The organism is Halomonas urmiana (genome assembly GCF_005780185.1).
GTDB lineage: Bacteria > Pseudomonadota > Gammaproteobacteria > Pseudomonadales > Halomonadaceae > Halomonas > Halomonas urmiana.
Genome location: NZ_VBUI01000001.1, coordinates 111,084 through 164,611, shown reverse-complemented (window position 1 = coordinate 164,611; position 53,528 = coordinate 111,084). Strand labels below are relative to the sequence as shown.

The window sequence follows — 53,528 nt, the reverse complement described above, 5'->3', positions numbered from 1 at the left end:
AGGCGATGACCCTGGCCAACCTGGCCGCCGGCCTGGTGGTGGCCAAGCCCGGCACCGCGACCCTCTCCATCGCCGAGCTCTACACCGCCCTGCACGGCGACAAGTTGGCCGAGTTTGGCGTCATCGAGGAGGCGCCCCTGGTCGAGGCGGTGCGCGCCGCCCAGGCGCGCGGCGAGCGGGTGGTGATGACCAACGGCTGCTTCGACATCCTGCACGCCGGCCACGTCGCCTACCTGGAGCAGGCGCGCCGCCTCGGCGACCGGCTGGTGGTGGCGGTCAACGACGACGCCTCCATCGGCCGCCTCAAGGGGCCCAAGCGGCCCATCAATCCCCTGGCGCGGCGCATGCAGGTGCTGGCCGGCCTCGGCGCCGTCGACTGGGTGGTGCCCTTCGGCGAGAACACTCCCCAGCGACTGATCGAGACGGTGCTGCCGGACGTGCTGGTCAAGGGCGGCGATTACCGGCCCGAGGAAATCGCCGGTGGCGCCGCGGTGCGCGAGGCCGGCGGCGAGGTCAGGGTGCTGGGCTTCGAGGACGGCGTCTCCACCACCGCGATGATCTCCACCATCCTCGATCGCGAGACCTGATGCGGTGCTCTCCCGCCTGGGCCCGCCGCGCCTACTCGGCGGCCCTCTATCTCCTCGCCCCGCTGGCCTGGAAGCGCGTCTGGCGCGAGCAGCTCCCCGGTCGCCCCCGCCGCGAGCGGCTGGGTCTGGTTTCCCCCGCCAGCGACGGCGAGCGGATCATCTGGCTGCACTGTGCCTCGGTGGGGGAGGTACAGGCCGCCCGCCCGCTGATCAAGGCCCTCGGCGAGCGCTGGCCCGGGCACTGCCTGGTGATCACCACCATGACCGCCACTGGCGCCCAGCGGGTGCTGGCGCTGTCGGAGACATCCGGTGAGGGGAAGGCTTCCGGCGAAGTGAGCCATCACTTCGTGCCGCTGGATTTCCCCGGCGCCGCGCGCCGCTTCGTCACCCGGCTGCGCCCTGAGCTGGCGATCTTCTTCGAGACCGAGCTGTGGCCCAACCTGCTGGCCGCCTGCGACCGCGCCAAGGTGCCGGTGGCGGTGGTCAATGGCCGGCTCTCGCCCCGCGCCTTCCGCGGCTATCGCCGCCTGAAGCCGCTGATGCGCGACGCCCTGGGCCGTGTGAGCTGGCTGGCGGCCAAGTCCGCGGAGGATGCCGAACGGTTCCGCGCGCTGGGCATGCCCGCCGAGCGCAGCGCGGTGGTGGGAAGCCTGAAGTTCGATCTCGCCGTCGATGACGAGACTCGCGAGGCGAGTGAGCGCTTGCGTGCCCGGCTGGGTCGTCGACCCGTCTGGGTGGCCGGTTCCACCCATCCGGGGGAAGACGAGCAGCTGCTGGCGGCCCACGCGCGGCTGAGGGCGACTGTTCCCAGGGCGCTGCTGGTACTGGTGCCGCGCCATCCCCAGCGCTTCGCGGCCGTGGCCGAGCTGTGCGCTCGGGCGGGCCTCTCGGTGGCGCGCCGCTCCCGGGACGAATGGCCCGGCGACGAGGCGGCCGTCTACCTGGGCGACACCATGGGCGAGCTGCTAGCGCTCTACGGCGCGGCGGACCTGGCCTTCGTGGGCGGCAGCCTGGTGCCCATCGGCGGCCACAACCTGCTGGAGCCGGCGGCGCTGGGCGTGCCGGTGCTCACCGGGCCCGAGCTTGCCAACTTCCTCGATGTGGCCGAGACGCTGCGCAAGGCCGAGGCGCTGGTCGAGGTGGCCGATGGTGAGGCGCTGAGCGATGCCCTGGGGCGGCTCTTTGACGACGAATCCGAACGCCGACGCCTGGCCGCGGCCGGCCGCGGCGTGGTGGCGGCCAACCGGGGAGCCCTGGAACGCACCCTGGCGGGACTGGCGAGGCTCTTGGAGCCGGAGTGAGGACTCGCTCCGGGGTTGGGTGTCAGGCGGGCAGCAGCCGTTCCACGCCCTGCTCTCCGCCGAGCAGCAGCAGGTCGGCGCCTCGGGCGGCGAAGAGTCCGTTGGTGACCACCCCGACGATGGCATTGATCCGCGCCTCCATGGCGACCGGGTCGTCGATCATGAATTCATAGCAGTCCAGGATCTGGTTGCCGTTGTCGGTGACCACCCCCTGGCGATAGACCGGATCGGCCCCCAGCTTGACCAGTTCCCGGGCCACGTAGGAGCGCGCCATGGGGATCACCTCGACCGGCAGCGGGAAGTCGCCCAGGGTCGCGACCCTCTTCGAGCCGTCGGCGATGCAGATGAAGCGCTCGGCGCAGGCGGCGACGATCTTCTCACGGGTCAGGGCCGCGCCGCCGCCCTTGATCATGTGAAGGTGAGCATTCACTTCGTCGGCGCCGTCGACGTAGACGGGCACGGTGCCCACCTCGTTGAGCTCGAAGAGATCGATGCCGTGGCCTCGCAGGCGCTCGGCGCTGGCCTCGGAACTCGCCACGGCACCGCGGAAGTCGCCGCGCAACTCGGCCAGGCGGTCGATGAAGCGGTTCGCGGTGGAGCCGGTGCCGACGCCGATGACGCTATCACGGCCGAGGTGCGGGCGGATCTCGTCGATGGCGGCGGCGGCCACGGCGTCCTTGAGTTCGTCCTGGGTCATGTCGTGCTCGCTATCTGGTGGGTGGCGAATGCGGCGCCATTATAGGCCATGGCGCCGAAGGATGCTGGACGCCACGGCCGCCGGAATGCTACCAATAAGGGTTCCTCGCGGCGCCGGTCACGGTGCTCCTCGCGTCACTTCTGGGATATCAGGATGCTCGAAGCTACCGTCAAGAAGATTCTCAATGCCCGGGTCTACGAGGCCGCCCGGGAGACCCCCATCTCGCCGGCCCCCTTGCTTTCCCGTCGTTTCAACAACCAGATCCTGATCAAGCGCGAGGACCTCCAGCCGGTCTACTCCTTCAAGATCCGCGGGGCCTACAACAAGATGGCCCAACTCGACGAGGCGCAGAAGGCCAAGGGCGTGATCGCCGCCTCGGCGGGCAACCATGCCCAGGGCCTGGCCATGGCGGCGAAGCTGATGGGCGTCAAGGCGGTGATCGTCATGCCGCGCATCACCCCGGAGATCAAGGTGGCCGCGGTACGGGCCCGGGGCGCGAAGGTGGTGCTCAAGGGTGATGCCTTCGCCGAGGCGGCGGCGCATGCCCAGGAGCTGATCGCCGAGCACGGCTACACCTACATCCCGCCCTTCGATGACCTCGACGTCATCGCGGGGCAGGGTACCATCGCCGTGGAGATCCTTCGCCAGCACAGTGGCCCCATCGATGCCATCTTCGTGCCGGTCGGCGGCGGCGGTCTGATCGCCGGCATGGCGGCCTACATCAAGTACTTGCGGCCCGAGATCAAGGTGATCGGCGTGGAGTCCGAGGACAGCGCCTGCCTCAAGGCGGCGCTGGCGGCGGGCGAGCGCGTAGTGCTGGACCAGGTCGGGGTGTTCGCCGAGGGGGTCGCCGTGGCGCAGATCGGCGAGGCGCCCTTCGCCGTGATGCGCGGCCTGGTGGACGACGTCATCACCGTCAACACCGACGAGATGTGCGCGGCGGTGAAGGACATCTTCGAGGATACCCGGGCGGTCTCCGAGACCTCCGGCGCGCTGTCGCTGGCCGGGCTGAAGAAGTACATTCAGCAGACCGGCGCCGAGAACGAGACCCTCATCTGCATCAACTCCGGGGCCAACACCAACTTCGATCGCCTGCAGCACATCGCCGAGCGCACCGAGCTCGGCGAGCAGCGCGAGGCGATCCTCGCCGTGACCATCCCCGAGAAGCCGGGCAGCTTCAAGAAGTTCTGCCGCACCATCGGCAAGCGCATGGTCACCGAGTTCAACTATCGCTACGCCGAGCCCGAGCAGGCCCACATCTTCGTCGGCGTGCAGGTGAAGCCCGGCGGCGAGGACCGCCAGGCGGTCATCGACCGGCTCCGCGACGCCGGCTACCCGGTGGAGGACCTCACCGACAACGAGCTGGCCAAGCTGCACATCCGTCACCTGGGCGGCGGCCGTCCCAAGGAGCACTTCGAGGAAGAGGTCTATCGCTTCGAGTTCCCGGAGCGCCCCGGCGCGCTGATGAACTTCCTCACCCACCTGCCCCAGGACTGGAACATCTCGCTGTTCCACTACCGCAACCACGGCGCGGCCTACGGCCGGGTGCTGGTCGGCATGCAGGTGCCCAATGGCGATCGCCGCCACGTCGAGGGCTACTTCGACGAGATCGGCTACCGCTACTGGAAGGAGAGTGACAACCCGGCCTACCGGCTCTTCATGGCCTGAGGATCGCGTCGCCGTGGGGACGCGAGAGGGCTTCGAGACAGGGCCTAGAGTGAGCACTGACTCACCCTGTAGTCTCGGTCATGCAAGTGTTTAGATATGTAACGTACTGAGACTGCCTGTTGTCATGCGTAAGCACGAGGCTCTATAGTCATCGCGGTGTTATCACCGCCGTGGTGACGCCACCATCATCTTCACACCGGACCCACGCGGTCCCGTCTCCCATGGAGTCCTTCACAATGAAGCGCAAGCCCGATCTGGTCATGGCACTGGTGCTGGTCTTCGGCATCGGGATCGTGGCCACCGGCTATGCCCAGGCGCTGGCGGGCGGCTGAGGCCACCGCAGGACGGCGGCCATCGCCCTGCCCGACCCCGCCGGATGACGACGGCCGATGCGATGGCATCGGCCGTCGTCGTTTCTGCCCCCTGGCGAGTGCGGCGCGTGGTCCTGGTGGCCGTATCAGGAAAGCCTCAGGGACGAATCAGTCGGGCGTCGGTGGCGATGGCATCCAGCGGCACGTCCCAGGGCGCCGCCGGCAGGCGCGCCACCCGCTGCGCCTCGTGGGCCAGGCCGATCAGCCGCGGGCGAGGCCCCGGGCGACGGGTGAAGGCCAGGGTGCGGTCGTAGAAGCCCCCGCCCATGCCGATGCGCTGGCCCAGCTCGTCGAAGCCCACCAGCGGCAGCAGGATCAGGTCCAGCGCCCAGGTCGGCGTGCGCCGGGCGCGGTGCGCCCCGTGGCGGGTCTGGGGTTCGGGGATGCCGTAGCGGTTGGCCACCATGGGCGTGCCGGCATGGTAGTGCACGAACCACAGCTGGTTGTCACAGAGCGGCTTCAGGACCGGCAGGTAGGCGCGGCTGCCGCGGCGCTCGAGCCAGTCGATCAGCGGGGTGGGATCGATCTCGCCGTCGTTGGGCAGGTAGAGGGCCACGCGGCGGGCGCGCTGGAGTTCGGGGAGGCGGCGCAGGCGCCTGCAGAGTCGCTCGGAGGCCTCGCGGCGCTCTCGGGGCGACAGCTCGCGTCGGCGGCGACGCAGTTCGCGTCTCAGCCGGCGACGATCATCGTCGGAGGGGGTGGGTGCGGCGGTATCCTGCATGGCGATCATGTCGGATCAGAGTTCCCCAGAGTGCCGCTGTCGTTCTGGCCCTTGAACCCAGTGGTTCAAGGTGGGTGGCCGCAGCCGAACCGTCAGGCTTTCCGACGCACGGACGTGCACACGGGTTCGGCTAGCTTTGGCCCCCTGGGTACTGCGCATAGGCTCGAGGGACTATAACGACTGGCCAACACCCCAGGGAACTTCTTCATCCTACCAGAGGCTGGGGCCGGGCCAAAGGGGCAATTGCGTGCCCGCTCAGCGGGTGGGGACGGCGTCCAGCGCCTTCTCGAGGCGGGCGGTGAGCGCGTTGAGGTTCTCTTCGCCGGCACGCTGGTCGTCGAGGGTCTCGAGCAGTTCATGGGCGATGTTGAGGGCCGCCATGATGGCGATCCTCTCGCGGTCGACCACCCGGCCCTGGGCGTGGATGCCCTGCATGGCGCGATCGAGGTAGCGGGCGGCCCGCTCGAGCTTGTCCTGCTCCTCCGGCGGGCAGGCGATGGAGTAGGGACGCTCCAGGAGGGTGATCTCGGTGGTCGGCCGTGTCGGCTCGGTCATGGCAGGCTCCGGCAAGGGCCAGTGGCATAGGGGGCGCACGGGTGCGCGTCATGCAGGGTCGATGCGTTAACATCAAGGCCTGAAGCGAAACCCAGTCACTATAAGAGAGCCGTTTGCGGGCGGTCAACGCGCGCGCCGGCTCCATCAGCGGAACTTGCCATGTCACTGATCAATGAGCGCCAGGACTTCTCGACCATCGCCGACACCTTCCTGCTGCACGGCAGCATGCAGTCGCCGGCCTTCCTCGACGGTCGCCTCTGCGCCTCCCTCGCCCTGCACGACATCACCCCCGAGGCCTGGCTGGAGGAGGTCTGCCTGAGCCTGAGCGTCGAGCAGCCGCGCGACGAGGCCAGCGCCGAGCGCCTGCTGGGCTGGCGGCGCCAGGCCCTCGAGGCACTGTCGGCGGCCGATCTCAACCTCGAGCCGCTGTTGCCCGACGAGCTGTTCTCGCTGACCGAGCGGGCTCAGGGCCTGCAGGAGTGGACCCTCGGCTTCCTCGAGGTGGTGGCCGATGCCGGCGACGCGCCGCGCCGCGACTGGTCGCCGGCCCTGCGCGAGGCCCTGGAGGATCTCGCCGGCCTGACCGCCATCGAGACCGACATCGAGGACAGCGCCGAGAACGAGAATGACCTCTTCGCCCTCACCGAGCATGCGCGTATGGCGGCCATGCTGCTCTACACCGAGCAGCATCCCGGCAAGCCCCAGGTCGAGCAGGTCGACGAGCCGACCCACCATTGAGCCGATGGCCCCATCCCGCCACCCAGGAGCCGCGATGCCCCCCGTGAACCTGCCCCGCCCCGCGCCGATCTCCCTCGACGAATACCGTGCCCGGCGCGGCGCCCTGATGGCGCAGCTGCCCGTTGGCAGCGCCGTGCTGCTGCCCGGCGCCGCGCTGGTCACCCGCTCGCGCGACAGCGAGTTTCCCTTCCGCCAGGACAGCGACTTCCACTACCTGACCGGCTTCCCCGAGCCGGAGGCGCTGCTGGTGCTGCTGCCCGGCCGCGAGGAGGGCGAGAGCGTGCTGTTCTGCCAGGATCGCGACCCGGCGATGGAGACCTGGACCGGCATGCGCCTGGGCGCCGAGGGCGCGGTGCGCGACCACGGCCTCGACCAGGCCTTCGAGAATGCCGAGCGCGACGAGCGCCTGGCCACGCTGCTGGAGGGCCGCCAGGTGCTCTACCTGCCGCTGGACGATGCCGGCGCCCTGGCGCTTGCCGAGGAGCTGCGCGGCGAGCTTTCTGATCGCGCTCGCCGCGGGGCGCAGGCCCCGACCGCCTTCGCCGATGTCAGCGCGCTGATCCACGAGCAGCGCCTGATCAAGAGCGCCACGGAGCTCGCGCTGATGCGGCATGCCGGGGAGATCTCCGCCCGAGCCCACGCGCGCGCCATGCGGGCCTGTCGCCCGGGGCTGGCCGAGTATCAGCTGCAGGCGGAGCTCGAGCACGAGTTTCGCTGGCAGGGCGGTAGTGGGCCGGCCTACGCCAGCATCGTCGGTGGCGGCCCCAATGCCTGTGTGCTGCACTACATCGAGAATCACGCCCCCCTGCGGGACGGGGAGCTGGTGCTGATCGATGCCGGCGCCGAGTTCGACCTCTATGCCGGCGATATCACCCGTACCTTCCCGGTGAACGGCCGCTTCACGGCGGCCCAGCGGGCCCTCTACGAGGTGGTGTTGGCGGCCCAGGAGCGCGCCATCGCGACGGTGCGCCCCGGTACTACCCTGGCGTCGATCCACGCGGGCGTGGTGCACGACCTCACCGCCGGGCTGGTCGAGCTGGGACTCCTGGCGGGCGACGTCCAGGCGTGCATCGACGACGGCAGCTACCGGCGCTTCTATCTGCACTCGACCTCCCACTGGCTGGGCCTCGACGTGCACGACGTCGGCGCCTATCGCCGCGAGGGCGAACCGCGGGCCCTGTGTCCCGGCATGGTGCTCACCGTGGAGCCCGGGCTCTACGTGCCCGCCGACGACGACCTGCCCGAGGCCTTTCGGGGGATCGGCATTCGCATCGAGGACGACCTGGCGGTCACCCCCGAGGGGCACGAGGTGCTGACCTCGGCCGTGCCCAAGCGGGTGGCGGAGATCGAGGCCCTGATGGTCACCGAGTGATCAGTCGGCGAGAGGGTGTCGATGCAATTATGTAATGTACGTTATGAAATAAAGAGGCGGTAGCCATGACGTCGACGCGGGAAACGCGGGTAGAGGGTGTAGAGGGTGTAGAGGAAAAAAAGGGCGATCGGGTCGATATCGCCATCATCGGCGGCGGCCTGGTGGGGGCCAGCCTGGGCTGTGCCCTGGCCGCGCAGGTCGAGCGGATGGGGCTCAGGGTCGCGGTGATCGAGCCGGCGCCGCTGGATCGCCAGCTGGCCGAGCCCTGGCAGCCGAGCTTCGATGCCCGGGCCAGCGCGATCGCCTGCGGCTCGGCCCGGCACTTCGAGCACCTGGGCGTCTGGGAGGCGATGGCCGAGCAGGCGGCGCCGATTCGCACCATCCACGTCAGCGAGCGGGGCCGGCTGGGCGTGACCCGGCTGCGCGCCGCGGAGCTCGGCGTCGAGGCGCTGGGTCACGTGGTGCCCAATGCCTGGATGGGCCGTGCCCTGCACGGTCGGCTGGGCGAGCTGCCGGTGGACTGGTACTGCCCGGCGAGCGTGGAGGCGATCGAGCCCGTCGCCGAGGGGCATCGACTCACGCTCTCGGACGGCAGCGAGCTGGAGGCCGGCCTGACGGTGCTCGCCGACGGCGGGCGTTCGGGGCTCAAGGCGCGCCTGGGGATCGAGAGCCGCGAACGGCCTTACGACCAGGTGGCGCTGATCGCCAGCGTCGAGGTTAGCCGGCCACATGACGGCATCGCCTATGAGCGCTTTACCACCGAGGGCCCCATCGCCCTGCTGCCCCTCCCGGGGCAGGCCATGGAGCTGGTCTGGACCCACGCGCGCGGCGAGGAGGCGCGGCGGCTGTCGCTTTCCGATGGCGACTTCCTGGCCGAGCTGCAGCGTGCCTTCGGCGATCGTGTCGGGCATTTCCGTCGGGTCGGGCGTCGTCACGCCTACCCGCTCTCGCTGGTCACGGCGCGGGAAACGGTGCGTTCGGGGCTGGCCGTGCTCGGCAACGCGGCCCACTCGCTGCACCCGGTGGCCGGTCAGGGGTTCAACCTGGCGCTGCGCGGGGTGATGGACCTGGTGGCGGCCATCGAGGCCGGTGGCGAGCGGGGCGAGGCGCCGGGGAGCGCGGCGGTGCTGCAGGACTTCGAGGCGCGCCGCGACGGCGATCGCCAGGACGTCATCCGCTTCAGCGACGGCCTGATCCGGCTCTTCGGCCTCGACCACCCCGTGCTCTCCCATGCCCGGGCGGCCGGGCTCGTCGGGCTGAACCTGGTGGGGCCGCTGCGCCGTACCCTGGCGCGGCGGGCCATGGGACTGGAAAGATAGCGGCTGGAACGATAAGAGGCTGCAACGAACACGATGAATAGACGGCATGGCCATCCGGGCCACCACGAGGAGCAGACGCCATGAGTTCAGAACCGCAAGCCCCGCCAGAGGCGTTCGAGGCCATCATCGTCGGCGGCGGCATGGTGGGCGCTACCCTGGCCTGCCTGCTGGGTCGGGCCGGGCTCTCGGTGACCCTGCTGGACGCCCGCGAGGCGCCGCTCGACCAGGAGGCCGCGGGCAGGGGGGCGCCCTCCATGCGGGTCAGCGCCCTGACCCCGGTCTCCCGCCAGCTGCTCGAGGGGCTGGGCGCCTGGCCGGCGATGGCCGCGCGCCGCGTCAGTCCCTATCGCTTCATGCAGGTATGGGACGGCGAGGGCAGCGGGGAGGTGAACTTCTCCGCGGAGCAGGCCGGGGTTCCGCTGCTTGGGCATATCGTCGAGAACGACGTGACCCTGGCGGCCCTGGAGGCGCGCCTGGCCGCGCTGCCTTCTGTGACCGTGCGCTTCGGTGCCCGGGTGGCCGAGCTCGAGGCCGGGGCCGAGGACAAGGACGAGCCGCGCACGGTGATACTGGAGGGGGGCGAGCGGCTCCAGGCGCCGCTGGTCGTGGCCGCGGACGGGGCACGCTCGCCGCTGCGTGAGCGGGCCGGCATCGAGACCCGCGAGCGCGATACCGGCCAGGTGGCGGTGGTCACCACGGTGCGCACGGCGCGCGAGCACGGCGGCGTGGCGCGTCAGGTCTTCCTGTCGACGGGGCCACTGGCCTTCCTGCCGCTCTGCGTCGAGGGCAACGCTCGCCATTGCTCCATCGTCTGGTCGACGACGCCGGAGGAAGCCGAGCACCTGACGGGGCTGTCCGCGGACGCACTCGGTCGGGCGCTGGGCGCGGCCATCGAGCATCGCCTCGGAGGGGTGACGGTGGTCGACCGGGCCCTGGCGGTGCCGCTCATCCAGCGCCACGCCGAACACTACGTGCGCCCGGGTTTCGCCCTGGTGGGCGATGCGGCGCACAGCATTCACCCCCTGGCGGGCCAGGGGGTGAATCTGGGGCTGATGGATGCCGCGGTGCTGGCCGAGGAGGTGGTCGAGGGGCGTCGGCGGGGGCTCTCGCCGGGCGCCGCGTCGGTGCTGGCCCGCTATGCCCGTCGGCGTCGCGGCGACAACGCCGCCATGCTGGCGCTGATGGACGGCTTTCGCCTGCTGTTCGGGGCGCGCCATCCGGCCCTGACTCTGGCGCGCAACCTGGGGCTCTCCGGGGTGGATCGGATCGGGCCGCTCAAGCGGCTGCTGATGCAGCAGGCCACCGGCCATCGCGGCCGGCTGCCCGCCTCCTGTCGCCCGCTCAGCCGTCGAGACGCCGGCTAAGCACGTTGAGCGCCTTGAGCAGATTCAGGGCCTCGCCGAGCTGGTAATCCTCGCGCAGCCGCTGGCTCATCTCGCTGCGCTCCCGCGGGTCTTCCGAGGCGCCCAGGTGGCCCTCGAGGTCCGCCTCGCGCACGTCCAGGCGGCTGCTCTCGGCGACCTCCAGGCGGCCGCGGATCACCTCGACGTCGGGCTCGATGCCCTGGGCCTGAATCGAGCGGCCGTCGGGGGTGAAGTAGAGTGCCGTGGTCAGCTTGAGGCCTTCATCGTTGCCCAGCGACATGATCTGCTGCACCGAGCCCTTGCCGAAGCTCTGGGTGCCCATCACCACGCCGCGGCGCTGGTCCTGCAGGGCGCCGGCGACGATCTCCGCCGCCGAGGCGCTGCCGCCGTTGATCAGCACCACCAGGGGCACCTCGGGCGCCGCGGTCTCGCGACCCGCGGAGAAGCGCATCGCGCTGTCGGCCAGGCGCCCTTCGGTGTAGACGATCAGCCCGCTGTCGAGAAAGGCGTCGGCCACGTCCACCGCCGCCTGCAGCACCCCGCCGGGGTTGTTGCGCAGGTCGAGCACCAGACCGTCGAGGGGCCCGTCCTGTTCCAGGCTTTCCAGGGCATCGTCGACCTGCTGGCCGGTGCGGCTCTGGAACTGGCTGACGCGCAGGTAGCCGTAGCCGGGTTCCAGCAGCTCGTGCTTCACGCTCTGGGTGCGGATGATCTCGCGGGTCAGGGTGACCTCCAGCGGCGCGTTGGCGTCCTGGTGGAGGATGGTCAGTCGCAGCTGGGTGCCCGGTTCGCCGCGCATCAGGTTGACCGCCTCCTGCAGCGAGAGCCGATCGGTGGGGGTGTCGTCGATGCGCAGGATCCGGTCCCGGGAGCGCAGGCCGGCTCGGGAGGCCGGGGTGTCGTCGATCGGCGTGATCACCGTCAGCTGGCCCTCCTCCATGCCCACCTCGATGCCCACGCCGCCGAACTCGCCCTGGGTGGACTCGCGCAGGCTCTCGAACTCCTCGCTGTCCAGGTAGGCGGAGTGGGGGTCGAGCTCGCTGAGCATGCCGCGCATGGCGTTGCGCAGCAGGTCCGCGTCCTCGACCTCCTCCACGTAGGCACGCTTGATGCGCTCGAACACCTCGGCGAAGGCCTGGATCTCGGCCACCGGCAGGTCATCGTCGGCCCCCGGCGCTTCCTGAGCGGCGACGGGCAGCGGGGCAAGAACCAGCAGGGCGATCGGCAGCAGCACCGACACCAGGCGGCGCATCACGGTAGGCAGTGCGGCGGGACGTAGGGGCATGCAGACTCTCGCGGTTTCGGGGCGGGCGACCCAGCATAGCTCGCGGCCCGGCGTCGATGGAATAGTCGGGGCTCTCGGGGCGATCGCCTCTGGGGCCATCGGCGCTTTCGATCCCGCGCCGCCGCGCTGTGTCGCGGAGGCTTGTTGCCGGCTCAGGGCCGGCTGGCGATCCAGCCCCGCGGGTCGATGGGCTGGCCGTTGCGGCGGACCTCGAAGTAGAGCCCCGGCTGGCCCTGGCCGCCGCTGGCCCCCACGGCGCCCAGGGCGTCGCCGCGGGAGACCGCGCTCCCCACGCCGGCGGAGAAGCGCTGCAGGTGAGCGTGCAGGGTCATCACCCGGTCGCCGTGATCGACGATCAGCAGGTTGCCGAAGCCGCGCATCCAGTCGGCGAAGACCACCCTGCCCGGATGCACGGCCTTGACCGGGGTGCCCTCGGCGGCGCGGATCACCAGGCCGTTGAGGTGCACACCCTCGCCGTCGCGAAAGGAAGAGGCGATGGTGCCCTGCACCGGCCAGGGCAGCGCGCCGCGGGTCTCGTCAATGGCGGTGGAGGGGGGCGGGCGCTCCATGCTGGCCAGCCGCTTCTGCACCTCGCGCAGGGTGCGTTCGGCATGGGCGCGGTCCTGGGCGAGGGTCGCCAGCCGGGCCTGCTCGCTGGCGAAGCGCTCGTCCAGTTTCGCCACCAGCGCGGTGCGCTCGGCGCTCTGCTCGGCCAGCGTGGCACTGCGCTCGTTAAGGCGTACCGTCACGGTTTCCAGCCGCTCGCCACGCTCGGCCAGGGCCTGGCGCGTGTCGTCGAGCTCGCTCTCTAAGCGCTCGATACGATCGAGGCGCTTGTGGCGGGCCCGAGCCAGGCGGTTGAGGTAGTGCTGCAGGCGATCGAGCCGGGCCGGGTCGTCCTGGTTGAGCAGCAGCTTGAGCTGGGGCGTAAGGCCCAGGCGGTAGAAGGCGTCGAGCTGGACCTCGAGTGATTCGAGCTGCTCGCGTCGCTCGCCGGCCAGGCGCTCGCGCCGGGCCTCGAGGTCGGCGATCTCGTCGTTCAGGGCACGACGCTCGACCTGCAGGGCGTCGAGGTGGCGATGGGTCTCGGCTAGCGCCGTCTCGACCTCGCGCAGCGCCTTACTCGCCTCGTCGCGGGCTTCCCGGGTGGTAGAGAGCTGCGCGGAGACTTCCTTGAGCTCCTCGCCCAGGGCGTCGAGGCGCGCCTGGGCCTCGCGCTCGGAGGGCGCGGCGAGAAGCGGCGAGGCCAGACCCAGCGTCAGGACAAGGCCCAGCCCCAGGGCAGTGGCCAGGCCGTCTAGCCCTCTCGGCGTCGACCGCCGCATCGCCACTCCCTGGCGCTCCGGGCCCCGGCTCACTCGGCCTCGATCAGCACTCGGCCGGTCATCTCTTCGGGCACCGGCTGGTTCATCAGGGTCAGCAGGGTCGGGGCGATGTCGCACAGCCGACCGTCGTCGAGCAGGCGCACCGGGCGCGGCCCGACATAGATCAGCGGCACGTCGAAGGTGGTGTGGGCGGTCTGGGGCGCGCCGGTCTCGGGGTGGATCATCTGCTCGGCGTTGCCGTGATCGGCGGTCACCAGGCAGGCGCCGCCGACGCGCTGGATCGCCTCCACCACTCGGCCGACGCAGGCGTCCACGGCCTCGATGGCCTGGACGGCGGCGTCGAACTTGCCGGTGTGGCCGACCATGTCGCCGTTGGCATAGTTGCAGACGATCAGGTCGTACTGGCCGCCCTCGATCGCCTCCACCAGGCGGTCGGTGACCTCCACGGCACTCATCTCGGGCTTCTCGTCGTAGGTCTTCACCTCTTGGGGGGAGGGCACCAGCACCCGGGTCTCGCCCCGGTACTCCGCTTCACGCCCGCCGGAGAAGAAGAAGGTGACGTGGGCGTACTTCTCCGTCTCGGCGATACGCAGCTGGGTGAGGTCGCGCTTTTCCATCACCTCGCCCAAGGTGTTGACGAGCTCCGCCGGGGGGAACGCGGCCGGGGCCGGGATGTCGGCAGCATACTGCGTCAGCATCACCAGGCCCTCGGCGGCGAGCGACGGCCGTACGCGGCGCTCGAAGCCCTCGAAGCCGTCCTCGACGAAGGCGCGGGTCAGCTCCCGGGCGCGGTCGGAGCGGAAGTTCATGAAGATGCCGGCATCGCCGTCGGCCATGGCCACCGGCGCGCCGGCGGGGCGGATGCTGGTGGCGGTGACGAACTCGTCGGTCTCGCCACGGGCGTAGGCCTGCTCGAGGCCCTGCTCGGCGGTTTTCGCCGTGAACTCGCCCGTGCCCTCGGTGATCAGGTGGTAGGCCTGCTCGACGCGATCCCAACGGTTGTCGCGGTCCATGGCGAAGTAGCGGCCGATGATCGAGGCCACGAAACCGTGTTCAGCGCCCACCAGCTCGGCGAGGCGTGCGTTGGTGCGCTCAAGCGAGCCCAGGGCGCTCTTCGGTGCCGTATCACGGCCATCGAGGAAGGCGTGGACATAGATGCGCCGGGCCCCGCGGCGGGCGGCCAGCTCGGCCATGGCCAGGATGTGGTCCTCGTGGCTGTGCACGCCGCCCGGCGAGAGCAGGCCCAGCAGGTGCACGGCCTGACCCGCGGCCACGGCGGCATCGATCGGCGCGGTCAGGGCGGCGATGGCGTCCAGTTCGCCCTCCTCGACGGCCTTGGTGATGCGCGTGAAGTCCTGGTAGACGACGCGCCCGGCGCCCAGGTTCATGTGGCCGACCTCGGAGTTGCCCATCTGGCCATCCGGTAGGCCCACGTAGCGACCGTCGGTATGGATCAGGCTATGGGGCTGCTCCTGCCACAGGCGGTCCATCACCGGGGTACGGGCGGCGAGGATGGCGTTGTCGTCGGGCGACGCGTTGTGGCCGTAGCCGTCGAGAATGATCAGGGCTACCGGGCGCGGGGTACGGGGGTCGGTCATGGGGGAGGGCCTCTTAGTCGGGGTCGCGTCCGGCCTGCGGGGCGACCAGGGTCGCGACTTGCATCTGCTTGCGGCATCATATCGCACGGCACCGTCGGACGTCATTTTGGCCGGCACCCGGGCCGCGGCACGCCGCGGCTTTGTGTATACTGGGCGCCGCCGCGATTGGCCGGCCCCGTTCACCGTGTACCCGATAAAGAGTTAGCCGAACCCATGATCGATCAGCTGTTCGAATTCGTGCAGAATCATCCCCTGCTGGTGGGGGCCTTCCTGGTGGTGTTGATCGCCTGGCTCGTCTACGAGGTCCGCAACAGCAGCGCCGGAGGCGTGACCTCCAGCGAGGCCACCCAGCTGGTCAACCGCGAGGACGCCGTGGTGCTCGACCTTCGCGAGGCCAATGACTTCAAGGCGGGTCATATCGCCGGGGCGCGCAACATTCCGCAGAGCAAGCTCGACGAGCGCCTGCGCGAGCTCGAGAAGTTCAAGGGCAAGCCGATCATCGTGGCCTGCAAGCACGGCCAGAGCGCCGGCGTCGCTCAGGCCAAGCTCACCAAGGCGGGTTTCGAGCGCGTGCTGAAGCTCAAGGGCGGCATGGCCCAGTGGCAGGCGGATGGTCTGCCGGTCGTCAAGAAGTAGACCTGGTCGTCAAGAAATAGGCGACACCCCGCATCACCCGGACCCGTTCACCCGATATTTACACCGGACAAAGGACCTTTCCCATGGCGGAAGAGAACAACCAGAACGCCGGCGCCGATGGTCAGGCGTCGGGCCAGCAGGACAAGCCGCAGCTGCAGTTCGCCCTGCAGCGCATCTACGTCAAGGACCTCTCCTTCGAGGCGCCCAACTCACCGGCGATCTTCCAGCAGCCGTTCAAGCCCAAGGTCGGCCTGGACCTGAACACCACCCACCAGCAGGTCGGCGAAGACCTCTTCGAGGTGGTGATCAAGGTCACCGCCCAGGTCACTCACAGCGAGGAGGGCACCACCTCCTTCCTGGCCGAGATCGAGCAGGCCGGCCTGTTTCGCATCGGCGGCCTCGAGGGGCAGCAGCTCGACCACACCCTGGGCGCCTTCTGCCCCAACGTGCTGTTCCCCTATGCCCGCGAGTGCATCGACAGCCTGGTCAACCGTGGCGGCTTCCCGCCGCTGATGCTGGCGCCGGTCAACTTCGAGGCGATCTACGCCCAGAAGAAGAAGCGTGAGGCCGAGCAGGCCCAGGCCTCCGGCGAGCAGGCGACCCAGTAAGCCGGTGCCGATCCTGATGAGTAAGGGCCGCCCGTGAAGGCGCCGCGCATCCACGTCGCCGCCGACTTTCCCGTTGGCGGCGACGTCGTTCTGCCCGAGGGGCCGGCCCGTCACGTGGCGCGGGTGCTGCGTCTGGCCGAGGGGGCCGAGCTGCGCCTCTTCGACGGCGCCGGCCTGGAGGCTCGGGCGGTGATCGTCGAGGCTACCCGCAAGCGGGTACTGGCGCGCATCGAGGCCGTCGAACCGGGTCACCGCGAGTCGCCGCTGGCGGTGCATCTTGGCCAGGCGATCTCCAAGGGGGATCGCATGGACTACGCCATCCAGAAGGCGGTCGAACTCGGCGTGGCGACCATTACCCCGCTCTACACCGAGCACGGCGACGTGAGGCTCAAGGGCGAGCGGGCGGCCAAGAAGCTCGCTCACTGGCAGTCCGTGGCCGCCAGCGCCTGCGAGCAGTGCGGCCGCGCGACCCTGCCGCCGGTGCATGCCCCGATGGGCCTGGTCGACTGGCTCGCTGCCCGCGATGAGGCGCTGCGCCTGGTGCTGCATCCCGGCACCGCCGGTGCCCTGGCCGAGGCCGAGGCGCCCGCCAGCGCCGCCGTGCTGATCGGCCCGGAAGGCGGACTCGCCGAGGCCGAGGTCGAGGCCGCGCGGTCCGCCGGCTTCGACCCGCTCTCCCTGGGGCCGCGCGTGCTGCGCACCGAGACCGCGCCGGTGGTGGCGCTATCGCTGCTGCAGGCCCGCTTCGGCGACCTCTGAGCCCCGCTCGGCTATCCTCTCTCCCTGGCTTCCCACGCCTTCCCGCTCCCCACTCTTTACCGGACGCCCGCCATGCCCGATTCCCGAGACCGCCGCTCGCCGCGCTCCTCTGCCCCGCCCGCCGCCGCGCCGCGGCGCCATCGCGCGCCCCGGGCCGCCGTCGGCGAGGTGGTCTACCTCGAGGTGGTCACCGTCAACGAGACGGGTGCCTTCCTCGACTGGGGGCACCCCCGCGACCTGCTGCTACCCTACGGCGAGCAGCGCTTCCGTCCCAGCGTGGGCCGGCGGGTGCTGGTGATGATCTACGAGGATCAGCAGGGTCGGCCGGTCGCCTCCCAGCGCCTCGACCGCTTCCTGGCCGACGAGGCCGAGGGCTTGGCGGCGGGCGACGAGGTGGCGCTGGTGATCGCCGATCAGACCGACCTGGGCTACAAGGTGGTGGTCGATCAGCGCTTCTGGGGCCTGCTCTACCGCGACGACGTGAACCGGCCGCTGCGCCGTGGCCAGCGGCTTGCCGGCTACGTGAAGCGCCTGCGCGACGACGGGCGCCTGGACCTGTCGCTGCTGCCGCCGGGGCCGGCGCGCCTCGACGTGGTCGGCGAGCAGGTGCTCAAGGCGCTGCGCGAGAGCGGCGGCTACCTGCCGCTGGGCGACAAGAGCGACGCGGGGGAGATCAAGGCGCGTCTGGGAGTGAGCAAGAACGCCTTCAAGCAGGCCATCGGGCGGCTCTACAAGCAGCGGCGCATCCTCCTGGAGCCCGGCGGCATCCGGCTGGCGCCGAGCACGGACTAGCCCGTTGGGGCAGCGCGTATAGCGAGGGGCGCCGGGGACGGGCTGAAGGGGAGGCCCGAGGACCAGGGGTGGCCAGTCTGGATAATCGCAGATGTATCTGACGAGGGGCGCCGGGGACAGGTCGAAGAGGGGGGTCCTACGCCATGGATGGCGTCGGTAGCGCCCAGGGAAGGGTTCACAGCGCCTCCTCGATGGTCCGGCACCCCGGGGCCTGTCGCCGGATCAGCTCCGAGCGTTCTGTACCGTACCGCGCATGCCGCAGCACCCTCCAGCTTGGTGCGTCGCTGGCCGCTGCGGCATACTGACCGCATTCAAACTCCGACTGGAAACACGACGCCATGAGCGAACGCGCGCTGAAGATCGGCGTGGTGATGGATCCCATCGCCGACCTCACCTACAAGAAGGACACCAGCCTGGCCATGCTGTGGGCCGCCCAGGATCGTGGCGCCTCGCTGCACTACCTGGAGCAGGAGGACCTCTTCCTGCGCGAGGGGCGTGCCTTCGGTCGGATGTGCGATCTTCACGTGCACCGCGATCCCGCGCACTGGTACGACCTGGGCGAGCCCGAGGTGGGGCCCCTGGGCGAGCTTGACGTCATCCTGATGCGCAAGGACCCGCCGGTCGACGGCCACTTCCTCAACGCCGTCTACCTGCTGGGCTTCGCCGAGCGTGAGGGCGTGCTGGTGGTCAACCCCACCCAGGCGCTCCTGGAGTGCAACGAGAAGCTCTTCGCTCAGCAGTTCCCCCAGTGCTGCACCCCGACCGTGGTCTCCTGCGACGAGGCCGTGCTGCGCGCTTTCCATGCCGAGCACGGCGACGTGATCTTCAAGCCGCTGGACGGCATGGGCGGCACCGGGATCTTCCATGTGCGCCCCGAGGGCCGCAACATTGGCGCCATCATCGAGATGCTGAGCGAGCGCGGCCAGCGCCAGATCATGGCCCAGCGCTACATCCCCGAGATCAAGGACGGCGACACCCGCATCCTGCTGGTGGACGGCGAACCGGTGCCCTACGGCCTCGCCCGGGTACCCATGGCCGGCGAGACTCGTGGCAACCTGGCCGCCGGCGGCACCGGCGTCAGCCGCGAACTCACCGCCCGCGACCACTGGCTGATCGAGCAGGTGCAGCCGGTGATCCGCGAGAAGGGGCTGATGTTCGTCGGCCTCGACGTGATCGGCGACTACATCACCGAGATCAACGTCACGAGCCCCACCTGCGTGCGCGAGATCGACGACCAGCGCGGCACCGACATCGCCGGCCTGCTGATGGATGCCATCGCACGGCGCCTCGACGAGCGGGGCTGACCCGGGAGGTCGGCGACCATGTCCAGCACCCTCAGCGATCCGATCCAGTATGCCCCGGTGACCCGGCCGCACCGGCACTGGCTGGCCTGGTCGCTGGCACTGCTGCTGCACCTTGTGGTGATCGGGGTGGTGGCGAGCCGCCAGTTCGCCCCGGCCCCCGTGGAGCGCACCAGCGTCGACGTGGTGCTGGTGAGTCGCCCGGCCCCGGCGCCCGTGGAGGCCGAGGCGATCGCCGAGGCCGCTCAGCGCGCCGCCGGCTCGCCCCAGGCCCAGGCGCCGGCCGAGGCTCGCGCCGCGCCCATGGAGGCGCTGCCTGAGCGGCAGGCCGCCGAGCCCGAAGTGGACCCGGCCACGCCGGCCGCGCCCCAGCAGGCCGAGGCCCCCGCGCCCGAGCTTGCCCGCGAGGCGCCGGCCGCCGAGGCCTCCCGCGAGGCGCCGTCGACCCCCGAGCCGCGCGTCAGCGCCCCCCAGTCGGCCGAGCGCTCGGCGCCGCCCGCGGCCGCGGCCCCGTCGGCCTCGGGGCGCGACCTGCTCGCCCAGGCCACCGCCAGCATCCGCGACCAGGGCCTCTCGCCGGAGTACGCCGGCGAGCAGCCGGGCGAGGGGCGCCCCGCCGCCCAGCAGGCCGCCGAGGCGCGCTACATCGACGACTGGACCCGCCGGGTCGAGGACTACGGCAACCGCGTGCACCCGGCGCCGCGTGAGCTCGATGGCCAGCTGCGCATCCGGGTGGTCATCGGCCGCGACGGTCAGGTTCGCCAGGCAGAGGTGATACAATCCTCGGGACACGCCGAACTCGACCAGGCGGCCCTGGACACGGTGCACGGTGCCGCCCCCTACCGGCCCTTCGACCGGGGCATGGGCAAGCTGGACAGCCTGTCCATTACGCGGGTCTGGCGATTCGGCCAAGGCAATCATTACGGCGTGCAATAGGTCCGCCGGGGAGTCTCATGCAATCCGTGCAACACTTCGGCTTGAAACACCACTTCCTGCTGGCGATGCCGCACCTGGAAGATCCCAATTTCGCCGGCAGCCTCAGCTATCTCTGCGACCATGACGAGAACGGCACCATGGGTGTGATCGTCAATCGGCCACTGGAGTTGACCCTGGACGCCCTGTTCGAGCAGCTGGAGCTGGGCGGCGACGAGAGCCCTCATCGCCAGGCGCCGGTCTACTACGGCGGCCCGACCCACAAGGATCGCGGCTTCATCCTGCACCGCGGCGACAGCGCCGCCTGGGACTCCAGCATCCAGGTCGCCGAGGACATCGCCCTGACCACCTCCATGGACATCCTCCAGGCGCTGGCCGACGGCCGTGGCCCCGACGAGTTCCTGGTCTGCCTGGGCTGCGCCGGCTGGGAGGCCGGCCAGCTGGAGGACGAGCTCAAGGAGAACGCCTGGCTGACCGTCGAGGGGCAGGCCGAGATCCTCTTCTCGGTGCCGCCGGAGCAGCGCCTGGGCGCCGCCGCAGGCATCCTCGGCATCGACCTGAACCTGATGACCCGCGAGGCGGGGCACTCCTGATGACGGGGACGAACTGATGGCCGACGCCGGCGCGCGCCTGATCCTGGCCTTCGACTTCGGCACCCGGCGCATCGGCGTGGCGGTGGGCAACGAGCTGCTCGGCAGCGCCCGGGAGCTTGCGCCGCTGCCGGCCCGTGACGGCATCCCCGATTGGGCCGAGGTGGCCCGGCTGGTGGACGAGTGGCGCCCGGACCTGTTCGTGGTGGGGCTGCCGCTCAACATGGACGACAGCGAGTCGGTCATGAGCACTCGGGCGCGCAAGTTCGGCAAGCGCCTCTATGGCCGCTTCGGCGTGCCCTGCGAGATGGTCGACGAGCGCGGTTCCACCCGCGAGGCCAAGGCGATCGCCCGGGAGGGCGGCCACCGCGGCAACTACCGGCAGGAGAGCGTCGACGGCATCGCCGCGGTGCTGATCCTGGAGGGCTGGTTCGCCCGCGCCGAGGGGCTGCCGCCGCCCTGAGGCCGGGCGATCAGGCCGGACGGGGGCCACCGTCGCTGTACTTCCTGGCGAAGTCGCCCACCGAGATGCAGGTGAACTTCTCGATGAAGAACGCCAGGGTCGCCGGGCAGCGGAAGCGCTCCTCGAAGGTCTCCACGCATCCTTCCCGCTCGCGCTCGACACTGGCCAGGTAGGTATCGCCGGCCTTGCGGAGCCTGACCGTCGCCTGGTTGTCCTGGGCCTGTTTCTCGACCTTCAGCTCGTGCTGCTCCTCGAGCAATCTTTCCAGCACCTCCCCCCCCTCGAGCTCTTCCGGTGAGGCCCAGAGCGGCTGGTCACGTTGGCCGTAGCGGTACAGGAAGATCATCGGCAGTACCGAGAAGATGGCCGTGGTGAGGGTCCAGGTCAGTGCCGTGCCGGAGAGGTCCGCCGTGAAGACCGCAAGCAGCTGCACTACGATGCCCAGGGCCAGCAGCCCCGCCAGGGGGCGCCACATCCGCGGGTTCATGAAACCCCTGTCCAGGAAGTATCCCCATAGCCCGATCACCACGATCGTCCCCACGCCCAGCTGGATCATGGCGAGCAGCGACCCGCCGCCCATCAGCAGGGCGATGACGCCGATCAGGATCAGCAGGGTGTAGAAGCCACACAGCAATAGGTACGCACGCTTCAGGTTCATCGGTGTTGCGCCTCCAGGCGTGGCTGCCGCCGATCGTCAACCCCAGCATAGGCGATCGGCCGTGAGCTGCAGGCCGTTCAGAAGGTGGCGTCGTCAACGCCCACGGTCGGGGGCACGAACCAGGGCACGTCGCGCAGGTCGCGCTCGATGTGCTCCTCGACCTTCAGCAGGGTGGCGAAGATCGCCATGCGCACCGGGATGCCGTTGTCGGTCTGGCGGAAGATCGCCAGGCGCGGGTCGCCGTTGAGGTCTACGTCCAGGTCGTTGGCCTCGGGACGGCTGTCCCGGGGCAGCGGGTGCATGACGATGGTGGTGGGGCCGCAGCGGCTGTCCAAGAAGGCGCGATCCACGGTGAAGTCCCGGGAGAGGTTGAAGCCCTCGATCATCTCGGCGGTGAAGCGCTCCTTCTGGATGCGGGTGGTGTAGACCACGTCGACGTCGGAGAAGTCGCCGGCCAGGCTCTCACGGACCTCCACGGTGAGCCCCTGGCGGCTGACGCGCTCGATCAGGTGGTGGGGCATCTCGAGCCCGGGGGGAGCCACCAGGGTGATGCGCATCGGCGCATAGCGCGCCAGCAGCCGGATCAGCGAGTGCACGGTGCGCCCGTACTTCAGGTCGCCGGTCATCAGCACATGGGCGTCCCTGAGCGCCTTGCCCTGGAGGGTGAACTCCTTGTCGATAGTATAGAAGTCCAGCAGCGCCTGGCTGGGATGCTCGCCGGGGCCGTCGCCGGCGTTGATCACCGGCACCTTCGTCGCGGCGGCGAACTCCGCCACCGAGCCCTGTTCCGGGTGGCGCATCACGATGGCGTCGCAGTAGCCGCTCATCACGCGGCTGGTGTCGTAGAGCGACTCGCCCTTGGCCATGGACGAGAAAGTGAAGCCGGTGGTGTCGCAGACGCTGCCGCCGAGCCGCGAGAAGGCGGTATGGAAGCTGACGCGGGTGCGGGTGCTGGCCTCGAAGAAGAGGTTGCCGAGCACCGCGCCCTCTAGCACCCGGGTGACCTTGCGCCGCTGGGCGACGGGTTCCAGGCGCGCGGCGACGCGCATCAGGTGGTCGATCTCGTCGCGGGACAGGGAGTCGATGGAGAGCAGGTGGGACATCACGGCGGCCTCGGCAGGGGGGACGGGCGCTAGTGTAACGCCGTGCGGGCACGGCTTCAGCCCTCTTCCGACGCCTCGGGACACGCACGCCCGTCCGAAGCCGGGCGTGGTGTCGAGGCGCAAGGCGTTACCAGGCTTCCGGCACCCGGCCGCCCAGTCGCGCGGTGATCTCGGCGGCGGTCTCGCGGACCAGCTGGCCGAGCTCGAGTAGCCGCGCCTCGGGAATCCGCGCCACCGGTCCGGAGACGGAGATGGCGGCCAGCGGGATGCCATGCTCGTCGTGGATGCAGGCGGCCACGCAGTGCAGGCCGATGGCGTGTTCCTCGCGGTCGCAGGCGAAGCCCTGGCGACGGATCTCGGCCATGCCCTCGCGCAGCGATTCGGGCGTGTGCAGGGTGTTCTCGGTGACCCGCGTCAGGCCCCGCTCGTCGAGGATGCGCTCGAGCTCGTCCTCGGGCAGCCAGGCCATCAGGGCCTTGCCGACGCCGGAGGCGTGCAGCGGCGCCCGGGAGCCGAGCCGGGTGATCATGCGCATCATCTGCGGCGATTCGCTCTGGGCCAGGAACACCGCCGTGCCGTCGTCGCGCACGCCGAGGTTGGCGGTCTCGCCGGTCAGCGCCGTGAGGCGGCGCAGGAAGGGCCGGCTGGTGCCGAGGAAGTCGCGCGCCTCGAGGAAGCTGTTGCCGATACGGAAGGTCTTGACGTCGATCTTCCAGACGCCGAGCTCGCTGTCCTGGGTGACAAACCCCTGACTCTGCAGCGCCTGCAGCAGCCGGTGGGTGGTGGAGGGGGCGAAATCCGCCTCCTCGGCCAGCTCCGACAGGGCCAGACCGCCGGGACTCGCCGCCAGGCGCTCGAGCAGGTTGAGCCCGCGCACCAGCGACTGGCTGTGGCCGCTGGTGCTCTTGCCTGAACCGGCGGGACGTCCCGCCGTCCTGCGCTTGCCTTCGCTCACCCGATCTCTCCTGTCACATGCTTTAACGGCCTAGGATACCGAGTCGGCGGGGCGATGTCGCGCTTCGGAAATGGTTTCCAACCTGCCCGGTCGCCGGCGATGACGCCGCCGGTTTCAGCGGTGTCGCCAGCGGGGCGGGCGCTTCTCGATGAAGGCGTCGATCCCTTCGCCGGCATCCTCGGCCATCATGTTGCGCGCCATCACCTCGCCGGAATAGGCGTATGCCTCGTCCAGCGGCAGGGCGAGCTGACGATGGAACATCGCCTTGCCGGTACGCACCGCCACGGCGCTCTTGGCGCAGATGCTGGCGGTGAGCTCGCCGAGCGACTCGTCGAGGGCCTCGTCGTCGGCCACCCGGTTGATCAGCCCCCAGTCGCGCGCCTGGTCGGCGTCGATGAACTCCCCGGTGAAGAGCATCTCCAGGGCCCGTTTGCGGCCGATGTTGCGGGAGAGGGCCACCGCCGGGGTGGAGCAGAACAGCCCGGCATTGATGCCCGAGACGGCGAAGCGTGCCGAGCGGGCGGCGACGGCCAGGTCGCAGCTGGCCACCAGCTGACAGCCCGCCGCGGTGGCGATGCCCTGCACCCGGGCGATTACCGGCACCGGCAGGGCGACGATCGCCTGCATCAGCGCGCTGCAGCGGGTGAAGAGTCGTTGGTAATAGGCCTCGTCGGGGGAGGCGCGCATCTGCTTGAGATCGTGACCGGCACAGAAGGCTCGACCCCGGGCGGCGATGACCACGCAGCGCACCTTGGTGTCGTCGGCAAGGGCGCCGATGGCCGCGGCCAGCGCCTCGAGCATCTCCTCGGAGAGGGCGTTGAAGCGCTTCGGCCGGTTCAGGGTGAGGGTGGTCACGCCGTCGGCCTCGTGGCGCAGCACCGGGGCATCGTCCTCGTCTCGCATCGTCACACTCCTCGGGGGCAAAGCCCTCAGCCTAACGCTCGACGAGCCGCGATGGTACGGCGTGCGAGCAAAGGCGCCCCCGCCAATGAACGCCCCGGGCGGGGCGGTCGTTGGCAAGCGACGCCTCAGACATCGTCGCGGAAGGGCTGCTCGTGCCTGGGCAGCACCAGGTTGAGGACGATGGCCGCGATCGCGCCCGGGATCAGGCCGGACTCGATGATCGCCTGGACGTTCTCGGAGAGGCCGGCGTAGAGGCCCTCCTGGGCCGGCAGGCCGATGGCCGCGGACAGCGAGACGCCGATGATCACCATGTTGCGCTTGTTGAAGTCGATATGGGACAGCATCTTGATGCCGGCGCTGGCGATCATGCCGAACATGATCAGCACCGCCCCGCCCAGCACGGCGTTGGGAATGCTCGAGATCAGTCCGCCCAGCTTCGGCAGCAGGCCGGCGAGCACCAGGAAACCGCCGCCGATGGCCACCACGAAGCGGCTGACCACCCCGGTCAGGGCCACCATGCCGACGTTCTGGCTGAAGCTGATCTGCGGGAAGGCGTTGAAGACGGCGGCGAAGACGCTGGCCAGGCCATCGGCCATCACGCCCCCGGAGAGCTCCCGATGGGTCGGCTCGCGATCCATGCCGCCGGCGGTGGTGCCGACGATGTCGCCAATCGACTCGGCGCAGGTCACGACCGCCAGCAGCACCACCGGGATGATCGCGGCTAGGTGGAACTCCAGGCCGATGGCCAGCGGCGTGGGCAGCGAGAGCCAGCCGGCGGAGGCGATCTGGCCGAAGTCCACCAGGCCAAAGGCCATGGCGGTCACGTAGCCCACGATCAGGCCCGCCAGGGGCGCGGTCTCGGACCAGATGCCACGGCCAAACTGGTGCAGGCCGAGGGTGACCACCAGCACCAGGGCGGCCAGCAGCACGTTGTGCAGGGCGCCGAAGTCCTCGGCGCCGAAGCCGCCGCCGGCATAGGCGAAGCCCACCGGCATCAACAGGGTGCCGAGCATGATCACGAAGGTGCCGGTGACCACCGGCGGGAACAGGAAGCGCACCCAGGGCAGGAAGAGCCCCACCAGGGCCATGGCGATGCCCCCGCACAGCGCCGAGCCCAGCGCGGCCGGCAGGCCCATGCCCACGGCGATGGGGATCAGTACCGGCACGAAGCCGAAGCTGGTGCCCATGACGATGGGCAGGCGCGCCCCGATCGGCCCGAGCCCCAGCGACTGCACCAGGGTGGCGACCCCGGCCACGAACATCGCGGCCTGGATCATGAAGGCCGTCTGGTCCGCCGGCAGGTCGGCGGCGCCGGCGATGATGATGGGCACGGTGACGTTGCCCACGAACATCGCCAGCACGTGCTGCAGCCCCAGCGGGATGGCCCGGCCGAGCGGCGGCATGGCGTCGACGTCGTGGGTGCTGCGGACCTTGTGGGTCGCGGTCTCGGTGGCGCTATCGGGTGTCGCCATGGGGCGTCTCCTGTTGTGGTTGTTGGGAACCCGTGGGATGGCCTAGCCGGCGCGTCGCAGTGCGCGGGCGGCCTCGTCGTGTCGGGCCAGCAGGGCGTCGAGATCGACCCCCTCCGGCCGGCCGTCGGTGACCCGCCACTGCCCGGCGACCATGACCCGATCGGCCCGGTGGGCGCCACACAGCAGCAGGGCGGCGACGGGGTTCTCCGCGCCGGAGAAGCGCGGCTCGTCGAGGCGAAACAGCGCCAGGTCGGCCTGCTGGCCGGGGGCGAGGCCGCCGATGTCGCCGCGACCGAGGCAGCCCGCGGAGCCGCGGGTGGCCCAGCGAATCACGTCGTCATGGGTCACGCGACTCGGTGCGTAGCGCAGACGACCGAGCAGCAGCGCCTGGCGCATCTCCTCGGCGAGATTGGAGTGATCGTTGGAGGCGGAGCCGTCCACCGCGAGGCCCACCGGACAGCCGGCGGCCTCCAGCTCCAGGGTGCGGCACAGGCCCGAGCCCAGCACCATGTTCGACGACGGACAGTGGGCGATGCCGGTGCCGGCCTCGCCGAGGCGGGCCACCTCGTCATCGTTGAAGTGGATGCCGTGGGCCAGCCAGGTCCGATCGGAGAGCCAGCCGGTGGCCTCCAGGTAGTCCAGCGGACGCATCCCGAACAACCGTTCACAGTAGGCGGTCTCGTCGGCGGTCTCGGCCAAGTGGGTGTGCAGGCGCACGTCCTTCTCCTCGGCCAGGCGGGCGCTCTCCTGCATCAGCTCTCGGCTCACCGAGAACGGTGAGCAGGGCGCCAGGGCAATGGTGGACATGGCGCCGTCGCCGCGCTGGTGATAGGCGTCGATCAGCCGTGCGCTCTCATCGAGGATGGTGCGCTCGCCCTGCACCACCGACTGGGGCGGCAGGCCGCCGTCGTCGTGGCCCACGCTCATCGAGCCGCGGGTCAGGGCGGCGCGCAAGCCGAGTCGCCGGGCGGTCTCCACCTGGATATCGATGGCCTGGGCCAGCGCGCCGGAGAAGACGTAGTGGTGATCGGCCACGGTAGTGCACCCCGACAGCAGCAGCTCCACCATGGCAAGCTCGCTGGCCACTGCCAGCTGGTCCTCGGTGAGGTTCGCCCAGACGTCGTAGAGGGTGGTCAGCCAGGGAAAGAGTTCCTTGTTCAACGCCGGCGAGTAGGCGCGAGTCAGTGTCTGATAGAAGTGGTGGTGGGTGTTGACCAGGCCCGGCAGCAGCACGTGATCCGAGGCGTCGAAGATCGCATCGATCGGCGTCTCGGGCGTGCCACCCGCCGGGACCGCCTCGACGATGCGTGTGTGTCGGAGCACCACGCCGCCGGCGGCGCGGGCATCGCTGCAGGCACGGGGGTGTCGGATCCAGAGGGTCGGTGAGTTCGGGGCCATGTTGTCCTCCCGGGGATCCGCCGGCGGCGGACCCTGTCGTGGACAAAGGGTTACCCAAGCCTCACCAGGAACTGGAGCCTTGGTTCAGGTGCCTTTGCAGTGATGTGTACGATGCCGGGCCGTAATCGACCCAAGCGTTGTGTACAAGATGCGAAGGAGACGCGCGAGTGTCAAGACAGGCGCTCAACGCTGTTCACCGGCGTCCGGGGCTCGCGCCATCGCCGCGGCCTTTGCGGCGCATCAGGCGATCGCCGAACAGGTAGGCGCCGAGCGCCAGCAGGATCAGCAGCGCGCCGGCCAGCATCGAGGCCGAAGGCTGCTCCTGGTTGAGGGTCATGCCGAGCTCAGCGCCAGCACCGGCGTGATCAGGGTGACCCGGGCCACGGTGGCGGCGTGCAGCCGCGAGAGGATCAGGTAGTAGCAGAGGAAACCGATCAGCGAGCCGAACACGGCCAGGTAGATCACCGCCCCGCGACCGTACGATCAGGTAGGCCGGTCCGGTCGGCATGGCAGGATCCTTGAGAGAAGGGGCGAATGGCAGGAGAAACATCGCCGCCTAGGCATTATCACCAAAAAAACCGCCGCGTCGATGACGCGGCGGCGCTGGCGTAGCTCAAGCCTCGAGCGTGGGCCTCAGCCCTGGAAGCTGGACTCGGAGTAGAGCACCCGCACGCGCTTGGTATGGGTCACCTGGCTCAGGGCATCCAGGGCTCGGGCACCGTAGTCCTGGTCGACATCGATGACCACGTAGCCGATGCGCTCGTTGGTCTGCAGGTACTGACCGAGGACGTTGATGCCATTCTCGGAGAGCACGCGGTTGATCTCGGAGAGCACGCCGGGCACGTTATCGTGGATGTGCAGCAGGCGGTGCTTGCCCGGGTGGGCCGGCAGGGCGACCTCGGGGAAGTTGACCGAGCTGACGGTGGTGCCGTTGTCGGAGTAGGTCACCAGCTTCTCGGAGACCTCGATGCCGATGTTCTCCTGGGCCTCGAGGGTGGAACCGCCGATGTGCGGGGTGAGGATGACGTTGGCCAGGCCGCGCAGCGGGCTGACGAACTCCTCGTCGTTGCCCTTGGGTTCCACGGGGAAGACGTCGATGGCGGCGCCGGAGAGGCGACCGGCCTCGAGCGCCGCGGCCAGCGCCTCGATCACCACCACGCTGCCCCGGGAGGCGTTGATCAGGATGCTGCCCGGCTTCATCAGCGCGATCTCGGCCTCGCCGATCATCCAGCGGGTAGAGGCGAGGTCCGGCACGTGCAGGCTGACCACGTCGGCGCGGGCCAGCAGCTCCTCGAGGCTGCCCACCTGGCGGGCGTTGCCCATGGCCAGCTTGGTGACCACGTCGTAGTAGATGACGTCGAAGCCCAGCGACTCGGAGAGCACCGAGAGCTGCGAGCCGATGCTGCCGTAGCCGATGATCCCCAGGGTCTTGCCGCGCGCCTCGTGGGAGTTCTTGGCCGACTTCAGCCAGCCGCCCTGATGGGCGTGGTGGCTCTTCTTGGGGATGCCGCGCAGCAGCATGATGGCCTCGGCCAGCACCAGTTCGGCCACCGAGCGGGTGTTGGAGTAGGGGGCGTTGAACACCGGGATGCCGCGCACCAGGGCGGCGTCCAGGTCGACCTGGTTGGTGCCGATGCAGAAGCAGCCCACCGCCACCAGCTTCTCGGCGGCATCGAAGACGCGCTCGTTGAGCTGGGTCCGCGAGCGGATGCCGATGAAGTGGACGTCGCGGATCTTCTCGATCAGCGAGGCCTCGTCCAACGAGGTCGGCAGGTGTTCGATGTTGGTGTAACCGGCATTGAGAAGATTGTCCACCGCACTCTGGTGGACGCCCTCGAGCAGCAGGATCTTGATCTTGCTCTTGTCCAGGGACGTTTTGGCCATGGTCGATTCAACCCCTTCGTCGGCGCGCGCCGCATGCATGTGTCATGAAGATGCTGATGAGCCTGGGGCCGGCCGGTCGCGCTTCGCCCGGGGCTAGGCAGGCTCGAAACAGGGCCGTTATCGTACCACAGTCGGCATGAGCCGGGATGAAAATGCGGTGAGCCGAGGATGAGCCGCATGCATGTTGTCACCCCGCGGACCGGGGCAGACGACCCCCCCGGGAGAGCGTGTATACTGTCGGCCCAAGGATCATCCACCGGCGAGTAGAGGCGATGGCGGAACAGCATAGTCAAGGCAGGGACGGGGTCGGCGACGAGGCGGCGCCGGCCGACTTCGCCGCCACCGTCGAGCGGCTCGAGCAGCTCGTCGAGCGGCTGGAGTCCGGCGAGCTGTCGTTGGAAGGCTCGCTCGCGGCCTTCGAACAGGGCGTGCGCCTGACTCGGGACGCCCAGCGTCGGCTCGACGAGGCCGAGCTTCGGGTGCGCACCCTCACCGAGGGCGAGGCGGGCGGCGTCGATCTGCAGCCCTTCGTGGCCCCGCCAGCGGAGGACGACGGTGAGCGCTGACGAACTGGTGGCCAGGCTGGCCGCGGACCGGGCCCGGGTCGATGCCCGTCTCGAGGCCCTGTTCAGCGAGCGGGTGGCGCCCGCGCCGCGCCTGGAGGCGGCGATGCGCCACGCCCTGCTGGTGGGCGGCAAGCGGCTGCGGCCGGTGCTGGTCTATACGGCCGGTCGGGCCCTGGGCGCCGCGCAGGACGACCTGGATGCCCCGGCCATGGCGCTGGAGCTGATCCACGCCTACTCGCTGGTGCATGACGACCTCCCGGCCATGGACGACGACGACCTGCGCCGCGGCCAGCCCACGGTGCATCGCGCCTATGACGAGGCCACCGCCATCCTCGCCGGCGACGCCCTCCAGGCGCTGGCCTTCGAGGTGCTGGCGGCAAGCAAGCACCCGCGGGTCGGCGCTTTGGTCGCCGGCCTGGCGCGGGCCGCCGGTCGCGACGGCATGGTGGCCGGCCAGGCGCTGGATCTGGCCGCCGTGGGCGGGCACCCGGAAGTGGCCGCGCTGGCGGCTATGCATGGCCACAAGACCGGCGCGCTGATCCGCGTGGCGGTGCGTTCCGGCGGGCTGATCGCGGTCGACGCGACCGACGCGCGATTGGCCGCCCTGGACGCCTATGCCGACGCCATCGGCCTGGCCTTCCAGATCCACGACGACGTGCTCGACGTCACCGGCGACACCGCCACCCTCGGCAAGACCTCCGGGGCCGATGCCGCCCGGGCCAAGCCGACCTATCCGAGCCTGCTGGGGCTCGAGGGCGCTCGCCGCCGGGCCCTCGACCTCGTCGAGACGGGCGTGGCGGCCCTGGCGCCGCTGGGTGAGGATGCTGTGCCCCTGGCCGACCTGGCCCGCTACATGATCGAGCGTGACCATTGACACCACAGGCCCCACATGAAGCTGTTCGATGACATTCCCGTCGAGCGTCCGGCCACGCCGCTGCTCGACACCCTGGAGGCGCCGGCCGCCCTGCGCGCCATGAACGCCGGCCAGCTGGCGCAGGTGGCCGATGAGCTGCGCGCCTACCTGCTCTACAGCGTGGGCGTTTCCGGCGGCCACTTTGGCGCGGGCCTCGGCGTGGTGGAGCTCACCGTGGCCCTCCACCAGGCCCTGGAGACGCCCCACGACCGCCTGGTGTGGGACGTGGGCCACCAGGCCTACCCCCACAAGATCCTCACCGGCCGCCGCGAGGCGATGACCGGCATCCGCCAGTATGGCGGCTTGGCCGCCTTCCCCCGGCGCGCCGAGTCGGCGTTCGATACCTTCGGCGTCGGCCACTCCAGCACCTCGATCTCGGCGGCGCTGGGCATGGCGCTGGCCGCCCGCACCCGCGGCGAGTCGCGCCGGGTCTGCGCGGTGATCGGCGACGGCGCCCTGACCGCGGGCATGGCCTTCGAGGCCCTGGCTCACGCCGGCCACGTCGACGCCAACCTGCTGGTGGTGCTCAACGACAACGAGATGTCGATCTCCGAGAACGTCGGCGGCATGGCCAGCTACCTGGCGCGCATCCTCACCAGCAAGCCCTACACCAGCATGCGCGAGGGCGGCAAGAAGGTGCTCTCTCACCTGCCCGGCGCCCTGGAGCTGGCGCGGCGCACCGAGGAGCACATGAAGGGCATGATCAGCCCCGCCACGCTCTTCGAGGAGCTGGGCTTCAACTATATCGGGCCCATCGACGGCCACGACCTGCCGCTGCTGGTGGATACCCTGCGCAACATGCGCGACCTGGAGGGGCCACAGTTCCTCCATGTGAAGACCCGCAAGGGCAAGGGCTTCCTGCCCGCCGAGGCCGACCCCATCGGCTATCACGCCATCACCAAGCTCGAGAAGAGCGAGCCGGGCAAGGGGGGGGAGACGCCTCCGCCGTTCCGGCCGGCCGGCCAGGCCTCGAGCTCCAAGCAGAAGTACTGCCGGGTCTTCGGCGACTGGCTCTGCGACATGGCGGCGGCGGACGAGCGGCTGATCGGCATCACCCCGGCGATGCGCGAGGGCTCCGACCTGGTGCGCTTCTCGAAGGAGTACCCCGAGCGCTACTTCGACGTGGCCATCGCTGAGCAGCACGCCGTGACGCTGGCCGCGGGCATGGCCTGCGAGGCGATGAAGCCGGTGGTGGCGATCTACTCCACCTTCCTGCAGCGCGGCTACGACCAGCTGATCCACGACGTGGCGGTGCAGGAGCTCGATGTCACCTTCGCCATTGACCGCGCCGGCCTGGTCGGCGAGGACGGGCCCACCCACCACGGCAGCCTGGATCTCTCCTACCTGCGCTGCATCCCGGGGCTCGTGGTGCTGGCACCGGCCGACGAGGCCGAGTGCCGGGCCATGCTCAGCGCCGCCTACCACCATCCCGGCCCGGCGGCGGTGCGCTATCCCCGCGGCACCGGCCCAGGCGTCGCGACCCCCGACCATCTGGAGCTCCTCGAGATCGGCCGGGCCGAGTGGCGGCGGCGCGGCAAGGAGCGGGTGGCGCTGCTGGCCTTCGGCAGCCTCAACGGCCCGGCGGCGGAGGTGGCCGAGCGCCTCGACGCCACGCACCTCAACATGCGCTCGATCAAGCCGCTGGATCGCGACGCCGTCATGGCGGCGGCCGACGATCACGACCTGCTGGTGACCCTGGAGGAGAACGTCGTCGCCGGGGGCGCCGGCAGCGCCGTCAACGAGCTGCTGATGGCCGAGGGCGCCCAGGTCGAGGTGCTCAACCTGGGCCTGCCCGACGCCTTCGTCGAGCACGGCAAGCCCGCCGAGCTGCTCGCCGAGTGCGGCCTGGACGCCGACGGCATCGAGGCATCGATCCGCGCCTGGCGCGGCTGATTCTTCCCTTTTACCTGCGAGGCGACGATGCTTTTTCTGACTCTGCTCGGTGCGCTACTGGGCTTCTGGATCGGCGGCCCTCTGGGGCTGCTGATCGGCGCCGGGCTCGGCTACTGGCTGGTGCGGCGCCTGCGCAAGAGCGTTTTGGGCCGGCTGGCCGGCGCCCAGGCGCAATTCCTCGACTCGACCTTCGCGGTCATGGGCTGTATGTGCAAGGCCGATGGTCGCGTCACCGAGAACGAGCTGGAGGCCTCCCGGCAGCTGTGGGATCGCCTGCGGCTCAATGAGGCGCAGCGCGCCCGGGCGCGGGCCGCCTTCACCCGCGGCAAGGCCCCGGACTTCGACCTGGAGGCGGAACTCGCCAAGGTGCGCCAGGTGGTGGGCCGCCAGCACGCCCTGCTGCAGGTGTTCCTGCAGGTGCAGCTCGCGGCGATCACCGCCGACGGGGAGCTGCACCCCGCCGAGCATGAGATGCTGTTGCGCGTGGCGAGGGGGTTGGGTTGCTCCGAGGCCGAGATCGCCCAGATCGAGGCGATGCTGCGCGGCGGCCCCCAGACGGCCGGCGAGCACAGCCTCTCCCTGGAGGATGCCTATCGGGTGCTGGGGGTCGAGGCCGAGGCCAGCGATGCCGAGATCAAGAAGGCCTATCGCCGCCTGATGAGCGAGAACCATCCCGACAAGCTTGCGGCCAAGGGGCTACCCGAGAGCATGCGCGAGATGGCCAAGGAGCGCACCAGCGAGATCGGCAACGCCTACGAGCGCATCCGCAAGGCGCGCGCGGCGGCCTGATCTCGCGCTGGGTCGCCATCGCCGCGAGCCCGACTCATGAAGTCCCGTCCATGAATAAGCCCCCGATGTCGGGGGCTCATTGCGTGCTGGGCTCGGGTGACGGGCAACGCCCTTAGCTGGTGGCCTCGAGGGCCAGGCGGTAGGTGTCGCCGCTGGCGGGGAAGTCGGTCATGGCCTGGTAGGCCCGCAGCCGCAGGCGCGCCTGGGCCATGGCCTCGCTGCCGCCGTCGAGGCGCTCGAGGTCGACCGCGGCCTCCGCGGAATCGGAGGGGAGGCGGTGCTCGCCACGGTAGCGGCGGTGGACTAGCGTGGGGGTGCCGAGACATCGCAAGGAGTCGCCCGATGATCACCCTCTACGGTTTTCCCAATTCCCGCTCGCTGCGAGTGACCTGGATCCTGGAAGAGCTGGGCCTTTCGTATGCGTATCGCCACGTGGACCTGGGCCGTGGGGAAGGCCAGTCGGAGGCCTTCCTGGCGCGTCATCCCGACGGCAAGGTGCCGGTGCTGGAGGATGGCGAGCTGACGCTGTTCGAGTCGGCGGCGATCTGTCGCTACCTGGCGGAACGCTACGGCGAGCCGGACGGCCTGCTGCCGGCCACCGTCGAGGAGCGTGCCCGGGTCGACCAGTGGCTCTTCTTCATCATCGGCGAGCTGGAGCAGCCGCTCTGGACCCAGGCCAAGCACAAGTTCGCACTACCGGGTGAGCAGCGGATCCCGGCGGTGCTGCCGACCGCCGCCTGGGAGTTTCAGCGGGCGCTCGCGGCTCTGGGGCGGCGCTTCGACGGCGAGGGCTGGCTGGTGGGGGAGCGCTTCACCCTGGCGGATCTGCTGCTGGCCCACACCCTGACCTGGGCCGTCCAATTCAAGATGCGCCTGCCGCCGGCGCTGGCCGCCTACCGAGAGCGCGTCTCGGCGCGGCCGGCGCTGGCTCGGGCGGTGGCACGGGAGCGCAGCGCCGCCGAACCGGGCTGATGTCGGCTCGGGTCGGATCGGGCCGGATCAGGCCGCGAAGGGCAGCACGGCGGTCACGACCGCGAAGTAGTGGCAGGTGCTGCCGCCCATGACGAACAGGTGCCAGATCGCGTGGTTGAAGGGGATGGCACTGACGGCATAGAAGACCACGCCCAGGGTGTAGGTGACGCCGCCGGCGACCAGTAGGGTGAGACCGGTGGCGGAGAGGCTGGCCGCCAGGCTGTCGCCGGCCAGCACGATCAGCCAGCCCATCAGCAGGTAGATCGCGACCCGCAGCGCCTCGAAGCGATGCGGCCAGGCGAGCTTGCAGGCGATCCCCGCCAGGGCCAGCGACCAGACCGTGGCGAGCAGCGTCCAGCCCGTCGGGCCGCGCAGGTTGACCAGCAGGAAGGGCGTGTAGGTGCCGGCGATCAGCAGGTAAATCGCGCAGTGATCCAGGTGCTGGAAGAGACGCTTCAGGCGCGGATGACGCACGCCGTGATAGAGGGTGGAGGCGGTGTAGAGCAGCAACAGGGTGGTGCCGTAGAGGCTGATGCCGACGATCTTCCAGGGATCGACGTGGGCGCCCAGGCTGGCCAGGACCAGCAGCACCACGAGCCCGGCGAGGCTCAGCGCGGCACCGATGCCGTGACTGATGCTGTGCAACAGCTCCTCGAGGGCGCTGTAGGGTGTCTCGCCATGCGCGGGGGTGTACGTCATCGGGGTGCCTCCTCCCAGGCCACCACCCCGATGCCGGTCGGCGCGTCGCGAGGGGTCAGGGCTTGCGTTCGATGTCCACGTCGCTGGCCTGGGTGAAATCGCCGAGCACCATCATGTGGCCCAGCTTGCCCGCCTTGGTGGTCAGGTACTGTTCGTTGTGTGGATTTAGACCGGTGGTCAGCGGCACGCGTTCCTTCACCGTCACGCCGGCCTGGGTCAGGGCGTCGACCTTGCGCGGGTTGTTGGTCATCAGCCGCAGGGCCGTGATCTCCAGATGATCGAGCATCGGCACGCAGAGGTCGTAGCGGCGCAGGTCGGCGGCGAAACCCAGCTGCTCATTGGCCTCCACGGTGTCGGCGCCCGCGTCCTGCAGGCGGTAGGCGCGGATCTTGTTGAGCAGGCCGATGCCGCGCCCCTCCTGGCGCAGGTAGAGCAGCACCCCGCGCCCCTCCTCGGCGATGCGCTTGAGCGCTTCCTGCAGCTGGAAGCCGCAGTCGCAGCGCATCGAGAAGAGCGCATCGCCGGTCAGGCACTCCGAGTGGACCCGGCCCAGCACCGGTTCGCCGTCGGCCACGTCGCCCAGGGTCAGGGCGATGTGATCCTTGCCGGTGGCCTCGTCCTCGAAGCCGTGCATGGTGAAGGTGGCCCAGGGGGTGGGCAGCCGGGAGGCGGCGATGAATCGAATCGTCACGATGTACCTCGGTGGAAGACCACGGCGTTGCCGACGAGTGAAAGGCCATTCTATCAGGAAGGCCGGGCGGGCTCACTGTGTGCATCACGGGGCTCATCCCCGGCGCCTTCGATGGGGTACAATGGCGCCCACATTTTCCGTGGACGAGCGCCCGCATGGAACTCAAGAACGACCGCTTTCTGCGCGCCCTGGCGCGTCAACCCGTCGACCGCACCCCGGTCTGGATGATGCGTCAGGCCGGCCGCTACCTGCCCGAGTATCGTGAGGTGCGTGGTCATGCCGGCAGTTTCATGGATCTCTGCCGTAACCAGGAGCTGGCCTGCGAGGTCACCTTACAGCCCCTGGAGCGCTTCCCGCTGGATGCGGCCATCCTCTTCTCGGACATCCTCACCATCCCCGATGCCATGGGGCTGGGGCTCTACTTCGAGACCGGCGAGGGGCCGAAATTCCGCAAGCCGGTGCGCACCGCGGCCGAGGTGGATGCCCTGGCGGTGCCGGATGCCGAGCGTGACCTCGACTACGTGATGCGGGCCGTCTCGACCATCCGTCGCGAACTCAACGGCCGGGTGCCGCTGATCGGCTTCTCCGGCAGCCCCTGGACGCTGGCGACCTACATGGTGGAGGGCGCCTCCAGCAAGGACTTTCGCCACGTCAAGACGATGCTCTATGACGCGCCGGACGCCATGCACCGGCTACTCGACATGCTGGCCCACGCGGTCACCGACTACCTCAACGCCCAGATTCGCGCCGGTGCCCAGGCGGTACAGATCTTCGATACCTGGGGCGGGGCGCTGTCGACGCCGGCCTACCTGGAGTTCTCGCTGCGCTACATGGAGCAGATCGTGGCCGGCCTGATCCGCGAGCACGAGGGGCGTCGTGTCCCGGTGATTCTGTTCACCAAGAACGGCGGACAGTGGCTCGAGGACATCGCGGCGGCGGGCTCCGATGCCGTGGGCCTGGACTGGACCACCGAGCTCTCCTCCGCCCGGGCGCGGGTCGGCCATCGCGTCGCCCTGCAGGGCAACCTCGACCCCAACGTGCTGTTCGCCCGTCCCTCGGCGATTCGTGCCGAGGTGGCGCGCACCCTCGACAGCTACGGCCACGGCCCCGGGCATATCTTCAACCTGGGTCACGGCATCAACCAGTTCACCGACCCGGACCACGTCACGGCCTTCATGGAGGCCCTGCACGACCTGAGCCCGGCCTACCACCGCCATATCGCCCAAGAGTGACAGTGCGGTGACGCCGGTGTCGGGACGCGAGACGACATGGCGCCGTCTGTGGGCGGTGCTGGCCGTGCTGGCAGCCCTAGTGATCGCCTGGGGCAGCCTGATGCCGGGTAGCGAGCTGCCCGGGTCGCTGCCGTGGGACAAGGCCAGCCACTTCATCGGCTATGCCGGCCTCGCGGGCCTGCTCGGGCTCGCCGGGGTGCGCCTGCCATGGGCCCTGCTGATCAGCGTATGGTTCGGCGCGGCCATCGAGTTCACCCAGATCCCCGTGCCGGGCCGCCTCGGCGGCGACCTGCAGGACATTCTCGCCAACACCCTGGGGGCGGCCTGCGCGGTGGCCGGGCTCAAGGCCCTGCGCCACCTGAGAGTGCGCCGCGCGGCCCAAGGGTGAGCGCACGGCGCCGTTTTCGGCCCCGGCCTGGGCTCCAGTCTAGAGCCGCGGCTCGTTGACTGCCGCGGGTTCCGGTTCGCCCGTCCTGGCGAGGTCCAGGGTGGGCTCGTCGGCGGCGCGGGCCGGCGCCAGGCGATCGGCGCGGCGCACCACCCGTGGGCTGCCCACGACGCTCTCCTCCTCGTCGGCGACGCGCTGCGTCCCGCTGGTCCAGGAGTGGGCGTCGTCATGCACCGCCGGGCGCCGCTCCCAGGAGCGGGTGACCACGGCGGCTGGGGTGAAGCCGAGACGCTGCGCCTTCAGGTGGTGCGGCAGCAGGGCGAGTTCGGCCACCAGGCGCAGGGCCATGGCGGCCAGCAGCCAGAGCCCGCCACCCAGCGCCAGGGGCGGCCAGGCGCTGGCCAGCTCGAGAGACGGCGTGAGCCATGGCGTGCGCGGCGCCAGCCACAGGGCGGCGCCGGCCAGCAGGCCGAGCTGCAGCAGCAGGTGGCAGGTCAGCACGGTGGCGCGAGCCAGCGGCCGGCGGGGAAACAGGAACTGTCGCATGGGGGATCCTCCCGGGGGAATGCACATCGCGGCGATGAGGCGCGCCGACCTCCGTGTCGGGCGAGGCGTGATGCTACCCCAGTTCCCGTCCTGCTGCAGTCCCGTCGTGTCACCGGCGTTGCCGGTTGACCAACCCCGGGGCGCTTGCCAAGGTAAATCAGAGGCGAAGGCGGATCCCGTCGGGCAGGCCTTCGTCCACTCACCGGCATCGAGGAGCGACTATGACGACCTATATCGTGGTGGCGGATGCGGCGCGGGCTCGCCTGTTTACCCGCGATGGACTCACGATCAGCGAACTGGACAGCCTGGTGCATGCGGAAGGGCGCCTGCACGAGGGCGATCTGGTCACGGATCGGGAGGGCGATGTCCATGAGTCGACCTCGACCACGGCCCGCAGTGCCGGCGGAGAGAGCGTGGCGACCCAGCATCATGAGGAGGTGTTTGCCCGCGAGATCGCCGAGCGGCTCTATCGTGCCCGCGTCGACAACAGCATGGAGAAGCTGATCCTGGTGGCCCCGCCCCGCTTTCTCGGCCAGCTGCGCGACAAGGTCGATGGCCCCACCGCCAAGCGGGTGATCCACTCGCTGGCCAAGGACCTCACCAAGGCCTCCCTCGCCGATATCCAGGAGGCGGTCCGCGACCTCCGCTAGGCTCTCCCCGCGCGTTGACGGCCCGGCCCGTCGGTCGGGCCGTTTGGCGTCAGGGCATCGGTGTCAGGACCTTCGCATCAGGGCACCTGGGGCAGGTCGATCTGGTCGCTGCGGCGGATGCCCTCGGTCATCTGCCGGCACAGCTTGAGGAACTCGCGCATGCCGGTGGCCAGATACTTGTGGCGGTGCCAGATGAAGGTGAACTGGCGGCTCAGGTCGAGCTCCGGGGTGGCGATGGGCACCAGGCTGCCGCGGCGGAAGGCGTCGCGCAGCGCAAGCCTGGAGACGCAGCCGATGCCGAGCCCCGACTCCACCGCCCGCTTGATGCCCTCGGTGTGCTCCAGCTCGAGCAGGATGTTGAAGCGCCCGCGGCGATGCCGGGCGGCCTGTTCCAGGGTCAGCCGGGTGCCGGAGCCCTGTTCGCGCATGATCCAGGCCTCGCGCAGCAGCCGGTCGAGCTCCACCGGGCCGCCGCGGGCCAGCGGATGGCGCGGCGAGCAGAACACCGCCAGCTCGTCCTCCACCCAGGGCTGGGTGATCACGTCCTCCTCTTCGCACTGTCCCTCGATCAGCCCCAGGTCGAGCTCGTGCTGTCGCACGCTCTCGATGATGGTACGGGTGTTGCGCACCGAGAGGCGCACGCGGCTGCCCGGGTGGCGCTGCATGAAGTCGCTGATCAGCAGGGTCGCCAGGTAGTTGCCGATGGTCAGGGTGGCGCCCACGTCGAGGATGCCGATGCCCTGCTGGCCGCGCAGCAGCTCCTCCACCTCTTCGGCACGATCGAGCAGGGCCACCGCCTTGGGCAGCAGCTGGAAGCCCAGGGCATTGAGCTTGAGGCGCTTGCCGAGGCGATCGAGCAGCCGGCAGTCGAACTGGCGTTCCAGCTCGGCCAGGGCGGTGCTGGTCGCCGATTGCGAGAGCGCCAGGGCGCGGGCCGCCCGGGAGACGCTCTCATGCTGGGCGACGGCGACGAAGACCTCCAGCTGACGCAGGGTGTAGCGCATGACGCTCCTTGGCGGGTGTGATACCTAGAGCCGATATCCAGAGTATAGATAAGCGTTATCCATACAATCCATTTAACAGATAATACCCCGGCTCTTAGAATTGCCGTATCAATCTATCAGGCAAATTTATTCCTTTTTGGAATATCAAAGGAGTCGGCATGAGCAAGTTTGCGCTTGAAGACGTTCTCAGTGTGCATCACTGGAACGACACCCTGTTCAGTTTCCGCACGACCCGGGAGCGCAGCCTGCGCTTCAAGAACGGTCAGTTCGTGATGATCGGCCTCGAGGTGAACGGCAAGCCGCTGATGCGGGCCTACTCCATCGCCAGTCCCAACTACGAGGACCACCTGGAGTTCTTCAGCATCAAGGTGCCCGACGGCCCGCTGACCTCGCGGCTGCAGCACCTCAAGGTGGGCGACCAGATCATGGTCAGCCGCAAGCCCACCGGCACCCTGGTCACCGACGACCTGCTGCCGGGGCGCAACCTCTACCTGCTCTCCACCGGCACCGGCCTGGCGCCGTTCATGAGCCTGATCCAGGACCCGGAGGTCTACGAGCGCTTCGAGAAGGTGGTGCTGGTACACGGCGTGCGCAACGTCAGCGAGCTGGCCTATGCCGACTTCATCCAGAAGGACCTGCCCGCCCACGAGTACCTGGGCGAGGAGATCAGCGAGAAGCTGGTCTACTACCCCACGGTGACCCGCGAGACCTTCCATACCATGGGGCGCCTGACCGACCACATCCGCAGTGGCAAGCTGGCCGAGGACACCGGCCTGCCGGCCATCGACCCCAAGCAGGATCGCGCCATGATCTGCGGCAGCCCGGCGATGCTCGACGACACCAGCCAGCTGCTGGACGAGCTCGGCTTCACCATCTCGCCGCGCATGGGCGAGCCCGGCGATTACGTGATCGAGCGTGCGTTCGTCGAGAAGTAAGCAGCGCCGAGCTACAAGCGCCGAGCTACAAGCGCCGAGCTACAAGCGCCGAGCTACAAGCGCCGAGCTACAAGCAAACCCCGAAGGCCGAGACCTTCGGGGTTTGCTTTTGCCCGGGAGCAACACACTTTGATGGCCGCTTGGCCGCTTGGCCGCTTGGCCGCTTGGCCGCTTGGCCGCTTGGCCGCTTGGCCGCTTGGCCGCTTGGCCGCTTGGCGCCTAGACCGCGTCCTTGCCGGTCTCGCCGGTGCGGATGCGCAGCACCTGTTCCAGGGCGGTGACGAAGATCTTGCCGTCGCCGATCTTGCCGGTGTTGGCGACCTGGGTGATGGCATCGATCACCTTCTCGGCCATGTCGTCGTCCACGGCCACCTCGAGCTTCACCTTGGGCAGGAAATCGACGACGTATTCGGCGCCGCGATAGAGTTCGGTGTGGCCCTTCTGGCGGCCGAAACCCTTGACCTCGGTCACGGTGATGCCCTGGACGCCGATATCGGAGAGCGACTCCCGTACGTCGTCGAGCTTGAACGGCTTGATGATGGCGGTCACCAGTTTCATGGTCTTGATCCTCGTCGTGTCCGTGGGTCGGTGGCGAGCGCCGCCACCCTTGCCGTACTCATTGTGCCAGAGCATACACCCGCTGTGAGAGGAATGAAAAAGCCCCCCGAAGGGGGCCAGGACGTGCGCATGGGCTCACAGCGGGGCGCGTCTCACGACTTGGCGACGCCGAACTCGGGGTAGGCTTCCAGGCCGCATTCGGTCAGGTCGACCCCTTCGTACTCCTCCTCCTCGGTGACCCGGATACCCATCACGGCCTTGAGGATCAGCCAGACGATCAGGCTGGCCACGAACACCCAGACGAAGATGCCGAGGATGCCGATGAGCTGCGCACCGAAGCCGGCATCGCCGTTGGTCAGCGGCACGGCCAGCACGCCCCAGATGCCCACCACGCCATGCACGGAGATGGCACCCACCGGGTCGTCCAGCTTCAGCTTGTCCAGGGTCACGATGGCGACCACCACCAGTAGCCCCCCCACGGCGCCGATCAGGGCAGCACCCAGGGCGCTGGGCGAGAGCGGATCGGCGGTAATGGCCACCAGGCCCGCCAGGGCGCCGTTCAGCGACATGGTCAGGTCGGCCTTGCGGAACCACAGCTTGGCCAGGATCAGTGCGGCGATCACGCCGCCGGCGGCGGCCGCGTTGGTGTTCACGAACACCTGGGCCACGTTGTTGGCGGAGGCGACGTCGGACATCTTCAGCTCGGAGCCGCCGTTGAAGCCGAACCAGCCCATCCACAGGATGAAGGTACCCAGGGTCGCCAGCGGGAGGTTGGCGCCGGGGATGGCGTAGATGCTGCCGTTCTTGCCGTACTTGCCCTTGCGCGGGCCAAGCACCATGACCCCGGCGAGCGCCGCCGCCGCACCGGCGAGGTGCACGATGCCCGAACCGGCATAGTCGGAGTAGCCGACCTCGGCCAGCCAGCCGCCGCCCCAGGTCCAGTAGCCGGACACCGGGTAGATGAAGCCGGTCATGACCACGGCGAAGGCCAGGAAGGCCCACAGCTTCATGCGCTCGGCCACGGCGCCGGAGACGATGGACATGGCGGTCGCCACGAACACCACCTGGAAGAAGAAGTCCGAGCGCATGGCGTAGTAGGGGGCGTCATCGCCGCCGGCGAGCACCGCCTCGACCCCGTTCTCACTGCCGATCAGCGCGCCCAGGCTCGGCAGGAAGCCGCCGGCATCGCTGGAGTACATCACGTAGTAGCCGACCAGCAGGTACATGGTGCAGGCGATCGCGAACAGGGCGATGTTCTTGGTGAGGATCTCGGCGGTGTTCTTGGAGCGCACCAGGCCCGCCTCGAGCATCGAGAAACCGGCGGCCATCCACATCACCAGCACGCCGCAGATCAAGAAGTAGAAGGTATCGAGCGCGTAGCTCAGTTCGGGAAGTTCACTCATGGGTGTCTCTCCACGTCGGGAAGGAAAGGGAGGGGCAGTCAGACAGCATCGGCACCGCGCTCGCCGGTGCGGATGCGGATCACGTCCTCCAGCGGCGTGACGAAGACCTTGCCGTCGCCGATCTTGCCGCTGTTGGCCGCGCTGCAGATGGCGTCCAGAACGGTCTCGAGGCGGCTGTCGTCCACGGCGACCTCGACCTTGACCTTGGGCAGGAAGTCGACGACGTACTCTGCACCGCGATAGAGCTCGGTGTGGCCCTTCTGGCGGCCGAAGCCCTTGACCTCGGTGACGGTGATGCCCTGCACGCCGTTGTCGGCGAGCGCCTCGCGGACGTCGTCGAGCTTGAAGGGCTTGATGATGGCGGTGATCAGCTTCATGACGGATCTCCCTGCTGAAAGTGGGCGGCGTGGTACCCCCCGAGAAGTGGTTGTCCTGACACTGCGCAAACCGTGCCACTCTTCACAATACTTGCGTGAAATCAGTTGACTGGGTGAGGGTGTTGGCTTCCCGTTCGGCGGGGCGCGCGAGGCGGGTGGCGAGCGCGCACTTTTTTAGTGCTTTGGCGTGGCGCATGTGCACCATAAGCAGGCAGCTGCGTATGGTGCGCGCTGCCGGTGGCTTGCGTATCCTTTGGCGAGGCATCCACTGACGATTCAGGAGAGACACCATGGTGAGCCACGATCGCATCAGCCGCCTGGCCCAGCAGATCGGCGACCGGTTGCAGGGGGCGTCCCAGGCCCCGGAAGAGGTGCAGAAGGGCATCCAACAGGTGGTCAAGGGCGCCTTCGATCGCCTGGAGCTGGTATCGCGGGAGGATTTCGACATCCTGATGGACGTGCTGCAGCGCACCCGGTCGCGGGTCGAGGCCCTGGAGCAGCAGGTGGCGGCGCTGGAAGAGGCACTCGACACCGCCCCCTCGCGGGAGACGGCGAGCGCCTCGGTCGAGGCGCTGCCGGAGGAACCGGGTGCGGCATCCTCTCACGAGTCGAATCCCGAGCCCGGCCCCAAGGCAGGCAGTGATGATTCGCGCCCCGAGGAAGACGCCGACGCCGGCGAGTCCAACCGCTGATCCTCGCCCGCCATCGGGCGCCCCTCGCCGGCCTGGTCTAGCCTGAGGTCACACAGGCAGCGAGGGATCGCGCATGACGCTGGCAATCATCCACACCCGGGCCGGCCTCGGTCTCGAGGCGCCCGAGGTGCTGGTCGAGGTGCACCTGGCCAATGGACTGCCCGGCATCACCCTGGTGGGACTACCGGAGGCCGCAGTGAAGGAGAGCCGGGAGCGAGTCCGCAGTGCCCTGGTCAACGCCGGCTTCGACTTTCCCCTGCGCCGTATCACCCTCAATCTCGCCCCCGCCGACCTGCCCAAGGAGGGCGGTCGCTTCGACCTGCCCATCGCCCTGGGGCTGCTGGTGGCCTCGGGTCAGGTGCCACCCGAGGCCCTCGACGGGGTCGAGTGCGCCGGCGAGCTGGCCCTGGACGGCCGGCTGCGACCGCTCAGCGGGGTGCTGCCGATGGCCATGGCCACGCGCCAGGCGCGCCGCCGCTTGATCGTGCCCCGGGCCAATGCCGATGAGGCGGCCCTGGCCGGCGACCTCGAGGTGCTGCCCGCCGAGCACCTGCTCGAGGTGGTGGCCCACCTGCTCGGCCAGACGCCGCTGCTCCCGCACTGCGCGCCCGGCCCCGCCCCGGCATCAACGCCCGTTCCCGATCTCGCCGACGTGCGCGGCCAGCACCAGGCGCGGCGCGCCTTGGAGGTGGCGGCCGCCGGCGGCCACAATCTCCTGTTCGCCGGTCCGCCCGGCACCGGCAAGACCATGCTGGCCAGTCGCCTGCCGGGCATCCTGCCGCCGCTCACCGAGCAGGAGGCGCTGGAGGTGGCGGCGATCCGCTCGGTCAGCGGACTGTCCCACGCCACCGAGTGGGGCGTGCGCCCCTTCCGCGCTCCGCATCACACCGCCAGTGCCGTGGCCCTGGTGGGCGGCGGCTCGAAGCCGCGTCCCGGCGAGATCTCCCTGGCCCATCGGGGCGTGCTGTTCCTCGATGAGCTGGCGGAGTTCTCCCGGCACGTCCTGGAGGTGATGCGCGAGCCCATGGAGTCGGGGCAGATCCATATCGCCCGGGCCAACCACGAGCGACGCTTTCCCGCCGGCTTCCAGCTGGTCGCGGCGATGAATCCCTGCCCCTGCGGGCACCTGGGCGATCCGCGCCGGCCCTGCCACTGCACCGCGGCGCAGATCCAGCGCTACCAGTCGCGGCTCTCCGGTCCGCTGCTCGATCGTATCGATCTCCAGGTGGAGGTGCCGGCGCTGGCGCCGGAGCAGCTGACCTCCCGGGAACTGGGCGAGTCCTCGGCGGTGGTGCGCGAGCGTGTGCTGGCGGCACGGGCGAGGCAGGCGGCCCGCGGGGGGCTCAATGCTCAACTGTCCGGGCGCGCGCTGGAGGAGGCCTGCGGCCTCGAGGCCGAGGATCGGGCCTGGCTCGCCGGCGTGCTGGAGCGGCTCAGGCTGTCGGCGCGGGCCTACCATCGGGTGCTGCGGGTGGCCCTGACCCTGGCCGACCTGGCCGGGGAGGCGCGACCCGGGCGGGACCAGCTGATCGAGGCCATCGGCTATCGACAGCTCGATCGACTGCTCAAGGGGTGATGCGCCGCGCGCTCATAGGGCAGCGATCAGAGCGCCGTGGCGTCGAGCGCGCCTTCGATCTCGGTGCGCCAGACGGGTTCGTCGTGTCCGGTGCGGCGCAGCACTAGGCTCAGGCGGTAGGGCAGCAGCTCGCGGTCCGAGAGTTGCAGGCGGGGGCCGTCGGCGCTCAGGCGGGTCTCCAGGCGCCACTGGTTGTCGTGGCTGCCTTCCGCCATGGCCGCTCGCCACTCCAGCACCTGGGGGCCGTCGTCGATCGCCAGCAGGGCGCGGGTCAGGCTCTCGAGCAGGCGCGTATCGGCGAGGGGCAGCCGGGCATCGACCTGTGGCATGGCCAGCAGCAGGACCTCATCGACCGCCGGATGGGGCAACGGCGGTGTCGCCGTGACCTTTTCGGCGGCGCGCTCGCTCAGGCCGAGCAGGGCCTGGCGCACGCTGGTCGGCTGCTCCGGGGCGCCGGCGCAGCCGACCAGCACCAGCAGGCACGCCAGTAGTGGCAGGCGGCGGATCATGGCGAGGGCCTCCGGTCGTGCGGGTCGTCGGTCGCGGCCAGCGTTGCGACGAAGCGGTCGAGCACCGTGAAGAGTTCGCGGCGAATCGGCTCGGCCTCGTTGACCAGGTGATGGCGGGCCTCGGGGTGACGATGGATCTCGGCGTTGGGAAACTTGCGGGCCAGCACCTCGAGGTTCCACTCCCAGTCCACCGTCAGGTCCTGCTCGCCCTGCAGGATCAGGGTCGGCACCGGGCTCGGTGGCAGCGCCAGCAGTTGCGGCATCCAGCGCCGCATGGCGCCGACCCAGTCCATCGCCAGGCGGTCGGCCTGCAGGGGATCGCCCTCGCGCAGGAAATCGGCGAACTCGGCATCCGTGGAATTCGCGCGAAACTTGCGCGGGATCGACTCCACGAAGGGGCCCACCAGGCGGTGCAGCCAGCTCGACTGGTTCCAGCCCCAGGGGCGTACCAGCGGGGCCAGCAGCGCGAGCCCCGACCAGTGGCCGTCGTCGCCGCGGGTCAGCGCATCGGTGGCGAGAATCGCCGCCCCGGTACTTTGCCCGACGCCGAGCCAGGGGCGCGGGGCCAGTCCCTCGTCGTGAAGATGTTGCTGCAGATGGTGCAGGCAGTGACCGTAGTCCTTGAAGTCATCGATGGAGGCGCGGCGGCCGCTGGAGAGGCCGTGGCCCGGCAGGTCCCAGAGCACGACCCGCCAGCCTCGCGCGAGCAGGCACTCCAGCAAGTGGCGGTAGAGGCCGAGGTGGTCGAAGTAGCCGTGCACGACGAAGGCGGTGCCGATGGGTGTCTCGGGGCTCCAGACCTGCGTCCAGAGGCGAAAGTCGCCGGCCTGCAGATAGCCCACGTAGAGCCCCACCCGCTCGGCGAGCAGTGGCGCCAGGCCGTAGTGGCCCAGGTAGCGCTCGAGCGCCTGACCGGATAGGTCGGCGGGGGCGAGGGGGCCCAGGGCCTGCAGGGGGGTAAAGTCGCTCATCGGTTTCTCCACAAGGGCTCGTTCATGCTAGCGCCAAGCCGAGGGCGCGACCAGCGAAGCCGTCAGCGCGCGCCGCCCATCGGGGCCCGGGCTCATCATTTGGTCTAGCTTTCGGCCCCTTATGGCGGCAATGGCTTTACATGTGGAAGCAATTTCCACAAAATCGATACTACGCAGTCATCTTTCCCTGTCCGGCCGATCGGTGCCAGGGGGCACCGAGCAGCCAAGCACGAGGAGTACGACCCATGACCCAACGCATTGCTCGCCACCGCCTCCAGGTGGCCGCCGAGCTGGACCGCTTCATCAACGAACAGGCCTTGCCCGGCAGCGGTGTCGACCCCGACGCCTTCTGGAGCGGGGTCGACGCCCTCTTCCATGACCTGGCCCCGCAGAACCGCGAGCTGCTCGCCGAGCGCGACCGCCTGCAGGAGAAGCTCGATACCTGGCACCGAGAGAACCCCGGCCCGGTCCGCGACATGGCCGCCTACCGCGCCTTCCTTGAGGAGATCGGCTACCTCGTTGAGGCCCCGGCCAAGGTCGGCGTGACCACCGCCAACGTCGACGACGAGATCACCACCCAGGCCGGCCCGCAGCTGGTGGTGCCGGTCAACAATGCCCGTTATGCACTGAACGCCGCCAACGCGCGCTGGGGAAGCCTCTACGACGCCCTCTACGGCACCGATGTCATCCCCGAGGACGATGGGGCCGAGAAGGGTGAGAGCTTCAACCCGAAGCGCGCCGAGAAGGTCATCGCTTACGCCCGTGGGGTGCTGGACCGCGCCGCGCCGCTGGCCAGCGGCTCCCACGGCGACGCCGTGGCGTATGTCCTGCGCGATGGTCAGCTGGTCGTGTCCCTGAAGGGCGGCGGCGAGACCGGCCTGAAGGATGCCGACCAGCTGGTGGGCTTCGAGGGCGACGCCGCCTCGCCCTCCGCGTTGCTACTGGCCCATCACGGCCTGCACCTGGAGATTCAGATCGACCCGAACGATGCCATCGGCAAGACCGACCCGGCCGGCGTCAAGGACGTGATCGTCGAGGCCGCGCTGAGCACCATCATGGACTGTGAGGACTCCGTGGCCGCGGTGGATGCCGAGGACAAGGTCGGCGTCTATGCAAGCTGGCTGGGGCTGATGAAGGGCGACCTGGAGGAGCAGGTCGAGAAGGGCGGCAAGACCATCACCCGCCGCCTCAAGGGCGACCGCACCTGGCAGGGCGTCGACGGCGGCAGCGTGACCCTGCCCGGGCGCTCGCTGATGTTCGTGCGTAACGTCGGCCACCTGATGACCACCCCGGCGGTGCTCGACGCCGAGGGCAACGAGCTGCCCGAGGGCATCCTCGACGGCATCGTCACCTCGCTGATCGCCCTGCACGACCTGAACAAGGGCGAGGGCGAGCCGCGCAACTCGCGCACTGGCTCCATGTACATCGTCAAGCCGAAGATGCACGGGCCCAAGGAAGTCGCCTTCGCCAACACGCTGTTCGGCCGCATCGAGGACATCCTCGGCATGGCCCGCGACACTCTGAAGATGGGCATCATGGATGAGGAGCGCCGCACCTCGGCCAACCTCAAGGCGTGCATTGCCGAGGCGCCGTCGCGGGTGGTGTTCATCAACACCGGCTTCCTCGACCGCACCGGCGACGAGATGCACACCGCCATGGAAGCCGGGCCGATGATCCGCAAGGGCGACATGAAGGGCTCCGCCTGGATCCAAGCCTACGAGAAGAACAACGTCCAGGTCGGCCTGGCCTGCGGCCTGCGCGGGCGCGCCCAGATCGGCAAGGGCATGTGGGCCATGCCGGACCTGATGGCGGCCATGCTCGAGCAGAAGGTCGGTCACCCCAAGGCCGGTGCCAACACCGCCTGGGTGCCGTCTCCCACCGCCGCGACCCTGCACGCCCTGCACTACCACCAGGTGGACGTGGCGGCCCTGCAGCGCGAGATGGAAGGTCAGGGCGAGCCCGATCTCTTGGATGACCTGCTCACCATTCCGGTCGCCGAGAGGCCCGAGTGGAGTGACGAGGAAATCCAGCAGGAGCTCGACAACAACTGCCAGGGCATTCTCGGTTACGTGGTGCGCTGGGTCGAGCACGGCGTGGGCTGTTCCAAGGTGCCGGACATCCACGACGTGGGCCTGATGGAGGATCGCGCCACCCTGCGGATCTCCAGCCAGCACATCGCCAACTGGCTGCGCCACGGCGTGGTCGAGTCCGCCCGCGTCCAGGAGACCTTGGAGCGCATGGCCAAGGTGGTCGACCAGCAGAACGCCGGCGATCCGACCTACACGCCGATGAGCGACGACTTCGCCGCCTCCACCGCCTTCCAGGCCGCCAGCGACTTGATCTTCAAGGGCTGCGCGCAGCCCGCCGGCTACACCGAGCCGCTCCTGCACCACTGGCGCGCGGTGCACAAGGCCAAGTAAGGCGGCCTTCACCCGCCCTGTGCCCCTCTGAGGCCCGCAGCAACGACGCCCCCGCGGTCCTGCCGCGGGGGCGTCTCCATGAGCGCCAGGCGTTGACGGACTCGACGTTCGGCGACTGTCGGTCGCGGGCGGGCTTCGCTATCGTGAAGGTCAGCCATCACCCTCACCCGCCGGGAGACGCGCCATGACCGTGATGACCGCCGCCGCCATCGAGGACTTCCTCGACGAGGTCTTTCCCCAGCGCACCGGCACGATCGAGGGCGTCGACGAGATGCGCGCCACCATGAGCCTGGCCATCGAGGACGAGCACCTGCGCCCCGGGGCCAGCGTCTCCGGCCCTACCCTGATGGGGCTGGCGGATGTCTGCCTCTACGTGGCGATCCTTGCCCAGATTGGTCCCGAGCCCATGGCCGTGACCAGCGACCTGCATTGTCGCTTCCTGCGTCGCCCCCGAGGTGATCGCGACATCATCGCCAACGCCCGGCTACTCAAGCTGGGGCGTCGCCTGGCGGTGGGCGAGGTGCAGCTCTTCTCGGCGGGCGACGAGCGGCCGGTGGCGCTGGTCACGGCCACCTACGCGCTGCCGGACGGCGACTGAGCGTCGTGGCGGGCGCGCCATGCCGCCGCCGCCAGGGCCAACCAGCCACCGATCAGCAGCACCCCGCCGAGCGGCGTGACCATGCCCCATCGGCCCATGCCGGTCAGCGCTAGGGCATAGAGCGAACCCGAGAAGAGTCCCATGCCGGCTGCCCACAGTCCCAGCGCGAGTCGCTGGCCGGCCAGCGGCCTCGCGGCGCGCCAGGCCAGCACGGCGAGCAGCGCCAGGGTGTGCCAGGCCTGGTAGCGCACGCCGGTCTCGAAGGCGGCCGCCAGGCGCGGCGTCAGCTGCCCGTCCAGGGCGTGGGCGCCGAAGGCGCCGGCCACGACCACCAGGGCGCCGGAGAGGGCCGCCCCGAACCACCATCCTCTGTCCTGCATGGGGTCGTCTCCGTGTGCTCTCTGGAATGGCGTTTGGCCGCCTACCGTACCCCGGCGGCGCGTTAGCCGCTACAATGTCGGCCCCGAATCACCGTTGCCAACGAGTTCTCCCCAGCCCATGAGCGACCCGCGATACGACGACAAGACGACCGGCCCCGAAGGGCCCGAGGCCCCATTGCATCGCCGCGGCATCAAGAGCTACGTGCTGCGCGCCGGGCGCATGACCCAGGCCCAGATCCGTGGGCTCGAGGAGGTCTGGCCACGGTTGGGGCTAACGCTGGCCGATGGCCGCCAGGACCTGGAGGCGCTGTTCGGCCGCCGGGCGCCGGTGGTGCTGGAGATCGGCTTCGGCATGGGCGCCTCACTGGTCGAGCAGGCCGAGCGCCATCCGGATACCGACTTCATCGGCATCGAGGTGCACGCGCCGGGCGTCGGCAAGCTGCTCGACGAGGCGGACAAGCGTGGCCTGACCAACCTGCGGGTCTATCGCGAGGACGCCCTGGCCGTCCTCGAGCAGTGCCTGCCCGAGGCGAGCCTCGACACCCTGCAGCTGTTCTTCCCCGATCCCTGGCCGAAGAAGAAGCATCACAAGCGGCGCATCGTGCAGCCGGCCTTCGTCGAGCTGGTGCGTAGCCGTCTCAAACCCGGCGGCACCCTGCACATGGCCACCGACTGGGAGGCCTACGCCGGGTGGATGGCCGAGGTGATGCAGGCGGCCCCCGGCTTCGCCAACACCGCCGGTGCCGAGACGGCCCCCTACGTGCCGCGCCCCGAGTTTCGCCCGCTGACCAAGTTCGAGGCGCGCGGCGAGAAACTCGGCCACGGCGTCTGGGACCTGATCTTCCGCCGCGCCGACTGAGCGGTCACGCGCCAGCAGACGCCCCCGGCGATCTTTCGATCCCGGGGGCGTCTTGCATGGGGCGGGTGGCAAAGGTCAGGTGGCCAGGAAGCGGGCAAAAAAACGCCGCCCCGGGGGCGGCGACAAGAACCGTGACAAACAATGAGAGGGAGAAATCCTGACAGGACACTGGCAGGGGCCCTGCCCGGCTGTGGCGCCTCATCAACGCCACTCCGGCAGAATAATCATTCTCGTTTGCGTCGTCAATGCAAACAAGAAGTGTTTTCGTTAAAAGGCCGCCTCCCGCCGTTCCGCCCGCGTTCAGCCGACCAGTTTCAACCACAGGGGCAGGGTCAGCATGGCCAGCAGCGTCTGACCGGTGATCAGGGCCGCCATCAGCTCGGCGTCGCCGCCCAGCTGGCGTGCCAGGATATAGGCCGAGGTGGCGGTGGGCAGGGCGGCGAAGAGCAGCGCCACGTCCCGACTCACCGGGTCCAGGCCGAGCAGCAGGGCCAGGGCCAGCACCGTCGCCGGCATCAGCACGAGCTTGATCAGGTTGGCGACCCAGACGCCGCGATCGATCCTCAGCAGCGCGGCGGGGCGTAGCGCCACGCCCACGGCCACCAGGCCCAGCGGCAGGGCGGCGCGGCCGAGCAGCTCCACGGTGGCCGCGCTCCAGCCGGGCAGGCCGATGCCGCTGAGGTTCAGGCCGATGCCGGCCAGGCAGGCGAGGATCAGCGGGTTGCGCGCCAGCGCACCCAGGCTGCGCCCCAGGCTTGCCGTACCGAGGGTGCCGGCGGCGATGAAGCTGATCACGCAGAGCACGTTGACCATCGGCACCAGCAACGCCACGGCGACCGCCGCCACCGTGGTCCCGGCCGTGCCGTGCAGAGCCGCCGCGCCGGCCACGCCGACGTAGGTGTTGAAGCGCAGTGCCCCCTGGAGGGTCGAGGTGAAGGCGGCGGGGTCGAGCCGCAGCCGGTGGCGCAGCCTCCACAGCAGCAGGCCGAACAGCCCCAGGGCGCCGAGCAGCGCCAGGGCGAGCCGCGCCACGGGCACCTGGCCGACATCCGCACCGGCCAGGGTCGACACCAGCATGGCGGGAAACAGCAGGAAGTAGATCAGCCGCTCCATCTGCGGCCAGAAATCACCGCCCGGCTGGCGCCAGCGGCCGAGCCCGGCTCCCAGCAGGATGAGCAGGAACAGCGGTCCCAGTGCACTGCCTACGCCTTCCATGACACCTCCTCGTGAGCGTTCCCTGCGACATCCTTGCGCACTTCGCCGCCGGCAAATACTGGTAAGCTTACCCGCATCCTGCCACCGATGGAGGTCCCGCGCTTCGCCATGCCCCCGTGTATCCCGTCGTCGAGCGGCACGGCGCGCCTGCCGCTGCTGCATCTGCTGATCACCGTCACCCTGCTGACCCTCGCCGTGGCCCTCTGGTACCTGACCAGCTACAGCCTGCGTGACGAGGCCGAGATACGCTGGATGCCCCCGGCCAAGGCCGCCTGCGACCCCTCCGCGGGGCCGTGCGCCGCGCGGCTGGGCGGCGGCGCCGAGCTGAGCCTGGCGGTGGTCTCGCAGGGGGCGATCCAGCCCCTCGAGCGCCTGCCGCTGGAGGTGCGCGTCTCCGGCACGCCGGCCGAGGCCGTGCGGGTCGATTTCGTCGGCCGTGGGATGGACATGGGGTTGCATCGCTTCCCCCTCGAGGCCGAGGGCGACGGGGTCTTTCGCGGCGCGGGGCAGGTCTCGATCTGCACCGAAGCGGTCATGCCCTGGCGGGCGAAGGTGGTCGTGGACACCCCCCAGGGGCGTCTGGGAAGCTGGTTCGACTTCGAGGTACAGAGACGATGACGATGACGCGACGGGGAATCTGGCTCGGGCTTTCCGCGGTACTGATGATGCTGGTGGCGGTCGGCGTGGCCTTCTATCAGCAGCAGTCGTCGCCGGCCGATGGCGAGCCCGAGGGTGGTCCGATCGAGCTGGCGTCGACCGAGGGCGATTTCTCGCTGCGCCAGCTCGAGGAGGATCAGCTGGCGGTGGTCTTCTTCGGCTACACCTGGTGCCCCGACGTCTGCCCGATGGGGCTTGCCGTGGTGCGACAGGCGATGGAGCGGCTGGAACCTGCGCAGCGTCGCCGGGTGGTGCCGCTGATGATCTCGCTGGATCCCGAGCGGGATACCCTGGCGCGGCTGGAGGAGTACCTGGCGTTCTTCGGCGAGGCGTTCATCGGCGCCACCGCCGACCCGGACGAGCTGGCGCCGCTGGCCGAGCGCTACGGGGTGGTCTGGCGCCGGGTGGAGACCCCGGACTCCGCCATGGCCTACACCATCGATCACAGCGCCTCGCTGTTCCTGGTCGACCGTGACGGCGAGATCCAGCGTCGCGTGCTGCACTCTCCCACCTCGGGCCCGCTCCAGGCCGCCCTGGAGCAGGCCCTCGCGGAGGGCTGATTCCCCTGATGTGGCCCGTATAGGCGAGCCGGCTCAGGGCGCCTCGGGCGCCGCCTGCAGGCGCTCGATCATGGCCATTAGCGCGCCGGTCTGGGTGCCCCGGCGGGTGTCATGCAGCG

At 69.7% G+C, this 53,528-nt stretch carries 59 protein-coding genes and 1 other RNA gene (2 of these 60 cut by a window edge); 31 read left to right on the top strand and 29 right to left on the bottom strand.

All coding sequences use genetic code 11. From position 1 onward, the window contains the following. Positions 1–587: the 3' portion of a bifunctional D-glycero-beta-D-manno-heptose-7-phosphate kinase/D-glycero-beta-D-manno-heptose 1-phosphate adenylyltransferase HldE gene (hldE, locus tag FEI13_RS00830; RefSeq protein WP_138178776.1), read on the top strand. 844 nt of this gene lie to the left of the window's left edge; the window shows 587 of its 1,431 coding nt (coding positions 845–1,431); the start codon falls outside the window, past its left edge; it ends in the stop codon at positions 585–587. Then, positions 587–1,888, top strand: coding sequence for a lipid IV(A) 3-deoxy-D-manno-octulosonic acid transferase (gene waaA / locus FEI13_RS00825; RefSeq protein WP_138178775.1), 1,302 nt, complete (start codon positions 587–589; stop codon positions 1,886–1,888). Before hldE ends, waaA begins: the two co-directional genes overlap by 1 nt. 22 nt (positions 1,889–1,910) lie before the next feature. On the opposite strand, the gene rpiA is transcribed toward waaA, so the two are convergent. Continuing rightward, positions 1,911–2,585: a ribose-5-phosphate isomerase RpiA gene (rpiA, locus tag FEI13_RS00820; RefSeq protein ID WP_138178774.1), complete on the bottom strand. Its 675-nt coding sequence runs from the start codon at positions 2,583–2,585 to the stop codon at positions 1,911–1,913. A 153-nt stretch (positions 2,586–2,738) separates the two neighbouring features. On the opposite strand from rpiA, the gene ilvA reads away from it, so the two are divergent. Further along, the gene (gene ilvA / locus FEI13_RS00815; RefSeq protein WP_138178773.1) at positions 2,739–4,253 is read left to right on the top strand and encodes a threonine ammonia-lyase, biosynthetic; all 1,515 of its coding nucleotides are present in this window, start codon (positions 2,739–2,741) and stop codon (positions 4,251–4,253) included. Between the two features lie 468 nt (positions 4,254–4,721). On the opposite strand, the gene FEI13_RS00810 is transcribed toward ilvA, so the two are convergent. The 3 genes from FEI13_RS00810 to FEI13_RS00800 form a co-directional block, all read right to left on the bottom strand. Further along, positions 4,722–5,354, bottom strand: coding sequence for a 5-formyltetrahydrofolate cyclo-ligase (locus FEI13_RS00810; protein ID WP_138178772.1), 633 nt, complete (start codon positions 5,352–5,354; stop codon positions 4,722–4,724). 9 nt (positions 5,355–5,363) lie between these two features. Next, a non-coding RNA gene (gene ssrS, locus FEI13_RS00805) (6S RNA) lies at positions 5,364–5,547 on the bottom strand. 53 nt (positions 5,548–5,600) lie between these two features. Beyond that, positions 5,601–5,900: a cell division protein ZapA gene (locus FEI13_RS00800; RefSeq protein ID WP_138178771.1), complete on the bottom strand. Its 300-nt coding sequence runs from the start codon at positions 5,898–5,900 to the stop codon at positions 5,601–5,603. Between the two features lie 159 nt (positions 5,901–6,059). Between FEI13_RS00800 and FEI13_RS00795 the strand changes: the two genes are divergently transcribed. The 4 genes from FEI13_RS00795 to FEI13_RS00780 all read left to right on the top strand — a co-directional run bounded on the left by FEI13_RS00795 (position 6,060) and on the right by FEI13_RS00780 (position 10,693). Beyond that, the gene (locus tag FEI13_RS00795; protein ID WP_138178770.1) at positions 6,060–6,638 is read left to right on the top strand and encodes a UPF0149 family protein; all 579 of its coding nucleotides are present in this window, start codon (positions 6,060–6,062) and stop codon (positions 6,636–6,638) included. 34 nt (positions 6,639–6,672) lie between these two features. Continuing rightward, positions 6,673–8,010: a Xaa-Pro aminopeptidase gene (gene pepP / locus FEI13_RS00790; RefSeq protein ID WP_138178769.1), complete on the top strand. Its 1,338-nt coding sequence runs from the start codon at positions 6,673–6,675 to the stop codon at positions 8,008–8,010. Between the two features lie 65 nt (positions 8,011–8,075). Next, on the top strand, positions 8,076–9,329 hold the full coding sequence (ubiH, locus tag FEI13_RS00785) for a 2-octaprenyl-6-methoxyphenyl hydroxylase (protein WP_138178768.1): 1,254 nt from the start codon (positions 8,076–8,078) through the stop codon (positions 9,327–9,329). 80 nt (positions 9,330–9,409) lie between these two features. After that, positions 9,410–10,693 (top strand): UbiH/UbiF/VisC/COQ6 family ubiquinone biosynthesis hydroxylase, encoded by a 1,284-nt coding sequence (locus FEI13_RS00780; protein ID WP_138178767.1) that lies wholly within the window; start codon positions 9,410–9,412, stop codon positions 10,691–10,693. On the opposite strand, the gene FEI13_RS00775 is transcribed toward FEI13_RS00780, so the two are convergent. From FEI13_RS00775 to gpmI, 3 genes are all read right to left on the bottom strand, one after another. Beyond that, entirely contained in the window at positions 10,671–11,978 is a 1,308-nt protein-coding gene (locus tag FEI13_RS00775) for a S41 family peptidase (protein WP_240036378.1), read from the bottom strand. The two genes, FEI13_RS00780 and FEI13_RS00775, sit on opposite strands and share 23 nt — an antisense overlap. A gap of 152 nt (positions 11,979–12,130) precedes the next feature. After that, entirely contained in the window at positions 12,131–13,303 is a 1,173-nt protein-coding gene (locus FEI13_RS00770; RefSeq protein WP_138178766.1) for a murein hydrolase activator EnvC family protein, read from the bottom strand. Positions 13,304–13,332: 29 nt separating this feature from the next. Beyond that, complete coding sequence (gene gpmI / locus FEI13_RS00765) at positions 13,333–14,901, bottom strand: 2,3-bisphosphoglycerate-independent phosphoglycerate mutase (RefSeq protein ID WP_138178765.1); 1,569 nt, start codon at positions 14,899–14,901, stop codon at positions 13,333–13,335. 213 nt (positions 14,902–15,114) lie between these two features. Between gpmI and FEI13_RS00760 the strand changes: the two genes are divergently transcribed. From FEI13_RS00760 to ruvX, 8 genes are all read left to right on the top strand, one after another. After that, a complete protein-coding gene (locus FEI13_RS00760) occupies positions 15,115–15,537 on the top strand; it encodes a rhodanese-like domain-containing protein (RefSeq protein ID WP_138178764.1) in 423 nt (140 codons plus the stop codon). An 83-nt stretch (positions 15,538–15,620) separates the two neighbouring features. Next, positions 15,621–16,145, top strand: coding sequence for a protein-export chaperone SecB (gene secB / locus FEI13_RS00755; RefSeq protein ID WP_138178763.1), 525 nt, complete (start codon positions 15,621–15,623; stop codon positions 16,143–16,145). Between the two features lie 33 nt (positions 16,146–16,178). Further along, the gene (locus FEI13_RS00750; protein ID WP_138178762.1) at positions 16,179–16,904 is read left to right on the top strand and encodes a 16S rRNA (uracil(1498)-N(3))-methyltransferase; all 726 of its coding nucleotides are present in this window, start codon (positions 16,179–16,181) and stop codon (positions 16,902–16,904) included. A 72-nt stretch (positions 16,905–16,976) separates the two neighbouring features. Next, the gene (locus FEI13_RS00745; protein ID WP_138178761.1) at positions 16,977–17,696 is read left to right on the top strand and encodes a CvfB family protein; all 720 of its coding nucleotides are present in this window, start codon (positions 16,977–16,979) and stop codon (positions 17,694–17,696) included. A gap of 338 nt (positions 17,697–18,034) precedes the next feature. Beyond that, on the top strand, positions 18,035–19,000 hold the full coding sequence (gene gshB / locus FEI13_RS00740; protein ID WP_138178760.1) for a glutathione synthase: 966 nt from the start codon (positions 18,035–18,037) through the stop codon (positions 18,998–19,000). 18 nt (positions 19,001–19,018) lie between these two features. After that, the gene (locus FEI13_RS00735; RefSeq protein WP_138178759.1) at positions 19,019–19,933 is read left to right on the top strand and encodes an energy transducer TonB; all 915 of its coding nucleotides are present in this window, start codon (positions 19,019–19,021) and stop codon (positions 19,931–19,933) included. 17 nt (positions 19,934–19,950) lie between these two features. Next, positions 19,951–20,523, top strand: a complete 573-nt coding sequence (locus FEI13_RS00730; protein ID WP_138178758.1) for a YqgE/AlgH family protein — start codon at positions 19,951–19,953, stop codon at positions 20,521–20,523. 16 nt (positions 20,524–20,539) lie between these two features. Beyond that, entirely contained in the window at positions 20,540–20,983 is a 444-nt protein-coding gene (gene ruvX / locus FEI13_RS00725; protein ID WP_138178757.1) for a Holliday junction resolvase RuvX, read from the top strand. A 10-nt stretch (positions 20,984–20,993) separates the two neighbouring features. Here the strand turns inward: ruvX and FEI13_RS00720 are convergent, their stop codons facing one another. From FEI13_RS00720 to serA, 9 genes are all read right to left on the bottom strand, one after another. Further along, positions 20,994–21,641, bottom strand: a complete 648-nt coding sequence (locus tag FEI13_RS00720; protein ID WP_138178756.1) for a hypothetical protein — start codon at positions 21,639–21,641, stop codon at positions 20,994–20,996. A 77-nt stretch (positions 21,642–21,718) separates the two neighbouring features. Then, positions 21,719–22,747 (bottom strand): aspartate carbamoyltransferase, encoded by a 1,029-nt coding sequence (gene pyrB / locus FEI13_RS00715; RefSeq protein WP_138178755.1) that lies wholly within the window; start codon positions 22,745–22,747, stop codon positions 21,719–21,721. A 124-nt stretch (positions 22,748–22,871) separates the two neighbouring features. Continuing rightward, positions 22,872–23,699: an IclR family transcriptional regulator domain-containing protein gene (locus FEI13_RS00710; RefSeq protein WP_138178754.1), complete on the bottom strand. Its 828-nt coding sequence runs from the start codon at positions 23,697–23,699 to the stop codon at positions 22,872–22,874. 114 nt (positions 23,700–23,813) lie between these two features. Next, positions 23,814–24,602, bottom strand: a complete 789-nt coding sequence (locus FEI13_RS00705) for an enoyl-CoA hydratase (RefSeq protein WP_138178753.1) — start codon at positions 24,600–24,602, stop codon at positions 23,814–23,816. 125 nt (positions 24,603–24,727) lie between these two features. Continuing rightward, positions 24,728–26,074, bottom strand: coding sequence for a uracil-xanthine permease family protein (locus FEI13_RS00700; RefSeq protein ID WP_138178752.1), 1,347 nt, complete (start codon positions 26,072–26,074; stop codon positions 24,728–24,730). 42 nt (positions 26,075–26,116) lie between these two features. After that, entirely contained in the window at positions 26,117–27,472 is a 1,356-nt protein-coding gene (locus FEI13_RS00695) for an 8-oxoguanine deaminase (RefSeq protein WP_138178751.1), read from the bottom strand. A 193-nt stretch (positions 27,473–27,665) separates the two neighbouring features. Next, positions 27,666–27,809, bottom strand: coding sequence for a hypothetical protein (locus FEI13_RS19340; RefSeq protein WP_240036377.1), 144 nt, complete (start codon positions 27,807–27,809; stop codon positions 27,666–27,668). Then, positions 27,806–27,937, bottom strand: a complete 132-nt coding sequence (locus FEI13_RS19590; protein WP_275668701.1) for a hypothetical protein — start codon at positions 27,935–27,937, stop codon at positions 27,806–27,808. Before FEI13_RS19590 ends, FEI13_RS19340 begins: the two co-directional genes overlap by 4 nt. Positions 27,938–28,105: 168 nt before the next feature. After that, positions 28,106–29,356: a phosphoglycerate dehydrogenase gene (serA, locus tag FEI13_RS00685; RefSeq protein ID WP_138178750.1), complete on the bottom strand. Its 1,251-nt coding sequence runs from the start codon at positions 29,354–29,356 to the stop codon at positions 28,106–28,108. A 272-nt stretch (positions 29,357–29,628) separates the two neighbouring features. Between serA and FEI13_RS00680 the strand changes: the two genes are divergently transcribed. The 4 genes from FEI13_RS00680 to djlA are packed head-to-tail and all read left to right on the top strand — an operon-like array spanning position 29,629 to position 33,517. Continuing rightward, entirely contained in the window at positions 29,629–29,922 is a 294-nt protein-coding gene (locus tag FEI13_RS00680; RefSeq protein ID WP_138178749.1) for an exodeoxyribonuclease VII small subunit, read from the top strand. Beyond that, on the top strand, positions 29,912–30,796 hold the full coding sequence (locus tag FEI13_RS00675; RefSeq protein WP_138178748.1) for a farnesyl diphosphate synthase: 885 nt from the start codon (positions 29,912–29,914) through the stop codon (positions 30,794–30,796). Before FEI13_RS00680 ends, FEI13_RS00675 begins: the two co-directional genes overlap by 11 nt. Before the next feature lie 15 nt (positions 30,797–30,811). After that, complete coding sequence (dxs, locus tag FEI13_RS00670; protein WP_138178747.1) at positions 30,812–32,728, top strand: 1-deoxy-D-xylulose-5-phosphate synthase; 1,917 nt, start codon at positions 30,812–30,814, stop codon at positions 32,726–32,728. A gap of 27 nt (positions 32,729–32,755) precedes the next feature. Continuing rightward, the gene (gene djlA, locus FEI13_RS00665; protein WP_138178746.1) at positions 32,756–33,517 is read left to right on the top strand and encodes a co-chaperone DjlA; all 762 of its coding nucleotides are present in this window, start codon (positions 32,756–32,758) and stop codon (positions 33,515–33,517) included. 112 nt (positions 33,518–33,629) lie between these two features. Here the strand turns inward: djlA and FEI13_RS00660 are convergent, their stop codons facing one another. Beyond that, positions 33,630–33,848 carry a hypothetical protein gene (locus FEI13_RS00660; RefSeq protein WP_138178745.1) on the bottom strand — a complete coding sequence of 73 codons (219 nt, stop codon included), beginning with the start codon at positions 33,846–33,848 and terminating at the stop codon, positions 33,630–33,632. 11 nt (positions 33,849–33,859) lie between these two features. On the opposite strand from FEI13_RS00660, the gene FEI13_RS00655 reads away from it, so the two are divergent. Beyond that, on the top strand, positions 33,860–34,489 hold the full coding sequence (locus tag FEI13_RS00655; protein WP_138178744.1) for a glutathione S-transferase family protein: 630 nt from the start codon (positions 33,860–33,862) through the stop codon (positions 34,487–34,489). A 27-nt stretch (positions 34,490–34,516) separates the two neighbouring features. Here FEI13_RS00655 and trhA read toward each other — a convergent pair whose 3' ends face one another. Together trhA and ribA are read right to left on the bottom strand one after the other, a co-directional pair. Further along, positions 34,517–35,188, bottom strand: a complete 672-nt coding sequence (gene trhA / locus FEI13_RS00650; protein ID WP_138178743.1) for a PAQR family membrane homeostasis protein TrhA — start codon at positions 35,186–35,188, stop codon at positions 34,517–34,519. Positions 35,189–35,243: 55 nt separating this feature from the next. After that, complete coding sequence (ribA, locus tag FEI13_RS00645; RefSeq protein WP_138178742.1) at positions 35,244–35,879, bottom strand: GTP cyclohydrolase II; 636 nt, start codon at positions 35,877–35,879, stop codon at positions 35,244–35,246. A gap of 155 nt (positions 35,880–36,034) precedes the next feature. Here ribA and hemE point away from each other — a divergent pair, with 155 nt between their 5' ends. Together hemE and FEI13_RS00635 are read left to right on the top strand one after the other, a co-directional pair. After that, positions 36,035–37,111 (top strand): uroporphyrinogen decarboxylase, encoded by a 1,077-nt coding sequence (hemE, locus tag FEI13_RS00640; RefSeq protein WP_138178741.1) that lies wholly within the window; start codon positions 36,035–36,037, stop codon positions 37,109–37,111. A 7-nt stretch (positions 37,112–37,118) separates the two neighbouring features. Continuing rightward, positions 37,119–37,499 carry a VanZ family protein gene (locus tag FEI13_RS00635; protein WP_240036375.1) on the top strand — a complete coding sequence of 127 codons (381 nt, stop codon included), beginning with the start codon at positions 37,119–37,121 and terminating at the stop codon, positions 37,497–37,499. Positions 37,500–37,538: 39 nt separating this feature from the next. Here FEI13_RS00635 and FEI13_RS00630 read toward each other — a convergent pair whose 3' ends face one another. Continuing rightward, on the bottom strand, positions 37,539–38,045 hold the full coding sequence (locus FEI13_RS00630; protein ID WP_138178740.1) for a hypothetical protein: 507 nt from the start codon (positions 38,043–38,045) through the stop codon (positions 37,539–37,541). Positions 38,046–38,266: 221 nt separating this feature from the next. Between FEI13_RS00630 and FEI13_RS00625 the strand changes: the two genes are divergently transcribed. Further along, positions 38,267–38,695 carry a host attachment protein gene (locus FEI13_RS00625; protein WP_138178739.1) on the top strand — a complete coding sequence of 143 codons (429 nt, stop codon included), beginning with the start codon at positions 38,267–38,269 and terminating at the stop codon, positions 38,693–38,695. A gap of 77 nt (positions 38,696–38,772) precedes the next feature. Here FEI13_RS00625 and FEI13_RS00620 read toward each other — a convergent pair whose 3' ends face one another. Then, the gene (locus FEI13_RS00620) at positions 38,773–39,699 is read right to left on the bottom strand and encodes a LysR family transcriptional regulator (protein ID WP_138178738.1); all 927 of its coding nucleotides are present in this window, start codon (positions 39,697–39,699) and stop codon (positions 38,773–38,775) included. Between the two features lie 158 nt (positions 39,700–39,857). Here FEI13_RS00620 and FEI13_RS00615 point away from each other — a divergent pair, with 158 nt between their 5' ends. Continuing rightward, a complete protein-coding gene (locus tag FEI13_RS00615) occupies positions 39,858–40,634 on the top strand; it encodes a ferredoxin--NADP reductase (RefSeq protein WP_138178737.1) in 777 nt (258 codons plus the stop codon). Positions 40,635–40,853: 219 nt separating this feature from the next. Here the strand turns inward: FEI13_RS00615 and glnK are convergent, their stop codons facing one another. The 3 genes from glnK to FEI13_RS00600 form a co-directional block, all read right to left on the bottom strand. Beyond that, positions 40,854–41,192, bottom strand: a complete 339-nt coding sequence (gene glnK / locus FEI13_RS00610; RefSeq protein WP_138178736.1) for a P-II family nitrogen regulator — start codon at positions 41,190–41,192, stop codon at positions 40,854–40,856. Between the two features lie 152 nt (positions 41,193–41,344). After that, the gene (locus FEI13_RS00605) at positions 41,345–42,595 is read right to left on the bottom strand and encodes an ammonium transporter (protein WP_138178735.1); all 1,251 of its coding nucleotides are present in this window, start codon (positions 42,593–42,595) and stop codon (positions 41,345–41,347) included. 38 nt (positions 42,596–42,633) lie between these two features. Beyond that, the gene (locus FEI13_RS00600; protein ID WP_106231078.1) at positions 42,634–42,972 is read right to left on the bottom strand and encodes a P-II family nitrogen regulator; all 339 of its coding nucleotides are present in this window, start codon (positions 42,970–42,972) and stop codon (positions 42,634–42,636) included. A gap of 290 nt (positions 42,973–43,262) precedes the next feature. Here FEI13_RS00600 and FEI13_RS00595 point away from each other — a divergent pair, with 290 nt between their 5' ends. Beyond that, positions 43,263–43,664 carry an accessory factor UbiK family protein gene (locus FEI13_RS00595; RefSeq protein ID WP_138178734.1) on the top strand — a complete coding sequence of 134 codons (402 nt, stop codon included), beginning with the start codon at positions 43,263–43,265 and terminating at the stop codon, positions 43,662–43,664. Positions 43,665–43,737: 73 nt separating this feature from the next. Continuing rightward, positions 43,738–45,240 carry a YifB family Mg chelatase-like AAA ATPase gene (locus FEI13_RS00590; RefSeq protein ID WP_138178733.1) on the top strand — a complete coding sequence of 501 codons (1,503 nt, stop codon included), beginning with the start codon at positions 43,738–43,740 and terminating at the stop codon, positions 45,238–45,240. 26 nt (positions 45,241–45,266) lie between these two features. Here FEI13_RS00590 and FEI13_RS00585 read toward each other — a convergent pair whose 3' ends face one another. Together FEI13_RS00585 and FEI13_RS00580 are read right to left on the bottom strand one after the other, a co-directional pair. Further along, the gene (locus tag FEI13_RS00585; protein WP_138178732.1) at positions 45,267–45,749 is read right to left on the bottom strand and encodes a hypothetical protein; all 483 of its coding nucleotides are present in this window, start codon (positions 45,747–45,749) and stop codon (positions 45,267–45,269) included. After that, entirely contained in the window at positions 45,746–46,720 is a 975-nt protein-coding gene (locus tag FEI13_RS00580; protein ID WP_138178731.1) for an alpha/beta hydrolase, read from the bottom strand. Before FEI13_RS00580 ends, FEI13_RS00585 begins: the two co-directional genes overlap by 4 nt. Before the next feature lie 245 nt (positions 46,721–46,965). On the opposite strand from FEI13_RS00580, the gene FEI13_RS00575 reads away from it, so the two are divergent. Beyond that, complete coding sequence (locus FEI13_RS00575) at positions 46,966–49,140, top strand: malate synthase G (protein WP_138178730.1); 2,175 nt, start codon at positions 46,966–46,968, stop codon at positions 49,138–49,140. Between the two features lie 184 nt (positions 49,141–49,324). Continuing rightward, positions 49,325–49,738, top strand: a complete 414-nt coding sequence (locus FEI13_RS00570; RefSeq protein ID WP_138178729.1) for a PaaI family thioesterase — start codon at positions 49,325–49,327, stop codon at positions 49,736–49,738. Here FEI13_RS00570 and FEI13_RS00565 read toward each other — a convergent pair. Further along, a complete protein-coding gene (locus FEI13_RS00565; protein ID WP_138178728.1) occupies positions 49,714–50,118 on the bottom strand; it encodes a DUF423 domain-containing protein in 405 nt (134 codons plus the stop codon). The genes FEI13_RS00570 and FEI13_RS00565 overlap by 25 nt on opposite strands. Before the next feature lie 118 nt (positions 50,119–50,236). Between FEI13_RS00565 and trmB the strand changes: the two genes are divergently transcribed. Next, positions 50,237–50,977, top strand: a complete 741-nt coding sequence (gene trmB / locus FEI13_RS00560) for a tRNA (guanosine(46)-N7)-methyltransferase TrmB (protein WP_138178727.1) — start codon at positions 50,237–50,239, stop codon at positions 50,975–50,977. A 300-nt stretch (positions 50,978–51,277) separates the two neighbouring features. Here the strand turns inward: trmB and FEI13_RS00555 are convergent, their stop codons facing one another. Then, positions 51,278–52,192, bottom strand: a complete 915-nt coding sequence (locus FEI13_RS00555) for an AEC family transporter (RefSeq protein ID WP_138178726.1) — start codon at positions 52,190–52,192, stop codon at positions 51,278–51,280. Between the two features lie 108 nt (positions 52,193–52,300). On the opposite strand from FEI13_RS00555, the gene FEI13_RS00550 reads away from it, so the two are divergent. Continuing rightward, a complete protein-coding gene (locus FEI13_RS00550) occupies positions 52,301–52,810 on the top strand; it encodes a hypothetical protein (RefSeq protein ID WP_138178725.1) in 510 nt (169 codons plus the stop codon). A gap of 2 nt (positions 52,811–52,812) precedes the next feature. Next, complete coding sequence (locus tag FEI13_RS00545) at positions 52,813–53,409, top strand: SCO family protein (RefSeq protein ID WP_138178724.1); 597 nt, start codon at positions 52,813–52,815, stop codon at positions 53,407–53,409. A gap of 33 nt (positions 53,410–53,442) precedes the next feature. Here the strand turns inward: FEI13_RS00545 and FEI13_RS00540 are convergent, their stop codons facing one another. Next, positions 53,443–53,528, bottom strand: partial view of an alpha/beta hydrolase family protein gene (locus tag FEI13_RS00540; RefSeq protein ID WP_138178723.1) — the end only. It continues 964 nt past the right edge of the window; the window shows 86 of its 1,050 coding nt (coding positions 965–1,050); its start codon lies off the right edge, out of view; the stop codon is at positions 53,443–53,445.

What these genes read in the sequence shown, in the direction of transcription:
- FEI13_RS00735 (WP_138178759.1), top strand. Translation starts at nt 19,019, where the DNA reads ATGTCCAGCACCCTCAGCGATCCGATCCAGTATGCCCCGGTGACCCGG.
- ruvX (WP_138178757.1), top strand. Translation starts at nt 20,540, where the DNA reads ATGGCCGACGCCGGCGCGCGCCTGATCCTGGCCTTCGACTTCGGCACC.
- FEI13_RS00795 (WP_138178770.1), top strand. Translation starts at nt 6,060, where the DNA reads ATGTCACTGATCAATGAGCGCCAGGACTTCTCGACCATCGCCGACACC.
- FEI13_RS00590 (WP_138178733.1), top strand. Translation starts at nt 43,738, where the DNA reads ATGACGCTGGCAATCATCCACACCCGGGCCGGCCTCGGTCTCGAGGCG.
- rpiA (WP_138178774.1), bottom strand. Translation starts at nt 2,585, where the DNA reads ATGACCCAGGACGAACTCAAGGACGCCGTGGCCGCCGCCGCCATCGAC.
- FEI13_RS00800 (WP_138178771.1), bottom strand. Translation starts at nt 5,900, where the DNA reads ATGACCGAGCCGACACGGCCGACCACCGAGATCACCCTCCTGGAGCGT.
- FEI13_RS00565 (WP_138178728.1), bottom strand. Translation starts at nt 50,118, where the DNA reads ATGCAGGACAGAGGATGGTGGTTCGGGGCGGCCCTCTCCGGCGCCCTG.
- FEI13_RS00600 (WP_106231078.1), bottom strand. Translation starts at nt 42,972, where the DNA reads ATGAAGCTGATCACCGCCATCATCAAGCCCTTCAAGCTCGACGACGTC.
- FEI13_RS00570 (WP_138178729.1), top strand. Translation starts at nt 49,325, where the DNA reads ATGACCGTGATGACCGCCGCCGCCATCGAGGACTTCCTCGACGAGGTC.
- FEI13_RS00810 (WP_138178772.1), bottom strand. Translation starts at nt 5,354, where the DNA reads ATGATCGCCATGCAGGATACCGCCGCACCCACCCCCTCCGACGATGAT.
- ubiH (WP_138178768.1), top strand. Translation starts at nt 8,076, where the DNA reads ATGACGTCGACGCGGGAAACGCGGGTAGAGGGTGTAGAGGGTGTAGAG.
- FEI13_RS00705 (WP_138178753.1), bottom strand. Translation starts at nt 24,602, where the DNA reads ATGCGAGACGAGGACGATGCCCCGGTGCTGCGCCACGAGGCCGACGGC.
- FEI13_RS00695 (WP_138178751.1), bottom strand. Translation starts at nt 27,472, where the DNA reads ATGGCCCCGAACTCACCGACCCTCTGGATCCGACACCCCCGTGCCTGC.
- serA (WP_138178750.1), bottom strand. Translation starts at nt 29,356, where the DNA reads ATGGCCAAAACGTCCCTGGACAAGAGCAAGATCAAGATCCTGCTGCTC.
- glnK (WP_138178736.1), bottom strand. Translation starts at nt 41,192, where the DNA reads ATGAAACTGGTGACCGCCATCATCAAGCCGTTCAAGCTCGACGACGTA.
- FEI13_RS00770 (WP_138178766.1), bottom strand. Translation starts at nt 13,303, where the DNA reads ATGCGGCGGTCGACGCCGAGAGGGCTAGACGGCCTGGCCACTGCCCTG.
- FEI13_RS00780 (WP_138178767.1), top strand. Translation starts at nt 9,410, where the DNA reads ATGAGTTCAGAACCGCAAGCCCCGCCAGAGGCGTTCGAGGCCATCATC.
- FEI13_RS00745 (WP_138178761.1), top strand. Translation starts at nt 16,977, where the DNA reads ATGCCCGATTCCCGAGACCGCCGCTCGCCGCGCTCCTCTGCCCCGCCC.
- FEI13_RS00545 (WP_138178724.1), top strand. Translation starts at nt 52,813, where the DNA reads ATGACGCGACGGGGAATCTGGCTCGGGCTTTCCGCGGTACTGATGATG.
- FEI13_RS00730 (WP_138178758.1), top strand. Translation starts at nt 19,951, where the DNA reads ATGCAATCCGTGCAACACTTCGGCTTGAAACACCACTTCCTGCTGGCG.
- FEI13_RS00775 (WP_240036378.1), bottom strand. Translation starts at nt 11,978, where the DNA reads ATGCCCCTACGTCCCGCCGCACTGCCTACCGTGATGCGCCGCCTGGTG.
- ilvA (WP_138178773.1), top strand. Translation starts at nt 2,739, where the DNA reads ATGCTCGAAGCTACCGTCAAGAAGATTCTCAATGCCCGGGTCTACGAG.
- FEI13_RS00630 (WP_138178740.1), bottom strand. Translation starts at nt 38,045, where the DNA reads ATGCGACAGTTCCTGTTTCCCCGCCGGCCGCTGGCTCGCGCCACCGTG.
- pepP (WP_138178769.1), top strand. Translation starts at nt 6,673, where the DNA reads ATGCCCCCCGTGAACCTGCCCCGCCCCGCGCCGATCTCCCTCGACGAA.
- trhA (WP_138178743.1), bottom strand. Translation starts at nt 35,188, where the DNA reads ATGACGTACACCCCCGCGCATGGCGAGACACCCTACAGCGCCCTCGAG.
- waaA (WP_138178775.1), top strand. Translation starts at nt 587, where the DNA reads ATGCGGTGCTCTCCCGCCTGGGCCCGCCGCGCCTACTCGGCGGCCCTC.
- FEI13_RS00700 (WP_138178752.1), bottom strand. Translation starts at nt 26,074, where the DNA reads ATGGCGACACCCGATAGCGCCACCGAGACCGCGACCCACAAGGTCCGC.
- FEI13_RS00595 (WP_138178734.1), top strand. Translation starts at nt 43,263, where the DNA reads ATGGTGAGCCACGATCGCATCAGCCGCCTGGCCCAGCAGATCGGCGAC.
- FEI13_RS00555 (WP_138178726.1), bottom strand. Translation starts at nt 52,192, where the DNA reads ATGGAAGGCGTAGGCAGTGCACTGGGACCGCTGTTCCTGCTCATCCTG.
- trmB (WP_138178727.1), top strand. Translation starts at nt 50,237, where the DNA reads ATGAGCGACCCGCGATACGACGACAAGACGACCGGCCCCGAAGGGCCC.
- gpmI (WP_138178765.1), bottom strand. Translation starts at nt 14,901, where the DNA reads ATGACCGACCCCCGTACCCCGCGCCCGGTAGCCCTGATCATTCTCGAC.
- dxs (WP_138178747.1), top strand. Translation starts at nt 30,812, where the DNA reads ATGAAGCTGTTCGATGACATTCCCGTCGAGCGTCCGGCCACGCCGCTG.
- hemE (WP_138178741.1), top strand. Translation starts at nt 36,035, where the DNA reads ATGGAACTCAAGAACGACCGCTTTCTGCGCGCCCTGGCGCGTCAACCC.
- FEI13_RS00625 (WP_138178739.1), top strand. Translation starts at nt 38,267, where the DNA reads ATGACGACCTATATCGTGGTGGCGGATGCGGCGCGGGCTCGCCTGTTT.
- FEI13_RS00720 (WP_138178756.1), bottom strand. Translation starts at nt 21,641, where the DNA reads ATGAACCTGAAGCGTGCGTACCTATTGCTGTGTGGCTTCTACACCCTG.
- secB (WP_138178763.1), top strand. Translation starts at nt 15,621, where the DNA reads ATGGCGGAAGAGAACAACCAGAACGCCGGCGCCGATGGTCAGGCGTCG.
- FEI13_RS00575 (WP_138178730.1), top strand. Translation starts at nt 46,966, where the DNA reads ATGACCCAACGCATTGCTCGCCACCGCCTCCAGGTGGCCGCCGAGCTG.
- FEI13_RS19340 (WP_240036377.1), bottom strand. Translation starts at nt 27,809, where the DNA reads ATGACCCTCAACCAGGAGCAGCCTTCGGCCTCGATGCTGGCCGGCGCG.
- FEI13_RS00680 (WP_138178749.1), top strand. Translation starts at nt 29,629, where the DNA reads ATGGCGGAACAGCATAGTCAAGGCAGGGACGGGGTCGGCGACGAGGCG.
- FEI13_RS00620 (WP_138178738.1), bottom strand. Translation starts at nt 39,699, where the DNA reads ATGCGCTACACCCTGCGTCAGCTGGAGGTCTTCGTCGCCGTCGCCCAG.
- FEI13_RS00760 (WP_138178764.1), top strand. Translation starts at nt 15,115, where the DNA reads ATGATCGATCAGCTGTTCGAATTCGTGCAGAATCATCCCCTGCTGGTG.
- FEI13_RS00585 (WP_138178732.1), bottom strand. Translation starts at nt 45,749, where the DNA reads ATGATCCGCCGCCTGCCACTACTGGCGTGCCTGCTGGTGCTGGTCGGC.
- djlA (WP_138178746.1), top strand. Translation starts at nt 32,756, where the DNA reads ATGCTTTTTCTGACTCTGCTCGGTGCGCTACTGGGCTTCTGGATCGGC.
- FEI13_RS00615 (WP_138178737.1), top strand. Translation starts at nt 39,858, where the DNA reads ATGAGCAAGTTTGCGCTTGAAGACGTTCTCAGTGTGCATCACTGGAAC.
- FEI13_RS00655 (WP_138178744.1), top strand. Translation starts at nt 33,860, where the DNA reads ATGATCACCCTCTACGGTTTTCCCAATTCCCGCTCGCTGCGAGTGACC.
- FEI13_RS00550 (WP_138178725.1), top strand. Translation starts at nt 52,301, where the DNA reads ATGCCCCCGTGTATCCCGTCGTCGAGCGGCACGGCGCGCCTGCCGCTG.
- gshB (WP_138178760.1), top strand. Translation starts at nt 18,035, where the DNA reads ATGAGCGAACGCGCGCTGAAGATCGGCGTGGTGATGGATCCCATCGCC.
- FEI13_RS00580 (WP_138178731.1), bottom strand. Translation starts at nt 46,720, where the DNA reads ATGAGCGACTTTACCCCCCTGCAGGCCCTGGGCCCCCTCGCCCCCGCC.
- FEI13_RS00605 (WP_138178735.1), bottom strand. Translation starts at nt 42,595, where the DNA reads ATGAGTGAACTTCCCGAACTGAGCTACGCGCTCGATACCTTCTACTTC.